Source organism: Salinispora cortesiana, assembly GCF_000484695.1.
Lineage (GTDB): Bacteria > Actinomycetota > Actinomycetes > Mycobacteriales > Micromonosporaceae > Micromonospora > Micromonospora cortesiana.
In genome coordinates, this window is record NZ_AXVR01000008.1 from 56807 (window position 1) to 110602 (window position 53796).

General features: G+C 70.1%; 53 protein-coding genes, 3 pseudogenes and 1 riboswitch (1 of these 57 running past the window's edge). Of the genes and pseudogenes, 34 read left to right on the plus strand and 22 right to left on the minus strand.

The features are described from left to right. From dop to prcA, 4 genes are all read left to right on the plus strand, one after another. Positions 1 to 409, plus strand: the end of a protein-coding gene (dop, locus tag K228_RS0106155; protein ID WP_033776568.1) for a depupylase/deamidase Dop. The gene continues 1109 nt to the left of window position 1, outside the view; only the last 409 of its 1518 coding nucleotides appear in the window; its start codon lies off the left edge, out of view; the stop codon is at positions 407 to 409. 104 nt (positions 410 to 513) lie between these two features. Next, on the plus strand, positions 514 to 729 hold the full coding sequence (locus tag K228_RS0106160; protein ID WP_025617634.1) for a ubiquitin-like protein Pup: 216 nt from the start codon (positions 514 to 516) through the stop codon (positions 727 to 729). Positions 730 to 879: 150 nt separating this feature from the next. Then, positions 880 to 1719 carry a proteasome subunit beta gene (gene prcB / locus K228_RS0106165; protein WP_025617635.1) on the plus strand — a complete coding sequence of 280 codons (840 nt, stop codon included), beginning with the start codon at positions 880 to 882 and terminating at the stop codon, positions 1717 to 1719. Positions 1720 to 1772: 53 nt separating this feature from the next. Continuing rightward, the gene (gene prcA, locus K228_RS0106170; RefSeq protein ID WP_025617636.1) at positions 1773 to 2540 is read left to right on the plus strand and encodes a proteasome subunit alpha; all 768 of its coding nucleotides are present in this window, start codon (positions 1773 to 1775) and stop codon (positions 2538 to 2540) included. 29 nt (positions 2541 to 2569) lie between these two features. Here the strand turns inward: prcA and rfbB are convergent, their stop codons facing one another. Beyond that, the gene (gene rfbB / locus K228_RS0106175) at positions 2570 to 3544 is read right to left on the minus strand and encodes a dTDP-glucose 4,6-dehydratase (RefSeq protein WP_025617637.1); all 975 of its coding nucleotides are present in this window, start codon (positions 3542 to 3544) and stop codon (positions 2570 to 2572) included. A gap of 113 nt (positions 3545 to 3657) precedes the next feature. Between rfbB and pafA the strand changes: the two genes are divergently transcribed. Then, the gene (gene pafA / locus K228_RS0106180) at positions 3658 to 5016 is read left to right on the plus strand and encodes a Pup--protein ligase (RefSeq protein ID WP_025617638.1); all 1359 of its coding nucleotides are present in this window, start codon (positions 3658 to 3660) and stop codon (positions 5014 to 5016) included. Between the two features lie 55 nt (positions 5017 to 5071). Continuing rightward, positions 5072 to 5257 carry a hypothetical protein gene (locus tag K228_RS0106185; protein ID WP_025617639.1) on the plus strand — a complete coding sequence of 62 codons (186 nt, stop codon included), beginning with the start codon at positions 5072 to 5074 and terminating at the stop codon, positions 5255 to 5257. Positions 5258 to 5264: 7 nt separating this feature from the next. Here the strand turns inward: K228_RS0106185 and K228_RS0106190 are convergent, their stop codons facing one another. Further along, positions 5265 to 6350 (minus strand): DUF3866 family protein, encoded by a 1086-nt coding sequence (locus K228_RS0106190; RefSeq protein ID WP_025617640.1) that lies wholly within the window; start codon positions 6348 to 6350, stop codon positions 5265 to 5267. Positions 6351 to 6509: 159 nt separating this feature from the next. Between K228_RS0106190 and K228_RS0106195 the strand changes: the two genes are divergently transcribed. From K228_RS0106195 to K228_RS0106220, 6 genes are all read left to right on the plus strand, one after another. Then, positions 6510 to 7502 carry a helix-turn-helix transcriptional regulator gene (locus tag K228_RS0106195; protein ID WP_025617641.1) on the plus strand — a complete coding sequence of 331 codons (993 nt, stop codon included), beginning with the start codon at positions 6510 to 6512 and terminating at the stop codon, positions 7500 to 7502. After that, positions 7499 to 8518: a helix-turn-helix transcriptional regulator gene (locus K228_RS0106200; protein WP_025617642.1), complete on the plus strand. Its 1020-nt coding sequence runs from the start codon at positions 7499 to 7501 to the stop codon at positions 8516 to 8518. Before K228_RS0106195 ends, K228_RS0106200 begins: the two co-directional genes overlap by 4 nt. Before the next feature lie 5 nt (positions 8519 to 8523). Then, positions 8524 to 8772: a hypothetical protein gene (locus tag K228_RS0106205; protein WP_025617643.1), complete on the plus strand. Its 249-nt coding sequence runs from the start codon at positions 8524 to 8526 to the stop codon at positions 8770 to 8772. A 181-nt stretch (positions 8773 to 8953) separates the two neighbouring features. After that, entirely contained in the window at positions 8954 to 9259 is a 306-nt protein-coding gene (gene tatA, locus K228_RS0106210; protein ID WP_018818767.1) for a Sec-independent protein translocase subunit TatA, read from the plus strand. A gap of 18 nt (positions 9260 to 9277) precedes the next feature. Continuing rightward, positions 9278 to 10228, plus strand: coding sequence for a twin-arginine translocase subunit TatC (tatC, locus tag K228_RS0106215; RefSeq protein ID WP_025617644.1), 951 nt, complete (start codon positions 9278 to 9280; stop codon positions 10226 to 10228). A 73-nt stretch (positions 10229 to 10301) separates the two neighbouring features. Further along, positions 10302 to 11219: a diacylglycerol kinase family protein gene (locus tag K228_RS0106220; protein ID WP_025617645.1), complete on the plus strand. Its 918-nt coding sequence runs from the start codon at positions 10302 to 10304 to the stop codon at positions 11217 to 11219. A 40-nt stretch (positions 11220 to 11259) separates the two neighbouring features. On the opposite strand, the gene K228_RS0106225 is transcribed toward K228_RS0106220, so the two are convergent. Further along, positions 11260 to 12021 carry an HAD family hydrolase gene (locus K228_RS0106225; protein WP_025617646.1) on the minus strand — a complete coding sequence of 254 codons (762 nt, stop codon included), beginning with the start codon at positions 12019 to 12021 and terminating at the stop codon, positions 11260 to 11262. Between the two features lie 88 nt (positions 12022 to 12109). Here K228_RS0106225 and K228_RS0106230 point away from each other — a divergent pair, with 88 nt between their 5' ends. Then, positions 12110 to 14878, plus strand: coding sequence for a DEAD/DEAH box helicase (locus K228_RS0106230; protein WP_025617647.1), 2769 nt, complete (start codon positions 12110 to 12112; stop codon positions 14876 to 14878). Positions 14879 to 14938: 60 nt separating this feature from the next. On the opposite strand, the gene K228_RS0106235 is transcribed toward K228_RS0106230, so the two are convergent. Then, positions 14939 to 15856, minus strand: coding sequence for a 5'-3' exonuclease (locus K228_RS0106235; RefSeq protein ID WP_025617648.1), 918 nt, complete (start codon positions 15854 to 15856; stop codon positions 14939 to 14941). A gap of 206 nt (positions 15857 to 16062) precedes the next feature. Here K228_RS0106235 and K228_RS0106240 point away from each other — a divergent pair, with 206 nt between their 5' ends. Then, positions 16063 to 17205, plus strand: coding sequence for an acyl-CoA dehydrogenase family protein (locus K228_RS0106240; protein WP_025617649.1), 1143 nt, complete (start codon positions 16063 to 16065; stop codon positions 17203 to 17205). An 84-nt stretch (positions 17206 to 17289) separates the two neighbouring features. Next, the gene (locus K228_RS0106245; protein ID WP_025617650.1) at positions 17290 to 17796 is read left to right on the plus strand and encodes an Lrp/AsnC family transcriptional regulator; all 507 of its coding nucleotides are present in this window, start codon (positions 17290 to 17292) and stop codon (positions 17794 to 17796) included. On the opposite strand, the gene K228_RS0106250 is transcribed toward K228_RS0106245, so the two are convergent. Further along, positions 17726 to 18337 (minus strand): histidine phosphatase family protein, encoded by a 612-nt coding sequence (locus K228_RS0106250; protein WP_025617651.1) that lies wholly within the window; start codon positions 18335 to 18337, stop codon positions 17726 to 17728. The two genes, K228_RS0106245 and K228_RS0106250, sit on opposite strands and share 71 nt — an antisense overlap. A 155-nt stretch (positions 18338 to 18492) precedes the next feature. Between K228_RS0106250 and K228_RS0106255 the strand changes: the two genes are divergently transcribed. Then, complete coding sequence (locus K228_RS0106255; RefSeq protein ID WP_025617652.1) at positions 18493 to 18690, plus strand: CsbD family protein; 198 nt, start codon at positions 18493 to 18495, stop codon at positions 18688 to 18690. A gap of 138 nt (positions 18691 to 18828) precedes the next feature. Here K228_RS0106255 and K228_RS0106260 read toward each other — a convergent pair whose 3' ends face one another. Then, positions 18829 to 20232 (minus strand): KamA family radical SAM protein, encoded by a 1404-nt coding sequence (locus K228_RS0106260; RefSeq protein ID WP_025617653.1) that lies wholly within the window; start codon positions 20230 to 20232, stop codon positions 18829 to 18831. Positions 20233 to 20381: 149 nt separating this feature from the next. Between K228_RS0106260 and kdd the strand changes: the two genes are divergently transcribed. The 9 genes from kdd (at position 20382) to K228_RS0106305 (ending at position 30676) form a co-directional block, all read left to right on the plus strand. Continuing rightward, positions 20382 to 21440, plus strand: a complete 1059-nt coding sequence (gene kdd, locus K228_RS0106265; protein ID WP_025617654.1) for an L-erythro-3,5-diaminohexanoate dehydrogenase — start codon at positions 20382 to 20384, stop codon at positions 21438 to 21440. A gap of 5 nt (positions 21441 to 21445) precedes the next feature. Then, positions 21446 to 23011, plus strand: coding sequence for an amidohydrolase (locus K228_RS0106270; protein ID WP_025617655.1), 1566 nt, complete (start codon positions 21446 to 21448; stop codon positions 23009 to 23011). Continuing rightward, entirely contained in the window at positions 23008 to 24570 is a 1563-nt protein-coding gene (gene kamD / locus K228_RS0106275) for a lysine 5,6-aminomutase subunit alpha (protein ID WP_025617656.1), read from the plus strand. The genes K228_RS0106270 and kamD overlap by 4 nt, the downstream gene beginning before the upstream one ends. Then, positions 24567 to 25331, plus strand: coding sequence for a lysine 5,6-aminomutase subunit beta (gene kamE, locus K228_RS0106280; RefSeq protein ID WP_025617657.1), 765 nt, complete (start codon positions 24567 to 24569; stop codon positions 25329 to 25331). The genes kamD and kamE overlap by 4 nt, the downstream gene beginning before the upstream one ends. Then, a complete protein-coding gene (gene kal / locus K228_RS0106285) occupies positions 25328 to 25720 on the plus strand; it encodes a 3-aminobutyryl-CoA ammonia lyase (protein WP_025617658.1) in 393 nt (130 codons plus the stop codon). Before kamE ends, kal begins: the two co-directional genes overlap by 4 nt. Then, the gene (locus K228_RS0106290) at positions 25717 to 27054 is read left to right on the plus strand and encodes a glutamate mutase L (protein WP_025617659.1); all 1338 of its coding nucleotides are present in this window, start codon (positions 25717 to 25719) and stop codon (positions 27052 to 27054) included. Before kal ends, K228_RS0106290 begins: the two co-directional genes overlap by 4 nt. A 527-nt stretch (positions 27055 to 27581) precedes the next feature. Further along, entirely contained in the window at positions 27582 to 29216 is a 1635-nt protein-coding gene (gene lnt / locus K228_RS0106295) for an apolipoprotein N-acyltransferase (protein ID WP_425414499.1), read from the plus strand. Further along, positions 29209 to 29997, plus strand: coding sequence for a polyprenol monophosphomannose synthase (locus K228_RS0106300; protein WP_025617661.1), 789 nt, complete (start codon positions 29209 to 29211; stop codon positions 29995 to 29997). The genes lnt and K228_RS0106300 overlap by 8 nt, the downstream gene beginning before the upstream one ends. 160 nt (positions 29998 to 30157) lie before the next feature. Then, positions 30158 to 30676 carry an FxsA family protein gene (locus K228_RS0106305; protein WP_025617662.1) on the plus strand — a complete coding sequence of 173 codons (519 nt, stop codon included), beginning with the start codon at positions 30158 to 30160 and terminating at the stop codon, positions 30674 to 30676. Between the two features lie 146 nt (positions 30677 to 30822). Here K228_RS0106305 and K228_RS0106310 read toward each other — a convergent pair whose 3' ends face one another. From K228_RS0106310 to K228_RS0106325, 4 genes are all read right to left on the minus strand, one after another. Continuing rightward, positions 30823 to 31164, minus strand: a complete 342-nt coding sequence (locus K228_RS0106310) for an RNA polymerase-binding protein RbpA (protein ID WP_012013503.1) — start codon at positions 31162 to 31164, stop codon at positions 30823 to 30825. Between the two features lie 191 nt (positions 31165 to 31355). Beyond that, positions 31356 to 32462, minus strand: coding sequence for a coiled-coil domain-containing protein (locus K228_RS0106315; protein WP_025617663.1), 1107 nt, complete (start codon positions 32460 to 32462; stop codon positions 31356 to 31358). A gap of 47 nt (positions 32463 to 32509) precedes the next feature. Continuing rightward, a complete protein-coding gene (locus tag K228_RS0106320; RefSeq protein ID WP_025617664.1) occupies positions 32510 to 33346 on the minus strand; it encodes a class I SAM-dependent methyltransferase in 837 nt (278 codons plus the stop codon). Positions 33347 to 33570: 224 nt separating this feature from the next. Continuing rightward, on the minus strand, positions 33571 to 34485 hold the full coding sequence (locus K228_RS0106325) for an EamA family transporter (RefSeq protein ID WP_025617665.1): 915 nt from the start codon (positions 34483 to 34485) through the stop codon (positions 33571 to 33573). A gap of 65 nt (positions 34486 to 34550) precedes the next feature. On the opposite strand from K228_RS0106325, the gene K228_RS0106330 reads away from it, so the two are divergent. Next, complete coding sequence (locus K228_RS0106330; protein WP_025617666.1) at positions 34551 to 35039, plus strand: Lrp/AsnC family transcriptional regulator; 489 nt, start codon at positions 34551 to 34553, stop codon at positions 35037 to 35039. Here K228_RS0106330 and K228_RS0106335 read toward each other — a convergent pair. After that, positions 35036 to 35992 (minus strand): bifunctional 5,10-methylenetetrahydrofolate dehydrogenase/5,10-methenyltetrahydrofolate cyclohydrolase, encoded by a 957-nt coding sequence (locus K228_RS0106335; RefSeq protein ID WP_025617667.1) that lies wholly within the window; start codon positions 35990 to 35992, stop codon positions 35036 to 35038. The genes K228_RS0106330 and K228_RS0106335 overlap by 4 nt on opposite strands. Before the next feature lie 16 nt (positions 35993 to 36008). Further along, positions 36009 to 36091, minus strand: a riboswitch (ZMP/ZTP riboswitch). 134 nt (positions 36092 to 36225) lie between these two features. On the opposite strand from K228_RS0106335, the gene K228_RS0106340 reads away from it, so the two are divergent. Both K228_RS0106340 and K228_RS0106345 read left to right on the plus strand, forming a co-directional pair. After that, positions 36226 to 36864 (plus strand): class I SAM-dependent methyltransferase, encoded by a 639-nt coding sequence (locus K228_RS0106340; RefSeq protein WP_025617668.1) that lies wholly within the window; start codon positions 36226 to 36228, stop codon positions 36862 to 36864. A gap of 148 nt (positions 36865 to 37012) precedes the next feature. Continuing rightward, complete coding sequence (locus tag K228_RS0106345; protein WP_029723386.1) at positions 37013 to 37531, plus strand: GNAT family N-acetyltransferase; 519 nt, start codon at positions 37013 to 37015, stop codon at positions 37529 to 37531. A gap of 64 nt (positions 37532 to 37595) precedes the next feature. Here the strand turns inward: K228_RS0106345 and K228_RS0106350 are convergent, their stop codons facing one another. Continuing rightward, positions 37596 to 38855: a dihydrofolate reductase family protein gene (locus K228_RS0106350; RefSeq protein WP_050580951.1), complete on the minus strand. Its 1260-nt coding sequence runs from the start codon at positions 38853 to 38855 to the stop codon at positions 37596 to 37598. 73 nt (positions 38856 to 38928) lie between these two features. Then, complete coding sequence (locus K228_RS0106355) at positions 38929 to 39498, minus strand: hypothetical protein (RefSeq protein WP_025617671.1); 570 nt, start codon at positions 39496 to 39498, stop codon at positions 38929 to 38931. 69 nt (positions 39499 to 39567) lie between these two features. Here K228_RS0106355 and K228_RS0106360 point away from each other — a divergent pair, with 69 nt between their 5' ends. Continuing rightward, the gene (locus tag K228_RS0106360; RefSeq protein ID WP_025617672.1) at positions 39568 to 40182 is read left to right on the plus strand and encodes a TetR/AcrR family transcriptional regulator; all 615 of its coding nucleotides are present in this window, start codon (positions 39568 to 39570) and stop codon (positions 40180 to 40182) included. A gap of 11 nt (positions 40183 to 40193) precedes the next feature. Here the strand turns inward: K228_RS0106360 and K228_RS0106365 are convergent, their stop codons facing one another. Continuing rightward, on the minus strand, positions 40194 to 40670 hold the full coding sequence (locus tag K228_RS0106365) for a helix-turn-helix domain-containing protein (protein WP_025617673.1): 477 nt from the start codon (positions 40668 to 40670) through the stop codon (positions 40194 to 40196). A gap of 442 nt (positions 40671 to 41112) precedes the next feature. Here K228_RS0106365 and K228_RS25380 point away from each other — a divergent pair. The 3 genes and pseudogenes from K228_RS25380 to K228_RS0106380 all read left to right on the plus strand — a co-directional run bounded on the left by K228_RS25380 (position 41113) and on the right by K228_RS0106380 (position 44233). Further along, positions 41113 to 42190 (plus strand): annotated as a pseudogene (locus K228_RS25380) (DNA polymerase III subunit beta family protein). Positions 42191 to 42198: 8 nt separating this feature from the next. Beyond that, positions 42199 to 42705, plus strand: coding sequence for a hypothetical protein (locus K228_RS0106375; RefSeq protein WP_025617674.1), 507 nt, complete (start codon positions 42199 to 42201; stop codon positions 42703 to 42705). A 136-nt stretch (positions 42706 to 42841) separates the two neighbouring features. Beyond that, complete coding sequence (locus K228_RS0106380) at positions 42842 to 44233, plus strand: cellulase family glycosylhydrolase (protein WP_025617675.1); 1392 nt, start codon at positions 42842 to 42844, stop codon at positions 44231 to 44233. Positions 44234 to 44576: 343 nt separating this feature from the next. Here the strand turns inward: K228_RS0106380 and K228_RS0106385 are convergent, their stop codons facing one another. Continuing rightward, positions 44577 to 45557, minus strand: coding sequence for an aldo/keto reductase (locus tag K228_RS0106385; RefSeq protein WP_033776573.1), 981 nt, complete (start codon positions 45555 to 45557; stop codon positions 44577 to 44579). 362 nt (positions 45558 to 45919) lie between these two features. Between K228_RS0106385 and K228_RS0106395 the strand changes: the two genes are divergently transcribed. Continuing rightward, positions 45920 to 46288 (plus strand): VOC family protein, encoded by a 369-nt coding sequence (locus tag K228_RS0106395; protein WP_018219758.1) that lies wholly within the window; start codon positions 45920 to 45922, stop codon positions 46286 to 46288. Between the two features lie 381 nt (positions 46289 to 46669). Here K228_RS0106395 and K228_RS0106400 read toward each other — a convergent pair whose 3' ends face one another. From K228_RS0106400 to K228_RS0106420, 5 genes and pseudogenes are all read right to left on the minus strand, one after another. Next, on the minus strand, positions 46670 to 47095 hold the full coding sequence (locus K228_RS0106400; protein ID WP_025617678.1) for a cupin domain-containing protein: 426 nt from the start codon (positions 47093 to 47095) through the stop codon (positions 46670 to 46672). Between the two features lie 43 nt (positions 47096 to 47138). Next, positions 47139 to 48050 (minus strand): SDR family oxidoreductase, encoded by a 912-nt coding sequence (locus K228_RS0106405; protein WP_025617679.1) that lies wholly within the window; start codon positions 48048 to 48050, stop codon positions 47139 to 47141. Then, a complete protein-coding gene (locus K228_RS0106410) occupies positions 48047 to 48670 on the minus strand; it encodes a TetR/AcrR family transcriptional regulator (protein WP_025617680.1) in 624 nt (207 codons plus the stop codon). The genes K228_RS0106405 and K228_RS0106410 overlap by 4 nt, the downstream gene beginning before the upstream one ends. A gap of 106 nt (positions 48671 to 48776) precedes the next feature. Further along, positions 48777 to 50078, minus strand: coding sequence for an MFS transporter (locus K228_RS0106415; RefSeq protein ID WP_025617681.1), 1302 nt, complete (start codon positions 50076 to 50078; stop codon positions 48777 to 48779). After that, a pseudogene (locus K228_RS0106420) lies at positions 50071 to 50535 on the minus strand (cytochrome P450); the annotation flags it as partial. The gene K228_RS0106415 and the pseudogene K228_RS0106420, both read right to left, overlap by 8 nt. On the opposite strand from K228_RS0106420, the pseudogene murJ reads away from it, so the two are divergent. Continuing rightward, positions 50535 to 51504: pseudogene (murJ, locus tag K228_RS25385) on the plus strand (murein biosynthesis integral membrane protein MurJ); the annotation flags it as partial. The pseudogenes K228_RS0106420 and murJ overlap by 1 nt on opposite strands. A gap of 70 nt (positions 51505 to 51574) precedes the next feature. Here murJ and K228_RS0106430 read toward each other — a convergent pair. Both K228_RS0106430 and K228_RS0106435 read right to left on the minus strand, forming a co-directional pair. Further along, a complete protein-coding gene (locus K228_RS0106430; protein ID WP_025617371.1) occupies positions 51575 to 52936 on the minus strand; it encodes an alpha/beta hydrolase in 1362 nt (453 codons plus the stop codon). Beyond that, positions 52936 to 53631, minus strand: coding sequence for a TetR/AcrR family transcriptional regulator (locus K228_RS0106435; RefSeq protein WP_029723363.1), 696 nt, complete (start codon positions 53629 to 53631; stop codon positions 52936 to 52938). The genes K228_RS0106430 and K228_RS0106435 overlap by 1 nt, the downstream gene beginning before the upstream one ends. Between the last annotated feature and the right edge of the window lie 165 nt (positions 53632 to 53796).

Sequence of the window (53796 nt, forward strand, 5' to 3'; positions counted from 1 at the left end):
GCTGCGGTTGCTGGAGGGCTACCGGGAGCGGGAGAAGCTCGGCTGGGGGTCACCCAAGCTGCACCTGGTTGACCTGCAGTACTCCGATGTTCGCCCGGAGAAGGGGCTCTACCACCGGTTGGTGTCGCGGCGCGCGATGAGGACACTGCTGCCGGCGGAGGCGGCCCAGGTCGCGATGACCGAGCCCCCGGAGGACACCCGGGCCTACTTCCGGGGTCGCTGTCTCGCCCAGTTCGCCTCCGAGGTGGTTGCGGCGAGCTGGGATTCGGTCATCTTCGACGTGGGCCGGGAGTCGCTGGTGCGGGTGCCGATGATGGAGCCGGAGCGCGGCACCCGCGCCCACGTCGGGGCGCTCTTCGACCGCTGCGAGAGCGCCAAGGATCTGCTGGAGACGCTTACCGGTGGTTGAGCTGTCCGACGCGGTGGCCCAGTATCACGTGACTCGCGCGCGACGGGCCACTTCGTCGTCCGCGCGAGGTAAGTTCGTCGCAGACGATCGTGGAGGAGGCAGCCATGGCGACCCGTGACAGCGGTGGGCAGTCGCAGACCGGCCGGTCCCAGCAGAACGAGGAGATCGAGGACGTCACGACGGAGGCGAGCGCGGAAGCCGCCGAGCGACACGCCGAGATCACCGAGGACGTGGACGACCTACTCGACGAGATCGACTCAGTCCTTGAGGAGAACGCCGAGGAATTTGTCCGGGGCTACGTGCAGAAGGGTGGTGAATAGGAGTCGGGGCGGATTCGCCGTCACCTGGACACGATCACCGCGCCGGCAGGGGTGCGGGATACCCTGCTTTAACCGCAACGGTGGTCCTGGCTGGTTCCGGAGAGGTCCGGGCAGACCGACCAGGACGATCACGTACCTGAGAGGAACCACGTGGCAGCGGCTTTCGACCCATCCGGGCGTCTTCCGGATCTGTTCACCAACGCCGGGACGTCCTCCTTCTCCGCGTTCCTGAGCAAGGCGGCGCCGGAGCTGCTGCCCGGACGACGGCCACTGCCGCCCGGGGTGGCCACCGACCTGACGCCGCACGCCACCACTATCGTCGCCATCGCCGCCGCCGGTGGGGTCGTGCTGGCGGGCGATCGCCGCGCCACCATGGGTAATCTGATCGCCCAGCGGGACATCGAGAAGGTGTATCCGGCGGATGCGTACTCCCTGGTGGGCATGGCGGGTGCGGCCGGAATCGGGATTGAGCTGATCCGACTCTTCCGGGTCGAGCTGGAGCACTACGAGAAGATCGAGGGCGCGATGCTCTCGCTCGACGGTAAGGCCAACCGGTTGGCCGCAATGGTTCGGGGCAATCTCGGTGCGGCGATGCAGGGGCTCGCTGTGGTCCCGCTCTTCGCCGGGTTTGACCTGGCCGCAACGGATCCGGCGAAGGCCGGTCGGATTTTCAGCTTCGACGTGACCGGCGGTCCCTACGAGGAGACCGGTTACGACGCGGTCGGCTCCGGCTCCTTGTTCGCGAAGTCGGCGCTGAAGAAGCGGTTCCGGGCCGGGCTCTCCGTTGATGACGCGGTACGTCTGGCCGTGGAAGCCCTGTACGACGCGGCGGACGATGACACCGCGACCGGCGGGCCGGACCTGACCCGGCGGATCTATCCGGTGGTGATGTCCGCTACGGCCGAGGGCACGCACCGATTCACCGAGGCGGAGACGGCGGCGATCGCCGAAAGCGTGGTCGCCGGCCGGATGGAGAACCCGGGCGGCTGAGCCCCCTACCCGATCCCAGCGACCAGCACAGCGCCGTAAGGAGAACTTCTGTCGTGGCCATGCAGTTCTACGCCTCGCCCGAGCAGATCATGCGCGACCGCTCCGAGCTGGCCCGCAAGGGCATCGCCCGCGGGCGCAGCGCGGTGGTCCTGAGTTACGCCGGCGGGGTGCTCTTCGTCGCGGAGAATCTCTCCAGCGCCCTGCACAAGGTTGGTGAGATCTACGACCGGATCGGCTTCGCCGCCGTGGGCCGATACAACGAGTTCGAGAACCTGCGACGTGCGGGCGTGCGGATGGCTGACCTGAACGGTCTGAGCTACGACCGGCGGGACGTGACCGGGCGGGCGCTCGCCAACGCGTTCGCGCAGACGCTCGGCGCGATCTTCACCGAGCAGTCCAAGCCGTTCGAGGTGGAGATCTGCGTCGCCCAGGTCGGCGTAACAGCGGAGGACGACGAGCTGTACCGGTTGACCTACGACGGCTCGGTCAACGATGAGCCGGGCCGAATGGCGATGGGCGGTCAGGCCGAGGCGATCGCTGGAGTGCTGAAGTCGAACCACCGTCCGGACATGTCGCTGGGCGACGCGGTCAAGGTGGCGGTGCAGGCCCTGGGTAGCGTCGGCGGCGAGGGCGGGGCTGCTCGCACGATCGCGGCAGACCAGCTGGAGGTCGCCATCCTGGACCGGGGCCGGGCCGGCCGGACCTTCCGGCGGGTTACCGGCGCGGTGTTGACCGCCCTACTCGACGACGGCGAGACCACGGCAGCAACGGCGGACACTCCGGCTGACTCGGCCGATGTGGCGGAACGCCCCGACTCCTAAGCTCGGCGGGGGCCGCTGAATTCGGCTGCTCACGCTTTGATCAGCGGCTCCCACCAGGCCCGGTTCTCCCGGTACCAGTCGATGGTGGCGGCCAGACCCTGATCGAAGTCGACGGCGGGCTCCCAGCCGAGATCGCGCTGGGTCGCGGTGCTGTCGAGGGCGTACCGGCGGTCGTGGCCCTTTCGGTCCGCCACCGGCGTTACCCGGTCCCAACCGGCGTCGAACGCGGCGAGGAGAGAGCCGGTCAGGTCCCGGTTGGTCCGGGCGGTACCGCTGCCGAGGTGGTAGATCGCCCCAGCACGGCCGTTCCGTTGCGCGAGTGTTATCCCGTGACAGTGGTCGTCCACATGCAGCCAGTTCCGGATGTCGCCGCCGTCGCCGTACAGCGGCAGGGTGTGTCCGTCGATCAGGTTGGTGACGAACCGGGGGATCAGCTTCTCGGGGTGCTGGTAGGGGCCGTAGGTGTTGGCGCCGCGGGTGATGACCACGTCGAGTCCGTGGGTGCGATGGTAGGAGAGGGTGAGCAGGTCGGCGCCGGCCTTGCTGGCCGAGTACGGCGAGCTGGGATTCATCGGCGCGGAGGGGGCCCACGAGCCCTGGTCGATGGAGCCGTACACCTCGTCGGTGGAGACGTGGAGGAACCGCCCGATGCGGTGCCGCAGCGCGGCGTCGAGCAGGACGCCGGTGCCGCCCACGTTGGTGCTGACGAACGGGGCGGCGGTGGCGATGGAGCGGTCCACGTGGGATTCGGCGGCGAGGTGGACGATGACATCGTGTCCGGCGACGGTGGCGTCCACGAGTTCCACGTCGCACACGTCGCCATGGACGATGCGGAGGCGGGGGTCGTCGCGGACCGGGTCGAGACTGCCTTCGGTGCCGGCGTATGTGAATTTGTCCAGCACGGTTACCCGGTCTGGCCGTAGGACGGACTCGGTGCCCTGGAGCAGCCGGCGCACGTACGCCGAGCCGATGAAGCCGGCCCCGCCGGTGACGAGGATTTTCACGGCTTGCACCGTACCGTGGTGAGGGGCAGCGCGGGCCGCCGCCGGGCCGGACGGTCGGGGACGGGTGTGGTGAGCACTGCCCAGATGTCGCCTTGTGCGGCTAGTGTCGCATCATGGAGCGGCGAATCTTCGGCCTCGAGACCGAGTACGGCGTCACCTGCACCTACCGTGGGCAGCGTCGGCTGTCCCCGGACGAGGTCGCGCGGTACCTGTTCCGGCGGGTGGTGTCGTGGGGCCGGTCGAGCAATGTCTTCCTGCGCAACGGTGCCCGGCTGTATCTGGACGTCGGCTCGCACCCCGAGTATGCGACGCCGGAGTGCGACTCGGTGGCGGACCTGGTGGCCCACGACCGTGCTGGCGAGCGGATCCTGGAGGGCCTGCTCGTCGATGCGGAGAAGCGGCTGCACGACGAGGGAATCGCCGGCGAGATCTACCTGTTCAAGAACAACACCGACTCGGCGGGAAACTCGTACGGGTGCCACGAGAACTTCCTCGTCTCCCGGCACGGCGAGTTCGGCCGGTTGGCGGATGTGTTGATCCCGTTCCTGGTCACCCGACAGTTGATCTGTGGTGCGGGGAAGGTCCTTCAGACGCCACGGGGGGCCGTCTACTGCCTGTCGCAGCGGGCCGAGCACATCTGGGAGGGGGTCTCGTCGGCGACCACCCGGAGCCGGCCGATCATCAACACCCGGGACGAGCCGCACGCGGACGCTGAACGGTACCGTCGGCTGCACGTGATCGTCGGCGACTCGAACATGAACGAGGTCACCACCCTGCTGAAGGTGGGCGCCGCGGACATCGTGCTCCGGATGATCGAGTCCGGGGTGGTGATGCGGGACCTGACGCTGGAGAATCCGATCCGCGCGATCCGCGAGGTGTCGCACGACATCACCGGACGGCGGAAGGTGCGGCTGGCCTCTGGAAAGGAGATCAGCGCGCTGGAGATCCAGCAGGAGTATCTGGCGAAGGCCACAGAGTTCGTCGAGCGGCGTGGCGGCGATCAGACGGCGAAGCGGGTGGTGGAGCTCTGGGGCCGGGTGCTGCGGGCGGTGGAGACCGGTGATCTGGAGCCGGTGGCCCGGGAGATCGACTGGGTGACCAAGCTACGATTGATTGAGCGTTACCAACGTAAGCATGAGCTGCCGTTGTCGCATCCGCGGGTGGCGCAGATGGATCTCGCCTATCACGACCTCCGTCGTGGCCGGGGCCTGTATGGCTTGCTGGAGCGGCGGGGCCAGGTGGACCGGGCGGCGACCGATCCGGAGATCTTCGAGGCGAAGGAGACGCCGCCGCAGACCACTCGGGCGCGGCTGCGGGGCGAGTTCATCCGGCATGCCCAGGAGAAGCGGCGGGACTTCACCGTCGACTGGGTGCACCTGAAGCTCAACGACCAGGCGCAGCGCACGGTGTTGTGCAAGGACCCCTTCCGGGCGTACGACGAGCGGGTGGAGCGGCTGATCGCCAGCATGTGAGCGCGCCCGGGCGCGGTGGGCCTACTCGGCGGCCGCCGGGTAGGCTGGCCACGCCATGATGTCAAGCCAACCGGGCGGTCCCGGCTCCCAGAAGCAGGGCTGGGCCGAGCGCCGCCGCCAGAAGATTCGTGCCGAGATCGAGCGAAACCGCCGCGGCGAGTACACGGTGCCCACCTGGGTGCTGGCGCTCGCCCTGGCCGCGATGGTGGGGGCCTGGGCCACCCTGGTGATCTTGGCCTGAGCGGCGGTCAGCCGGCGAGCCGCGCGGCGTGCCGTCCGGCCGCCGCGGCGGCGAGGAAGTAGGCGTGGTCGGCATCCAGGCCGCGACCCATCGTCGACAGCGCTACCGGGCTGGCCCGCAGCGCGGCGTCGAGGCCGGCTACCGACACCCGGCGCACCTGGTGCCGGGCGGTGAGCGGGGCCAGGGCGGTCTCGACCGCGGTGGCCAGCGCCGGGTCGAGTTGGTCGGGCACGACCAACTCCGCGGGGGCCAGGGCGACCCGGCCGTACGCGGTCAGGCTGTGGTGGGAGACGCCGTGGTGTCGGGGGCGGGGATCCGCGGCGGAGATGCGCAGGGAACCGACCGGCCGTCCACCCAGCGCGGCGATCGCGTTGACCGCCTCGCCGACCGCCACCCCGGAGAAGCCCCAGCGGGTGCCGGTGCCGAGGTTGCCGGGTCCCTGGGCGACGACGGCCAGGTCGGCGTGGAGCACATGCCGTGCGGCGAGCAGGCCGGAGTGCAGGGTGCTCGCCTCCAGGTCGCCGCCGAAGGCCTGCCCCACGCTGATCGTGCCGGCGAGGTGTCCGTGGAGCCCGGCGAGGGTGCGGGAGAACCAGGCCGGCAGTGCGCCCCCATCGGTGAGCAGGTACGCCACCCGTGCGTCGGGTGCGTCGGCGCGGATCCCGGCGAGTACGGCCGGGAGGGCGGAGTGCAGGTCGGCGGTGACCACGGGCAGGCCGTCCAGGTCGTCGGCGTCGGCCAGGGCCGCTCGGTGCGGGGACGCCTCCTCGTCGACGCCGAGCAGGATCGGCTGCAACGGGGTGTAGCGGGCTTTGACCAGGTGACCCCCGGCGCGACTGTCCGCCGGTGCGGGCGGATCCGGTGGCAGCCGGTCCGGCAGGGCCACGACCAGGGCGTAGCCGCCGGTGCCGAGGCCCATCAGCAGGGCGCCGACGTTGAGCAGCACCCGATCGCCGACGCGTGGTTGACCAACCAACTCGGGGTAGGCGAGTGCGCGAATTGTCGAGTCGTCGGCGAGCGTGACGGCCAACTCGACCGCGCCGCTCCACTCCCGCCGCACCGCCGTTACCGTTCCCGACCGCCATCGCACCATGCGCGCGACGCTAGCGGTCGGGTTGGGCGGGTCCGGCATCCGGGGGTGTCACGGGTCGGCGCGACGGTCCGGCCAGACCGGCCCTGGTGACCAACCAGGGCGAGACGCGCGGCGTGATAGGTACATTTGTTCGCTGGCGTTGGCTGCTAGCGTCGTACCGTGTCGCGGACCCGTACCGAACGCCTGGTCAACCTGGTGATCTGTCTCCTGTCCACGCGACGGTTTCTGACCGCCGTGCAGATCGCCGCGACCGTGCCCGGCTACGAGCATGATCCGCACGACGTGCGGGACCACGAGGCGTTCCAACGCAAGTTTGAGCGGGACAAGGCCGAACTGCGCGAGCTCGGCGTCCCGCTGGAGACCGGGACGGCCAGCGCCTTCGACATCGAGCCGGGCTATCGGATCGCCCGCCGGCAGTATGCGCTGCCCGAGATTCCGCTTGAGCCGGACGAGGCCGCGGCGGTCGGCATCGCCGCCCGGCTGTGGCAGCACGCTGGTCTGGCCGCTGCCGCTTCCTCCGGGTTGGCGAAGCTGCGTGCGGCCGGCGTTGACGTGGACCCACAGGCCACGCTCGGGCTGGAGCCGATGGTGACCGTGGACCCGGCCTTCGCGCCGCTGACCGCCGCGGCCCGGGACCGTCGCGAGGTGGCGTTCGACTACCGGGTCCCGGACCGGGACGAGCCGTCCGCCCGCCGACTGCAGCCGTGGGGGGTGGTCTGCTGGCGGGGCCGGTGGTATGTGGTGGGGCACGACCTGGATCGGGCCGCGGCCCGCTGCTTTCGTCTCTCCCGGGTGGTGGGGGCGGTTCGGACGGTGGGCTCGCCGGGGGCGTACGAGCCGCCGGCCGAGGTGGACCTGATCAGCTACGTCGCTCGCTCGTCGGGTCCGGTGGAGCGTACCGGCCGCGCCCGGGTACTCGTCGCGCCCGACCGGGCGGCCGGGTTGCGCCGGTGGGCGGTGGAGACGACCTCGGGTGCCACCGGTGACCAACTCGTCTTGCCGTACGCGGATCCGGAGGCGCTCGCCGGTCAGCTCGTCGGATACGGCCCGGACGTGCGGGTGCTCGACCCACCGGAGGTACGGGAGGCGGTCATCCAGCGACTCAAGGAGACCGTTGCGCGGCATGACCTCGGTGTCGGGGGTGCCCGGTGACCCGGTCTGCGCGGCCCGGATCCCGTACCTCCGCGGACCGGTTGGCCCGGCTGCTTAACCTGGTGCCCTTCCTGTTGGCCCGGCCTGGTATCGAGATCGCCGAGGCGGCGGGTGACCTGGGGGTGACCGAGCGGCAGCTGCGGGAGGATCTGGAGCTGCTCTGGGTGTGCGGGCTGCCGGGCTACGGCCCGGGGGATCTGATCGACATGGCCTTCGACGGCGATCGGGTGACGATCACCTACGACGCCGGCATTGATCGGCCGTTGCGACTGACTCCCGACGAGGCCCTCGCGCTGGTTGTGGCGCTGCGAATGCTGGCGGAGACACCGGGGGTGGCCAACCGGGAAGCGGTGGAACGGGCTCTGGTCAAGATCGAAAATGCCGCGGGTGACCGGTTGGGCGCCCCGGTCGCGGTACGGCTGCCGGCGGACAACCATCGGGTGGCGGAGCTGCGGGCGGCGGTGGAGAGTGGCCGGGCGTTGCGGATCACCTACTACTCCGTGGCCCGGGACGAGACGATCGAGCGGACCGTCGACCCCCTGCGAATGCTCGTCATCGGCGGCCGGGCGTACGTGGAGGCCTGGTGCCGCCGGGCGGAGGGGATGCGGATGTTCCGGGTCGACCGGATCGACGCGGTGACCCGGTTGGACGAGCCGGCGCGGGTGCCGGCGCAGGCGGTGCCGCACGACGTCACCGGCGGTGCGTTCCGGCCCACGACAGATCTGCCGCTGGTCACCCTCCGAATCGGTCGGAGCGAGCGGTGGATCACCGAGTACTACCCGTGTGAGCGGGTCGAACCAGGTGAGGGCGAGTGGTTGGTCTCGCTCCGGGTCACCGATCTGGGCTGGGCCCGCCGCTTCGTGTTGGGCCTGGGCCCGGAGGTCACCGTGGTGGCGCCGGCGGAGCTTGCCGCGCAGGTGCATGCCGCGGCGACCGCTGCCCTTGAGGCGTACGCCACGCCGTCGCCGGGCGCGGCGGGCGCCCCCGGCGACGGCGACGCGGGGCCAGTAGGCTGAGCGCCGTGGTGGTGTGGATTGTGGTCGCGCTGGTGGTGCTCCCGTTCGTGCTACTCGGGCTGGCCGTGCGGCCGGTGTTGACCCGGCTGCGTCGGCTGCGGCGGGCGGCGGTGGCGTTGCAACGGCACGCTGGTGAGGCCGCGGCGCTCCAGGCGACCGCGGTGGCGCTGCAGGCTCGGGCGGAAGGGTTGCAGGAACAGCTGGCGACCACCCAGCGGCGGGCCGCCGCGGTCCGGTCCCGCCGCGGCGGATAGCAGTCGCCACCGACCACGCGGCCCGGGCTGGGGCGAAGCGGCCTGCCGAGGACATCCACGGTTGGCCTAGACTTCACCCAGTCGGAACGGTCCCGTGGCGCCCAGCGGGTGGCAATGCCGCCGGACGCACGTACGATGGCTGCGACACCACCTGCCCGACACTGAGAGACCGGAGCTTCCCATGGGTGCCCTAAGGCCGTGGCACATCGCCGTACTCGTGGTCGTGCTGATCCTGCTCTTTGGCGCGAAGCGGCTCCCCGACGCGGCTCGTTCGCTGGGCCGCTCGTTGCGGATCATCAAGGCCGAGACGAAGAGCCTGCACGACGACGACCGTGACCTGGCCGAGAAGGCCGATGCCCAGGCTGGCTACCAGCCGATGCCGCCGCAGGTGCAGCAGGGGCAGCCGTACCCCCAGCAGTCGCCCTACCCGGCCCCGCCGCAGCAGCAGCCGGTCGTTGACCCGGTGCAGCGCACCCGCGACAACTGATCGAGGGGCCCGACCACCGTGGCCTTCGCCCTGCGTAAACGCGGCCCGAGTAGTTTCCAACGGGCCTCGGAAGGCTCGATGACGCTGGTCGAGCACGTCCGCGAGCTGCGTAACCGGCTGTTCAAAGCGTCGCTGGCGATCCTGATCGGCTTCGGCGTCGGCCTCTGGCTCGCCGGGCCGGTGCGCGGCATCCTACAGCGGCCCTACTGCGAGCTTCCCCAGGCGCAGACCACCGACGGCGCCTGCGACTTCGTGCAGCTCGGTCCCGCTGACCTGTTCCTGCTCAACCTCAAGATCGGTTTATGGGTGGGGCTGATCCTCGCCGCGCCGGTCTGGCTGTACCAGCTGTGGGCCTTCATCGCCCCCGGCCTGCACAAGCACGAGCGGCGCTACGCGTACGCCTTTACCGCGCTCGCGGCTCCGCTGTTCGCCGCCGGCACGGTGCTGGCGTACTTCGTGACCTCCAAGGGCCTGGAGTTCCTGCTGCAGGTCTCCGGCCCCGAGATCAATACCACCCTCGACATCACCCGGTACATCTCGTTCGTCACCAACCTGATCCTGCTGTTCGGGGTGGCGTTCGAGTTCCCGCTGATCGTGTTGATGCTCAACTTCGTCGGCGTTGCCAGCGCGAAGCGGTTGCTGGGCTGGTGGCGGGTGGCGGTGTTCGTGTTCTTCGCCTTCGCGGCGGTGGTCACCCCCACGCCCGATCCGTTCGGCATGACCGCGTTGGCGCTGTGCCTGTGTGCCCTCTACTTCGCGGCTGTCGGTGTCGCGTTCCTCAACGACAAGCGTCGGGGCCGCGGTAAGGAGATCTACGCCGGCCTCAGCGACGACGAGACGTCGCCGCTGACGGAGGGGAGTGACCCGGTCGAGGCGAGTGCCCCGGTCGGGGCGCCGGAGTCGATCGCGGAGCCGGAGCCGGTCGCTAAGCCCGCGCCGGTCGAGCGCCGCTACGACGACATGACCTGACGCCGGTGCCCCTGCCCGCAGGCCATGTCGGGTGGGGATGCGGGCCCGGTCCCGTCCCGGTACGGTGCACGCCGTGACCGCAGTCGATTTTACCGGTGCCGGTCCGGTCGCCGTCCTGGCCAACCCGAGCGCCGGCCGGGGGCGTCACCGCGGGCTGCTGCCCACGGTGGTGCACCGGCTGGCGGCCGGCGGCCATCCGGTGCGGGTGCTTTCGGCGCAGACCCCGGCGCAGGCCCAGGCGGCCTGTCGCGCGGCGGTGGCCGACGGCGCGGCGGCGTTGGTCGCGGTCGGCGGTGACGGCACCGCGCACCTGGCGCTACAGGCGGTGGCGGGCACTTGCGTGCCGTTCGCGGTGGTGCCGGCGGGGACCGGGAATGACTTCGCCGGTGACACCGGCTTCCCGGCCGACCCCCTCGTCGCGGCCGACACGATCGCCGCCGCGCTGCGGCACGGCCGCTCCCATCCGATCGACCTGGCCCGTACCACCGCGGCCGACGGCACGCAGCGGTGGTACGGAGCGGTGCTCGCCGCCGGCATCGACGCGATCATCAACGAGCGGGCCAACCGGATGCGGTGGCCCCGTGGCCCACGCCGCTACGACCTGGCGATCCTGGTGGAGCTGGCCCGGCTGCGGCCCCGCCGTTACACGTTGCGCCTGGATGGGGTGACCCACGAGCTGGACGCCGTGCTGGTGGCGGTCGGCAACTGCGCCCGCTACGGCGGTGGGATGCGGATCTGCCCCGCCGCCGACCCGACCGATGGGCTGCTCGACGTCGTGGTCGGTGGGCGGTTCAACCGGCGTACGCTGCTGCGGATCAAACGCCGCATCTATCCGGGGACGCACGTTGACCACCCGCTGGTGCGCAGCTTCCGGGCGCGGACGGTGGAGGTGGCCGCCGCCGGTATCACCGGTTACGCCGACGGGGAGCCGGTGGCCGAACTGCCGGTGACGATCACCGCGGCGCCGGCGGCGGTGCGGCTGCTGCGCTGATCGCCGGTCAGCCCGGCACAAGTCTGGCGCCGCGCCGAGGTCAGCCCGGCACAGCCAGGTCCAGCACCGCGCCGAGCCCGTTCGGCCGGCCCGCCTCGCCGGGCGGGAGCACCAGCACCGCGCAGCCGGCCGCCACCGCGCCCGCGTCGGCGGGGGTGTCCCCGACCATGAGCACCCGTTCCGGGTCAACGGCCAGCGTCCCGCAGGCGTGCAGGAAGATGCCCGGGTCGGGTTTGCAGCGCCCCACCTCGTACGACAGCACGTACCCGTCCACCAGGTCGGCGAGCCCCCAGGCGGCAAAGAGCGGCCGGATGTCGAAGCCGATGTTGCTGACCACACCCACCCGTACCCCGGCGGCACGCAGGGCGGCCAGGGTGGGAGCGGTATCCGGGTACGGGACCCAACCCTCCGGCACCAGCAACCGCTCGTAGAGCGCGTCGGCGAGCCCCTCGATCCCGGCGTCGATCGTCGCCGCGAGTCCGGTGTACGCGCCGCGATGCGCATGCGGGTACAGGTCCCGGTCGGCCCAGAGTTCGGCCAGCGCGGGCGGGACCCGTCGGGGCAGTGGCCCCCCGGCCCTCCCGGCGGTGAGTAGCCGGTCGGCGAGGGCGGTGGCGCGGATGCGGTCCAGCGTGGTCCCACAGGCGGCAGCCGCCGCGGTGACCCAGGCGGTGGCCTCCTCCACCTGCGCCAGCGTGCCGTGGAAGTCGAAGAGTACCGCTTCCACGGGCCGGCGGGATGCCGTCGGGGTAACGGCACGACCCGGGGCGGTTGTCTGGGCGGGTTCGGTACGGTCCGGCACGCCGTGCACCCTACCGACCGCCCCGGACGGCTCCGGACGGGACGGCCTCGTGGGGCGTACCGGCGCGGCACGCACTAATCTTGGTCCCATGTCGAGCCCCGCCGAGCGGTACGCCGCGGCCCGCCGCCGGGCCGCACAGGCCCCCCTGTCCCCGGCGTTGGACGAGTTCGCCCTCGACCTCGGTGTCGACCTCGACGACTTCCAGCGGGAGGCGTGCCAGGCGCTGGAGCGCGGCAGCGGTGTCCTGGTCTGCGCCCCCACCGGCGCCGGCAAGACGGTCGTCGGCGAGTTCGCCGTCCACCTGGCGCTGCAGGGTGGGACCTCGGCCGACGCGGGGCGCCGCAAGTGCTTCTACACCACCCCGATCAAGGCGTTGTCGAATCAGAAGTACCACGATCTCGTTGACCGCCACGGCGCCGACCAGGTCGGGCTGCTCACCGGTGACAATGCGATCAACGGTGATGCGCCGGTGGTGGTGATGACCACCGAGGTACTGCGCAACATGCTCTACGCCGGCTCGGCGACACTGCAGGGGCTGGCGTACGTGGTGATGGACGAGGTGCACTACCTCGCCGACCGGTTCCGTGGTGGCGTGTGGGAGGAGGTGATCATCCACCTGCCCGCCTCGGTCACGCTGGTGTCGCTGTCGGCGACGGTTTCCAACGCAGAGGAGTTCGCCGACTGGCTGGTCACTGTGCGCGGCGAGACCGAGGTCGTGGTCAGCGAGCACCGGCCGGTGCCGTTGTGGCAACACATGCTGGTTGGCCGGCGGATGTTCGACCTGTTCCACGACGCCGACGCCGCGCGTAAGCACGATGTGCATCCGGAGTTGCTCCGCTATACCCGGGACACGCTGCGTCGCCTCGAGTTGGGGGAGGGGCGCGGCGGCGGCCCGGGGGGTCGGCGTGGGCCGCGGTGGCGGGGGCCGATGCGCCCGGACATCGTTGATCGGCTTGACCGGGAGGGGTTGCTGCCGGCGATTCTGTTTATCTTCAGCCGTGCCGGCTGCGACGCGGCGGTGCAGCAGTGTCTCGCCGCCGGGCTGCGGCTTACCGGCCCAGAGGAGCGGGCCGAGATCCGTCGGGTGGTGGAGAGCCGGATCACCACGATCCCCGGCGAGGACCTGTCGGTGCTCGGCTACTGGGACTGGCTGGACGGGTTGGAGCGGGGCCTCGCCGCACACCACGCCGGCATGCTGCCGGCGTTCAAGGAGGTCGTCGAGGAGCTGTTCGTCCGCGGGCTGGTGAAGGCGGTGTTCGCCACCGAGACCCTCGCGCTGGGCATCAATATGCCGGCCCGCTGCGTGGTGTTGGAACGCTTGGTCAAGTACAACGGCGAGGCGCACGTGGACCTGACGCCCGGCGAGTACACGCAGCTCACCGGCCGAGCCGGTCGCCGCGGCATCGACGTGGAGGGGCACGCCGTGGTGGTGTGGTCCCCGGAGACCGATCCGCGGCATGTGGCCGGCCTGGCATCCACCCGTACGTACCCGCTGCGGTCGAGTTTCCGGCCGTCGTACAACATGGCCGTCAACCTGGTCGGCAGCGTGGGCGCGGAGCCGGCCCGGGCGTTGCTTGAATCCTCGTTCGCGCAGTTCCAGGCGGACCGGTCGGTGGTCGGGCTGGCCCGGCAGGTCCAGCGCAACACCGAGACGGTTCAGGCCTACGGCGCGGAGGCGGCCTGCCAGCACGGCGACTTCGACGCCTACTTCGCGATCCGGGTGGCGATCGCCGACCGGGAGCGGGAGCTGGCCCGGCAGGGGCAGAGCCAGCGAAAGGCGGCGGCGGTCGTCTCGCTGGAGCGGCTGCGGGTCGGCGACGTGATCCGGGTGCCGTCTGGCCGGCGAGCCGGCCTCGCGGTGGTGCTGGACCCGGCCGCCGCTGGCTTCGGGGAGCCCCGTCCGTTGGTGCTGACCCAGGACCGCTGGGCGGGCCGGGTGGGCCCGGGTGACTTCACCACCCCGGCGGAGGTGCTCACCCGGATTCGGGTGCCCAAACACTTCAACCACCGCTCCCCGGCCGCGCGACGGGACCTGGCCGCCGCGGTCAGCGGCACCGGGTTGAACCGGCACGGCAGCCGGCGGGGTGGCCGGTCGCGGCGCGGTGGTGGGGAGGACGACCGGCTCGTGCAGCTCCGCGCCGAGCTGCGCCGCCACCCGTGCCACGCCTGCCCGGAACGGGAGGAGCATGCCCGCTGGGCGGAGCGCCGCCGCCGGCTGGAGAAGGACACCGAGGAGCTGCGGCAGCGGGTGACCGGCCGGACCGGTTCCCTGGCCCGCACCTTCGACCGGATCGTGGCGCTGTTGACGGCCCGCGGCTACCTGGCCGCCGACGGGGGCGTCACCGACGCCGGCCGGATGTTGAGCCGGATCTGGACGGAGGCGGACCTGCTGGTCGCCGAGTGCCTGCGTCGTGGCGTGTGGAACGGGCTCAGTCCGGCCGAGTTGGCGGCGGCGGTGTCGGTGGTGGTCTTCGAGGCCCGTCGGGACGTTGACGAGCGCGCGTCGCTGCCGCGGGGCGCGGTGGCGACGGCGGTTGACGAGACGCTGAAGCTGTGGGGGGAGATCGAGGCCGACGAGGCGGCACAGGGGCTGACCGTGACCCGGGAGCCGGATCTCGGCTTTGCCTGGCCGGTCTACCGCTGGGCCCGTGGGGAGCCACTGGCGAAGGTTCTCGTCAGCGGCCATATCGACGGCGAGATGCCGGCCGGCGACTTCGTCCGCTGGGCCCGGCAGGTGGTGGACCTGCTCGGCCAGCTGGCCGATTCCGGCGGTGCCCCGGCCGAGCTGCGCAGCACCGCGCGGCAGGCCATCGTCGCGGTGAACCGCGGGGTGCTCTCCTATCAGGCCACCGCCTGACGAACCGCGTCTCCTTCGGCAACGCAGCGTCCCCAGCACTGTGCCGCTGGGCGGCGGCGGTCAGTCCGCGCGGTTGGCCAGGGCGTCGACCAGGCGCCGGACGGCGCCGGCGAGGTTCCACCGCTCGGCGAGGTCGAGCAGCCGATCGGGGTCAGCCGGTGCGGCCGGCAGGTCGGTGGGCAGGGCGGGTAGTGGCACATCGAGGGCGACCCGGACCACCGCCGGGGCGACGGCCAGGTAGTCCCGTGCGGCGGTGAGCTTCGCCCGTAACCCCGGCGCGAAACCCGCGCCCGGATCGTCCAGGGCGGCGAGCACACCGGCGATGTCGCCGTGTCGGTCAACGAGCCGGGCTGCGGTCTTCTCGCCGACGCCGGGCACCCCCGGCAGGCCGTCGCTGGGGTCACCGCGCAGAGCAGCGAAGTCGGCGTAGCGGGCGGCGGGCACCCCGTATCGGGCCTGGACCGCAGCGTCGTCGCAGTCTGCCAGCTTCGCCACCCCCCGCCCGATATAGAGCAGCCGCACCCGGCGGGCGTCATCGACCAGCTGGAACAGGTCGCGGTCACCGGAGACCACCTCAACCGGGCCCGGCTGGGTGACCGAAAGGGTGCCGAGCACGTCGTCGGCCTCGTAGCCGGTGGCGCCGACGGTGGTGATGCCGAGTGCGTCGAGTACGTCGAGGATCACCGGGACCTGCGGACTCAGTGTGTCGGGGACCACCTCACCCCCTTCCGGGGCCACCCGGTGCGCCTTGTATGAGGGCAGGAGGGACACCCGCCACTGGGGTCGCCAGTCGTGGTCCATCGCGCACACCATCCGGCCCGGCCGGCGGGTGCGGACCAGGCTCGCCAGCATGTCGAGGAAGCCACGGACGGCGTTGACCGGTTGGCCCTCGGGCCCGACGGCGGCGGACTCCGGAATGCCGAAGTATGCCCGGAAGTAGAGGCTGGGGGCGTCCACGAGCATGAGCGGGGCTGGCATGCTCGACAGCCTGGCACACTGCACCGACATCGGCGTGGATGCCGGCGGCGGCGGAGGGGTCGTTGTCGCAGCTGCTGGCGGAGTCGGTGCGGCCGGCTGCTGGTGCCAGCGGCGCACTTCGGTGCCGCGGCGGTGGGGCGAGCCGAACGACCGTTAAGCTGGTGGGTGCGACGGCTCAACCCCACCCCCACGGAGCTCATCAACCCATGACTGTCGACCGGATTCTCCCCACCGACGAGGCCCACGACCTGCTGGACCTGGCAACCGAACTCGCCGACCGGGAACTCGCGCCGAAGGCCGCCGACCACGAGGAGCGCGCTGAGTTCCCCCGGGAGGTGCTGCGTACCCTGGGCCGGTCGGGCCTGCTCGGCTTGCCGTACGCGGAGGAGTACGGCGGCGCCGCCCAGCCGTACGAGGTGTACCTGCAGGTGTTGGAGATCCTGGCCAGCCGCTGGCTCGCGGTCGCCGAGGCGGTCAGCGTCCACACCCTGTCCTGCTTCCCGCTCGCCGAGTACGGCACGGCGCAGCAGCGGAAGCTGCTACCCGAGCTGATCGGTGGGGAACTGCTGGGCGCGTACTGCCTCTCCGAGCCGCAGGGCGGGTCGGACGCCGCCAGTCTGACCACCCGGGCCGTCCTTGAGGACGAGGAGTACGTCGTCTCTGGCACGAAGGCGTGGATCACGCACGCCCAGGTGGCGGACTTCTACAACATCTTCTGCCGTACCGGCGGTGCCGGCGCGTCGGGCATCTCCTGCCTGCTCGCCGACCGGAACCTGCCCGGGATCGAGCCGCAGCTGCCGGAGCGCACGATGGGGCTGCATGCCTCCCCGGTGGCGCAGGTCGTCTTCGACGGGACGCGGGTGCCGGCGGAGCGGCTGATCGGTGCGGAGGGCGAGGGCTTCGGCATCGCGATGTCCGCGCTGGACTCGGGCCGGCTGGGGATCGCGGCCTGCGCGGTTGGCCTGGCGCAGGCGGCGCTGGACTATGCGGTCGGTTATGCCCGGGAGCGGCGGCAGTTCGGCCGGGCGATCGTCGACTTCCAGGGGCTGGGATTCCTGCTCGCCGATGCCGCCACCCAGATCTCGGCGGCCCGGGCGCTGATGCTGGCGGCGGCGCGGCTGCGCGACGCCGGCCGGCCGTACTCGATCGAGGCGGCGAAGGCGAAGCTGTTCGCCACCGATGTGGCGATGCGGGTGACCACCGACGCGGTGCAGGTGCTGGGCGGCGCGGGCTACGTCGCTGATCACCCGGTGGAGCGGTACATGCGCGAAGCGAAGGTGCTCCAGATCGTTGAGGGGACCAACCAGATCCAGCGGCTGGTGATCTCCCGCGCGTTGGCGAAGGGCTGACGAGGGGGTCCGGGCCCGGGGCTGCGGCGCTGTTCTGGCGACCCAGCGTCGCGTGACGGGCCTTTTCCCGGTAGGTTGCTCGCCGTGGAGGAGATCGACCGGGCCATCGTCGCGGAGCTGGCCGTGGACGGCCGGCTGTCATACACCGACCTCGCGGAGCGGGTGGGGTTGTCGGTCTCCGCAGTGCATCAGCGGGTCCGCCGGCTGGAGCAGCGCGGGGTCATCGGCGGGTACGCGGCACGGGTGTCCTTCGAGGCGCTGGATCTGCCGCTGACGGCGTTTGTGGCGATTCGGCCGTTTGATCCCTCGCAGCCGGATGATGCGCCGGAGCGGCTGGCCCACCTACCGGAGATCGACTCGTGTTACTCGGTCGCGGGGGAGGACTTCTACCTGCTGTTGCTGCGGGTGGCCGGGCCGACCGACCTGGAGCGGGTGCTCCAGGAGATCCGAATGGCGGCGAGTGTGACCACGCGGACCACGGTGGTGTTGTCAACGCCGTACGAGAGTCGACCGCCGAAGATCAGTGCCGGGGTGTCTGGGCGGTTGCGGCCGCGGGGGCCGGGGGAGCCGGCTGGTTCCAGCGAAGGATGACCTGCCGGCCGTGTTCGTGACCGAGCACGCTGACGGTCGCGGTTTCCAGCCGGAATAGCGCCCCGGCGGAGGGCGGTAGGCCGAGCCACCGGGCGGTGAGCACCCGGAGGCTGTGCGCGTGTCCGACCACGGCGACGGTTCCGTGGTCGAGGACGGGGCCCAGTCGGGTGAGCAGCCGGTCGAGCCGCGCACCGACCTGGCTGGGAGACTCGCCGCCGGGGCAGCCGTCAGTCCAGAGGTTCCAGTCGGGGTCCTCCTCGTGGATCTCGGCGGTGGTGCGGCCCTCGATCTCGCCGTAGTTCCATTCGGCAAGGTCGTTGTCCGTCCCGGTTGGGGTGAGGCCGGCGAGCCGTGCGGTGTGCACCGCACGGGCGCAGGGGCTGGTCCAGACGGTGGCGAAGCGCCGGCCGGTGAGCATCGGGCCGAGCGCGCGGGCTTGCCGCTCGCCGTCGGGGGTCAGGGCGAGGTCGGTGTACGAGGTGTGCCGCCGTCGGGCGCTCCACGTGGTCTCACCGTGCCTGATCAGGAGGAGCTCACCCATGCCTTCAGTCAACCACTGGTGCCGCTCTTCTTCCTGACTAGCATCCTAGGATGCACTACGCGATATGCCCGCACGCACCGACGCAGACGAATAGATACCAGCAGTACGGGAAAACCCAGTGTCGATGGCCGAAACGCCACGAGGGGAGAGCGGAGATGGGCTTCGCCACCAAAACGAAGAACCTGGTGGAAGAGCTGACTGGCGCCGCCAAGGAGCGGGTGGGCGATGTCTGCGGCGACGAGCGGCTGCGGGTCGAAGGGCTCCGGCAGCGGGACGACGCCCGTGCTCGCCAGGCCAGGGAGGAGCGCGCTCGGCAGTCGGATCGGGAGTGGGATCGGACTGGGGCGCGGTGACGTGACCGCTTGACCCGACGGGCCCGGAAGCACCTTCCTTCCGGGCCCGTCGTCGTTCCGACTGGTGCTGGCTACGGCCGGATTGCCGTACCGCGGTGCCGCCCACGAGTTGTGGTCACGGGCGACGGGTGAGGTGGGTCAGTCGGCGCGGTGGGTCGCCCACCAGGCCTGCCCGGTCTCGGGCAGGGTGTCAATCGGGTCGTAGTACGCGTACCGCTTGTTGAGCGCCTCCAGGTCGGCGGACTCGATGGAGGTGCGGTAGTTCTTGGTCCAGTACGAGATGCCCCGCTCCCGGTCGTATTCGGTGAGCATGTGCACCCAGCGCTTGCCGACGAAGGGAACGTCGCAGACGATTCGCGGGGTGGCGTAGCCGGGCAGGTAGCCCATGATGTCGTGTTGGAGCTGCTGGGCGTGCCCGACCGGGACCCGCCAGTGCTCGGCGTTGGGGATCATGTCGCACAGGTAGAAGTAGTAGGGCAGGATGCCGGCCTCGCCCTGCAACGCGAAACAGAGATCGAGTAGGTCGGGGGTGGTGGCGTTGACGCCGCGCATGAGGACGCCCTGGTTGCGGACGTCTCGGACCCCGACGTTCAGGGCGGTCTGGGCGGCTTTGGCGACCAGCGGGGTGAGGGACTGGGCGTGGTTGACATGGGTGTGGATCGCGAGGTTGACGCCCCGGCGGGCGGCGGTGCGGGCGACCCGCTCGAGGCCTTCGACGACATCGGCTCGGAGCCAGTGCTGGGGCAGGCCCATCAGGGCCTTGGTGGCGAGCCGGATGTCGCGCACGGTCTCGATGTCGAGCAGGCGCATCAGGTACGACTCAAGGTTCTTCCACGGCACGTTGGCCACGTCACCGCCGGAGACGACGACGTCGCGGACGCCCGGGTGCGCCCGGAGGTAGGTGATGTGGGCGTCGTAGCGGTCGACGGGTTTGAGGGTGAGTTTGAGTTTGTCGATGGCGGGGGTGGAGTTGCCGACCAGGTCCATCCGGGTGCAGTGCCCGCAGTATTGCGGGCAGGTGGAGAGTAGTTCGGCGAGGACCTTTGTGGGGTAGCGGTGGGTGAGGCCTTCGGCGACCCACATGTCGTGTTCGTGCAGAGAGTCACGGCTGGCGTACGGGTGTGAGGGCCAGTCGGTGCGTCGGTCGGAGGCGACGGGGATCATGTAGCGCCGGATCGGGTCGGCGTAGAGGGCCTCGGTGGTCATCGCCTCGAAGGGCACCATGGTGTTGAGCATCTGGGGCGGCACCAGCATGGACATGGTGGCCAGGGCCTTCTGGTCGGCTTCCAGGTCGGCGTAGAAGGTCTCACTGACGAGGTCGCCGAGAACAGCGCGGAGTTGCTTGATGTTCTTGACGCAGTTGGTGCGTTGCCACTGGGCGGACTCCCACTGGTCGCGGCTGATGTGGCGCCAGCCGGGGAAGCGGGTCCAGTCGGGTTCGACGAGGGGGGCTCGTCGGTATTCGTAGGGTTGGCCCGTGGTGGGGGCGGCGGGTGCAGGCTGTGCTGCGGAGATGGTTTCCGCGGGGTGGGTCTGGGTCACGGCCCCCTCCTTGTGGGTGGTGGTGTGATGATCATTCGGCCCCGTAGGGTACTGGAAATTATCCGGTGAAGTAATTATTCTGCCGGAAGTTTTCCCGCCTTGCGAGTCGTGGTCCGGGCTTCGGGCGGCTGGACAGGGAGGTCGTCGTGATTTCACCGGTGGGTTTGCACCGCGTTCTGGAGCCTGCGGGGTTGCTGCCGCAGGCGGCCTGGCGACTGGACGCGAGTCCGGCGATCGCACCGAATGAGGTACGGATCCGGGTGGAGCGGTTGAACCTGGATGCGGCGAGTTTTCGACAGCTGCGGGAGAAGCACGGCGGGTACGGCGCGCGGATCCGCGCCGAGGTGCTGGAGATCATCGCTGCGCGGGGCAAGATGCAGAACCCGGTGACCGGCTCCGGCGGCATGTTGATCGGCACCGTGGAGGAGGCCGGGCGGAGATCGCCGCTGGGGCTGCGGGTGGGTGACCGGGTGGCGACTCTGGTGTCGCTCACGCTGACGCCGTTGGCCGTCGCGGATGGGCTGGCCCGGTGGGATGGGCGCAGTGAGCAGGTCCCATGTGATGGTCATGCCATTCTGTTTGCCCGCTCTATCGCGGCGGTGCTGCCGGCGGATCTGCATCCGGAGTTGTCGCTCGCCGCGCTGGACGTGTGTGGGGCTCCGGCGCTGACCGCGCGGGTGGTGGAGCGGTATGTGGCCGACCGGGCGCGGGAGGGGGACGCCAGGCCGGTTAGCGTCGCGGTGATCGGCGGTGCGGGCAAGAGTGGGTCGCTGTCGTTGGCTGCGGCGCGACGGGCGGGGGCGGCGCGGACCGTCGGGGTGGTGCCGGTGGCGGGGGAGCGGGAAGTGCTGGCGGCGGCCCGGTTGGCGGATGCGGTGGTGCTGGCAGATGCGCGGGATCCGGTTGCGCTGTCGACGGCGGTGACGTCGGCGTTGGGGGTGCCGGCGGACGTGACGGTGGTGTGCGTGGATGTTCCGGGCTGTGAGCATGGGGCGGTGTTGGCCACGGCTGACGGTGGCACGGTGGTGTTCTTCTCGATGGCGACGAGTTTCGCGGCGGCGGCGTTGGGTGCGGAGGGTCTGGCGGCGGATGTGACGATGCTGGTGGGTAACGGGTATGCGCCGGGGCACGCGGAGTTTGCGTTGGATCTATTGCGGTCCGAACCGGGGGTGCGTCCTCTCTTCGAGGCGCGGCTGGCGGCAGACTGAGTGCTATGACGAACCCCTCGACGCTGTACCGCGGCGGTGTGCTGCATTGTCCTGCTGACCCGGGTGCGACTGCCTTGTTGGTCTCTGACGGCCGGATTGCCTGGTTGGGGTCGGATGGTGATGCGCCGGGTGCCGATCAGGTGGTGGATTTGGATGGGGCGCTGGTGACGCCGGCGTTCGTTGACGCGCATGTGCACACGACCGACACCGGGTTGGGGTTGTCGGGGCTGGACGTGTCGGGTGTGCGGTCGGGGCGCGAGTTGTTGGCGGCGGTGGCGGCGTTTGCCGAGGGGTTGCCGCCTGATGGTGTGGTGTTGGGGCACGGCTGGGACGAGTCGACCTGGCCGGTGCCGGTGCCTCCGGAGGCGGGGGAGTTGGGTCGGGCGGCGGCGGGGCGGCGGGTGTATCTGTCGCAGGCGTCGATGCATTCGGCGTTGGTGTCGTCGGCGTTGCTGGCTGCCTGTCCGGGGGTGGTTGCCGCGGCTGGTTTTGCCGAGTCGGGGTGGTTGCGGCGGGATGCACATCATGTGGTGCGGGCGGCAGCTTTTGGTGCGGTTGGTCGGGTGCAGCGGGTGGCGGCGCAGCGGGCGGCGTTGGCGCATGCGGCGTCGTTGGGGGTCGCGGCGGTGCATGAGTGTGGTGGTCCGGAGATTTCCGGCGAGGAGGATTTCACGGGGTTGTTGGGGATCTCCGGGGTGGGGGTGCCGGAGGTGTATGGGTACTGGGGTGAGTTGGGTGGGGCGCAGCGGGCTCGGGAGATGGGTGCGGTGGGTGCGGGTGGGGATGTCTTCGCTGATGGGGCGTTGGGGGCGCAGACGGCTCAGCTGACGGTGCCGTATGCGGATGCGGGTGGGTGTGGGCATGGGTACTTGTCGCTGGAGCAGGTGCGGGATCACTTGTTGGGGTGCGCGACGTACGGGGTGCAGGGCGGTTTTCACGCGATTGGGGATGCGGCGATCGCGACCGTGTTGGCGGGGTTCGCGGCGGTGGCGGAGCGGTTGGGTACGGATCGGGTGCGGGCGGCTCGGCACCGGGTGGAGCATGCGGAGCTCGTGGACAAGCAGATGATTGCCGGGTTTGTGGAGTATGGCGTGGTGGCGTCGGTGCAGCCGGCGTTTGACCGGTTGTGGGGTGGTGTGGGTCGGATGTATGAGTCACGGTTGGGGTCGGATCGGTCGTTGGCCGCTAATCCGTTGGGGTCGATGCATTCGGTGGGGGTGTCGTTGGCGTTCGGGTCGGATTCGCCGGTTACTCCGGTGGATCCGTGGGGGTCGGTGCGGGCGGCGGTGGCGCATCACAATCCGGCGCAGCGGATGAGTGTGCGGGCGGCTTTCGCGGCGCATTCGCGGGGTGGCTGGCGTGCGGTGCGGCTGGATGGTGACGGGGTGTTGGCGTTGGGGGCGCCGGCGACGTTCGCGGTGTGGGATACCCCGGCTGGGGTGGAGCGGGGGTTGCCGGTGTTGCAGGCGGAGGATCCGGAGGCGCGGGGTGCTTCGGACCCGACGCCGTTGCCGGTGTGTCGACGTACGGTGCTGCGTGGTTCGGTGATCTATGGGGAGGGCGGCTTGTGACTGGGAAGCTCGATCTGGATCCGGTGTTGGTGGCGCGGGCGCGGGAGTTAGCTGCTCGTGCTGGGGCATCGGTGGTGGAGTTGGCGCGCGGCCACACGACGGTGTCGGTGGAGCGGGCGGTGCTGCGGCTAGCCGGGGTGCAGGGGGCGGATCCGGATGGGATTCCGTGGGTGAACCGGTTGGTGGATGCGGTGGTCGCGGAGGTGGGCTTGGGGCATGGGGTGGCTGCTCCGGTCTTTGATGCCTTGGCGCGGGAGCAGTTGGCGGATGTGACGCTGTTGGCGCAGAAGGCGGCAGCCGGGTCGGTGCGGTTTGAGGCTCCGGCGGGGCGGGCGGCGACTGCGGCGCGGCGGGCGGCGCGGCGGGCGGTCGCGGCGGGGGTGCGGCGTATTGATCGGCGGCGGGCCGAGCGGGAGCGGTTGGTGCGGCGGTTCGGGGATCCGCCGCAGCGGCCGTGGATCTATCTGATCGTGGCGACGGGGGATATTCACGAGGATATTCCGCAGGCGCAGGCGGCGGCTCGGGCGGGGGCGGATGCGATCGCGGTGATTCGGTCGACGGGGCAGTCGTTGTTGGACTATGTGCCGGAGGGGGCGACTCGGGAGGGCTTTGCTGGTACGTATGCGACGCAGGAGAATTTCCGGCTGATGCGGGCGGCGTTGGATGAGTCGTCGCGGGAGTTGGGTCGGTATGTTCGGTTGACGAATTATGCGTCGGGGCTGTGTATGCCGGAGATGGCGGCGTTGGCGGGCCTTGAGCGGCTGGACATGATGTTGAACGATTCGATGTACGGCATCTTGTTCCGGGATATCAATCCGATTCGTACCTTCGTCGATCAGCGCTTCTCCCGGCAGGTGCACGCCCGGGCGGGGATCATCATCAACACTGGTGAGGACAATTACCTGACGACTGCCGATGCGGTGGACGAGGCGCACACGGTGACGGTGTCGCAGCTGCTCAACGAGTACTTCGCGCATGAGGCGGGGTTGGCGGACTGGCAGTTGGGGTTGGGGCACGCGTTTGAGGTCAACCCGGATGTGCCGGAGTCGTTGCGGTTGGAGTTGGCGCACGCGCTATTGGCGCGGGAGTTGTTCCCGGATGCGCCGTTGAAGTGGATGCCGCCGACGAAGCACATGACCGGGGATGTGTTTCGGGGCAACCTGCTTGATGGTTTCTTCAACCTGGTCGGGGCGCTGACCGGGCAGGGGATTCTGTTGGTGGGGATGATGACCGAGGCGGTGGTGACGCCGTGGCTGTCGGATCGGGACATCGCCTTGCAGAACGTCCGGTATGTGTTGGGTGCCGCGGGTGGGCTGCACGAGGACTTCGTGCCGGCGCCGGGCGGGTTCATTCAGCAGCGGGCGCACCTGGTGTTGCGTTCGGCGGTGGAGTTGTTGGAGCGGATCGGGGAGCAATCGTTGCTGACGGCGATCGGCGAGGGCACGTTCGGGATCATGAAGCGGCCGGCGGACCGGGGCAGGGGGTTGGACGGGGTGGCGCGGCACGAGGGCGACTACTACAACCCGGCGGTGGAGATCCTGGAAGGGGCGGGGTCGTGACGGTCGTGCCGGAGAAGCAGGTCGTGCGGCCGTATGGGGACACTACTGGTGACGGCATGGTGCAGGTGTCGTTCACATTGCCGTTGCCGCACGACAAGCGGGCTGAGGGTGCGGCGATCCAGCTGGCGGGGAAGATGGGCATCGACCCGGCGATGCTGGTGCATGCTCGGCCGATGGGGGACGGGTTCACCTTCTTCGTGGTGTACGGGCGGGTGAACCACCTGGTGGACACCGCAGCGGTGCGGGTGGTGGAGCGGGACTTTCCGTTGCTGTCGGCGAAGGAGGTCAACGCAGTGGTCAAGCGGCAGCTGCGGCGCAAGCTGTCGGTGGTGGGGGCGTGTATCGGCACTGACGCGCACACCGTGGGGATCGACGCGATTCTCAACGTCAAGGGCATCGCCGGGGAGAAGGGGCTGGAGTACTACCGGGAGTTGCGGGTCAGCAATCTGGGCGCGCAGGTGAGTGTGCCGGATTTGGTGGCGGCGGCTCGGGCGGAGCGGGCGGATGCGGTGTTGGTGTCGCAGGTGGTCACGCAGCGGGATGCGCATCTGCACAACACGCGGGAGATGTCGGCGGCGTTTCGGGAGGCGTGGCCGGCGGGGAAGCGGCCGTTGTTGATTGTCGGTGGGCCGCGTTTCGATGAGGCGATGACCGCCGAGTTGGGGGTGGACCGGATCTTCGGCCGTGGCACCACTCCGGCTGAGGTGGCTTCCTACCTGGTCCATGCGTTGATCACGAGCCGGAAGGCGGCGACGGTATGAGTGACCCGAGGGTCGGGGTGACGGTGGCGCACCGGCGGTATGTGCCGTACTCGCATGCGCACTATGCGGGCAGTCTGGTCGATGGGGCGTACGCGTTGGGTTTGTTCGGGGATGTCGCCACGGAGGTCTGTATCCGTACCGACGGGGACGAGGGGTTGTTCGCCGGCTACGCGGACGTGCGGTTCGTGGCGCCGGTGCGCGCCGGTGACGTGGTGGAGGTGACTGGTCGGGTCACCCGGGTGGGTACGCGTAGCCGCACGTTGGAGTTGAGCTGCGTGGTGGTGTGTCGGGGCCGTCCGGATCGGGGGGAGTCCGCGGCGCAGGTGTGTGATCCGCCGATCGTGGCGGTCACCGCGACGGGCACGGTGGTCGTGCCGCCGGCGGCGTGAACGTCGCGATCTGCGCGGATGTCGGCTCCACGTTCACGAAGGTGGCGGTGGTCGATCTCGACGGCGCGGGTCTGGTCGCTACGACGTCACTGCCCACCACGGTGGGCAGTGACGTGTTGCGGGGGCTGGACGCGGCGGTGGCGGCGGCGACCGACGGCCTGCCGGTGGGGGACGCGCCGTGGTACGTGTGTTCGTCTGCTGGGGGCGGGCTGCGGTTGGCGGTGGTCGGCTATGAACAGTTGGTGACCGCGCAGGCGGGCCGTCGGGTGGGTCTGTCGGCGGGGGCGAACGTGGTGCATGTGGCCGCGGGTCGGCTTGGCGCGGCGGATCTGGCGGCGGTGCGGGCGGCCCGCCCGGATGTGCTGCTGCTGGTCGGCGGCACCGACGGCGGCGACGCGGAGACGTTGACGCACAACGCGACCCGGTTGGCGCGGGCCCGCTGGCGGGTTCCGGTGGTCCTCGCCGGTAACGCGCAGGTCCGCGACGACCTGTCGTCGATGCTGGTGTCGGCGCGGGTGCCGGTGACCGTGGCGGAGAATGTGCTGCCCCGGATCGGGGTGTTGGCGCCGGCTGGGGCGCGGGCGGCGATCCGCGAGGTGTTCCTGCGGCATGTGATCGGCGGCAAGCGGCTGTCGCGGGGGCCGCGGTTCCCGCGGCTGGTGCGGGCGGCCACCCCGGATGCGGTGCTGACCGGCGTGGAGTTGCTCGCCGACATGCTCGGCGGTGACTTGGCGGTGGTGGATGTCGGTGGGGCGACCACCGACGTGTACTCGGTGCTGACGCCGGATGAGCGGGAGAGCGGGCCGGGCCGGGAGGTGGCGGGCAACCTGTGGCGGGCCCGCACCGTCGAGGGGGATCTGGGGGTGCGGTGGAGCGCCCCGGGTGTGGTGCGGGCAGCGGTGGAGGAGCGGCTGCTCGACGGGGCCGACGCCGAGGTGTTGGCGGCGGCGGCGCAGCGGCGTGCCGACGACCCGGCGTACCTTCCGGTCGGTGGGGCGCAGCGGTCGACGGACGCGCGGTTGGCTGCCTTGGCGGCCACGGTGGCGTTGCGGCGGCACGCCCGCGGGGCGACCACCGGTGAACGGGCGGGTCGGGATCTGCGGGATGTTCGGCTGCTGGTGGGTTCGGGTGGGGTGCTGCGGCACGCCGTGCCCGCGGATGCCGCGGGGGTGCTCGCGGGGGTGCTCGCCGACCATGCCGGTGGGTGGCCGTTGCCGCGTGCCGCCCGGCCGGTCGTTGACGTGGACTATGTGCTGGCCGCCGCGGGGTTGCTCGGCGCCGAGCACCCGGTCGCGGCGCGTGCTCTTACTGACCGGCTCCGCGCGGGCGGCTAGGCCGTCCTGGTTGCCCGATCTGCGGGTGGCGCGGTGCGGCTGGCCGGCGCGGATGGTGCGACACGCCGGGTGGCGGCGACGACTCGTCGGCCCCGGGTTGACAGCGCCCCGGGGGGAGCACGTACCGTCTTTGAGTCCTACTACGGGAAGCGGCTGTTGTTCGCTTCGTCCCTTCGTCCGCTGGCCGAGCGACACGAGTGTGTGGTCGCGGCGGCCAGGTCCAGCGGGCGGGGGTCGGCGGGGCGGCGCGGACCGGCCGCGGTTACCGGTGTACGGGCAGGGTGAGAGGCACGGCCAGTAGACAACGGCCAGGCGGGGGCAGCCAGTCTTCCGTCCGGTCGGTCCGAAGGTCGGCGCGTCGCATTCTCGCCCCACCGGCCGGGAAGGGCCTGGGAGCATCGGGGTGCGGCGGTTGCCGCGCCCCGATTTCCGTTTTCCCGGGGTACCGGTCGAGGTGGGGGCCGCTGTGGTGTGCTGGCGGGGCGGCTCGGATCGGGCCGAGTACCCTTCGGCAGGTGATCGTGGACATGCCGGCGACGGCGGACATGCCGGCAACGGCTGTGGGAATGAAGCGGGAACGTCGGTTGCCGTTGCCGGTTGCGATGGTGGCGGCGGTCGGCGGGGGCGTGGCGATGCTGCTGGCGTTCCCGCCGTACGGGGTGTGGCCGCTGGCGGCGGTCGGGGTGGCCCTGTTGGCCGGTGCAACCCACCGCCGGCGTCCACGCGCTGGTGCTGGCCTCGGGTTCCTGACCGGGGTGGCGTTCTTCGCCCCGCTGCTGGGCTGGACCAACCTGCACACCGGCTATTTGCCGTGGGTGCTGCTGTCGCTGTTGCAGGCCGGCTACCTGGCGCTGCTCGGTGCGGCCACCGCGTGGGTTTCTCCGCTGGTTGACCGGTTCCGGTGGGGGTGGCCGGTGTTGACCGGGGTGCTGTGGGTGGCGCAGGAGGCGCTGCGGGATCGCACTCCGTTCGGTGGTTTCCCGTGGGGTCGGTTGGCGTTCAGCCAGGACGGGTCGCCGCTGCTGCGGTTGGCCGCCCTGGGTGGGGCGCCGCTGGTCACCTTCGCGGTCGCGGTGATCGGTGGGCTGCTGGTGGCTGCGGCCTGGTCGGCCTGGTCGGCGGGGCGCCACCCGGGCCGGCGGTGGACGCCGGTGGCGGGGGCGTTGGTGGCGGCGGCGGCGGTGCCGGCTGTCGGGCTGCTCGTGCCGATCCGCGCCGACGGCGGTGGGGAGACGGTGACGGTGGCGATCGTGCAGGGCAACGTGCCGCGGCTGGGACTGGACTTCAACGCCCAACGGCAGGCGGTGCTGAACAACCACGTCGAGGCCACCATCGAGCTCGCCGACCAGGTGGCCTCCGGGGCCCGACCCCGCCCCGACCTGGTGGTGTGGCCGGAGAACTCCAGCGACATCGACCCGCTGCAAGACGCTTCCGCCCGTGACCGGATCCAGTCCGCTGCCGACGCGGTGGGCGTGCCGATCCTGGTTGGGGCGGTGCTGCGCGGCCCGGGGGAGGGGCAGGTACGCAACGCGGGGCTGCTGTGGCGACCGGGGGTCGGCCCGGATCTCGACCAGTTGTACACGAAGCGGCACCCGGTGCCGTTCGCCGAGTATGTGCCGTTTCGTGACGTGGCGCGACTGGTCAGCAAGCAGGTTGACCGGGTGCGGTCTGATTTCGTGCCGGGTAGCACCCCGGGAGTGTTGGCTGCCGGTCCGGTGGTGCTTGGTGATGTGATCTGCTTCGAGGTCGCCTACGACGAGGTGGTCCGGGACACTGTTACCGGTGGGGCGCAGCTGCTGGTGGTACAGACCAACAACGCCACCTTCGATGTGGCTGAGGCCCGGCAGCAGCTGGCCATGGTGCGGCTGCGGGCGGTCGAGCATGGTCGTCCGGCGCTGATGGCCTCGACGGTGGGCGTTTCCGGGTTCGTTTCCCCGGACGGGCGGGTAAGTGATGCCACCGAGTTCAATACCCGCGCGATCGTGGTGCGGCAGCTGCACCTCGCCGACGGAGAGACCTTCGCGACCCGGGTCGGGTTGTGGCCGGAGGTGGCGCTGACGGTCCTGGCCGTGGCGGCCCTGGCCGCAGCCGGGGTGCGGCGACGCGCCCGCGGCGCGGCGACCGCCGGTACGCCGGTGAGAGGGAGGCAGGACGGTGCGTGACGAGACCGGTCATCCCGGGGTGGGACGGGTGCTCGTGGTCATCCCGACCTACAACGAGGCCGACAACCTGACCTGGATCGTGGAACGGGTGCGTCGGGCGGTGCCGTCGGTGGACGTTTTGGTTGCCGATGACAACAGCCCGGATGGCACCGGTGCGCTCGCTGATGCCCTCGCCGGGCAGGATCGGCGGGTGCATGTGCTGCACCGGGAGGGCAAGCAGGGGCTCGGCGCCGCCTATCTGGCCGGGTTCGGGTGGGCACGCCAGCGCGGCTACGACGCGGTGGTGGAGATGGACGCCGACGGCTCGCACGCCCCGGAGGATCTGCCGGCGATGCTGGCCGCGGCCCGCGACGCGGACGTGGTGATCGGATCCCGGTGGACCCGCGGGGCGCAGGTGCTCAACTGGCCGCTGCGGCGGCTGCTGTTGTCGCGTTGCGGCAACCTGTATGCGCGGCTGGCCCTGGGGATGCCGGTCTCCGACGCCACCGGCGGCTACCGGGTGTATCGACTCAGCGCCCTGGACGCGTTGGACCTGGCGTCGGTGTGCTCGCAGGGGTATTCGTTCCAGGTGGAGTTGTCCCGGCTGGCCCACCGGGCCGGGGTGCGGATCGTGGAGGTGCCGATCACGTTCGCCGAGCGCGAACGGGGCAGCAGCAAGATGAGCCCGCTCATCGTCGCCGAGGCGTTGTGGCGGATCACCGGGTGGGCGGTGGCGGACCGGCGGCTGGCCTTCCGCCGGGGGCTACACGGCACGCCCACGGGGCAGATCCGTTGGCCGTAGTGCTGCCCTGGTCCCCTTCGCTGCCCGGCGGCGGCGTCCCCGCCGCTGGTGGCGGGAGCCGGCGGCGGTGTGGCCGTGTCATGCTGGACGGGCGGGACGACGTAGGCCACCACCGGCGAACCGGGCGGTGGGGGCGTGGCGGTCGGGTGGTGAGGTGAGGATGCGCCGGGGACTGAGGTTCGTACCGTTGGCGTTGTTGCTGGCGGCGTTGGTGGAGCTGGCGGTGTTCGTGGCCGTGGGCCGGGCCGCCGGGTTCGGGATTGCGGTGCTGGCCGTGTTCGCAGCGTCGCTGCTGGGCATGGCGCTGCTGCGCCGGGAAGGGATGCGCGCGTGGCGGGGCTTCCAGACCGCGGCGCGGGCTGGTCAACCGCCGGGCTCGCAGGTCACCGATGGTCTGGTGGGGTTGCTCGGCGCGCTGTTGTTGGCCACTCCCGGTCTGCTCAGCGGGGCGCTGGGGGTGGTGCTGTTGGTGCCGCCGGTGCGCCGGCTGGCCCGCGCGGGGGTACGGCGCACGGCGGAGCGGCGAGTGTCGTCGATGGTCGCCGGTGATCTGTTTGGGCCGCGCCGGGTGCGGGTGCACCGGGGCGCCCCGCAGCAGCAGCCGCCGTCGGCGGAGCCGACCGTGGTCGACGGCGGCCAGCCCATCGAGGGGGAGATCGTCGAGCCACGGCAGGGCTGAGGTGGGCATCCGGCGCTGAGATGAGCGCGAGGTGGGCACTTGACACGCCCGCACCCGCCGACCTCGACCCGGCGCCCGAGCTGGCCCCGACACGACGGCGCCCGCCCCGGGTGGGAGACCCGGGGCGGGCGCCGTCGTCGGGTGGTTCAGGCGCGCCCGCGGCGGGTGCGGACCTCCTTGAGCCGTTCGGCGAGAATGTCTTCAAGTTCGGCGATCGATCGCCGCTCCAACAGCATGTCCCAGTGGGTACGCGGCGGCTTCGCCTTCTTCTGCTCCGGTTCGTTGCCGTCAACCAGCCGGGCGACGCTGCCGTCGAACTTACATTCCCAGGTCATCGGGACCTCGGCGTCAACGGCGAACGGCACCTCGAACTGGTGACCCTTGGCGCACAGGTACTCGCGGGTCTGACGCGGCGCGAGCTCGGTGTTACGGTCGGATTCGTAGCTGACCGCGCCCAGACGGCTTCCGCGCAGCATGCGCTCGCCCATGATCGTCTTCCCCTCGTTTGTGGTGCTGGTCTGTTTCGGTGTAACGGTCGGTGTCCGTCGGGCCATTCCCGCCTGGTGGCACGCGACGGCCGGCAACCAGGGTAGCCGGAGGCTGGCCCGGCCCGGCGGGGGTCGCCCCGACCTGGCCGAAAGTTCGCTCGGTGGCCGAGACGAGGTGGTGTCGCCCCGGGTCAGGGCACGGGTGTGGACGCCTCCCGGTGAGCCAGGGCAGCCGCCAGCTGGGCGACCTGGTCGGCGAGCTGGGCGACTCGCCGATGCGCCTCGTCCCGGTCACCCTCGGCGGCCCGCAGCCGCGCCGTCAGTTCCACCAGCTGGCCCTGCGCGGTGGCCACGTCCTGCTGGGCGGCGGTCACCTGCCCGCGTAGTGATTCGCGGTGCTCGGCGAGCGTCGTCGCGTCCGCGTGCGCCCGCTGCGCGTCCCCCACCGCCTGCTGACGTTGCGCTTCGGCCCGGTCCCGGTCGGCCACCGCCCGGTCCCGCTCCTGCGTCGCCGCTGCGGCCTGGGCCTGCGCCCGTTGTGCGTCCTGGCGGGCCCGTTGCGCTTCGGCGTGGTGTCCACGGGCCTGCTCGGTCGCCGTGGCCTGCGCCTGTGCGGCCTGGTAGGCGTCGGCGCGGGCAGCGTCGCGCTCCACGACCAGGTCCGCGGTGTGCTGCCGCTGGGCGGTGAGTTCGGCCTCGGTGCTGCGTAGCTGCGCACGGGCGGCGTCGCGATCCTGTTGGGCCTGACCCAGTAGCGCCTGTGCCGCGCTGGCCTCCTGGCGGGCCTGGTCTCGAGCCTTACGATCCTGGTCGGCGCGGTCCGCGGCGGCGGTGGCCTCCGCGACGGCGCGGGCCGCTTCGGCGCGGGCGCTCTCCTGCTCGGCGGTGGCGTTGCGGGCCTGCTCCCGGGCCTGGACGGTGGTGGCGGCGGCGTCCTCGGCGGCGCGGCGCGCCTCGTCCCGATCGGTCTGCGCCGCCGCCACCTGGTTGGCCGCGTCGGCGCGCGCCTGGGCCAGTTGCTGCTCCACCCCGACCGGGGACAGCTGCGCGTGCAGCGCCTCGGTGAGCGACGCCGCGATCTGGTCGAGCCGGTCCACGGCCTCCCACGTGCGGGCGACCTGTCCGGGTAGCCCGGGGGCGTTGCGGTGTCGCATCCGGCTGGTACGGGCGGCCTGTTGGCAGGCGCCGTCGTTGTCCCGGCAGTAGCGGAAGGGGCGACCCGCTCCGGCCCGCTGCGGCACCGGGCGGCCGCAGTGGGCACAGGGGCGGGGGTCGGCGGGTGCGGCCTGCTCGTCCATCGGACGCCGAGTCTAGATGCCGTCGCTGTGGCCGCTGGCGCGGCGGGCTATCCGTGGTCACCAACCGCCGGCTTACCGGCTCGAAGCGAGAAAAACAGCGGCAACTCGCCCTGCGTGCCAGGGGGGAGGGTCCACCCCAGCCCCTCCTGCTTGTGCAGGAACGGCCACGGCCGATCCAGCCACGGGAACTCGTGGAAGAACTCGATCACGAGCCCTGCCTGCGCGACAGCGGTGATCAGTTCCGCGACGCTGTGGGGCCACAGGTATTCCATCTCGGTGGCGACCTGGGCGTCCCGGTCGACGTAGCTGCCCTGCACCGGGTAACCAACCGGTTCGGTTCTGGGAAAGTAGGGTCGGTTGACTCGAAGCTCGGAGGCCGAAGAGTCCAGGACCTCGGCTATCGGGTGGATGTCGGTGACGTAGAAGACGCCACCGGGTGCCAGGAAGTGCGCCACCACCTGCGCCCACCGGGTCAGGTCCGGCAGCCAACCCAGCACCCCACGCGAGGTGTAGACGATGTCGAAGGTTCCGGTCAGGGCGGCGGGCAGGGTCAGGACGTCGCCGCAGACGAAGTGGGCGTCGATTGCGGTGTCGGCGGCGAGTTGGCGGGCGACCGCGACGGCGCGGGGCGAGAAGTCCACCCCCGTGACCGTCGCGCCCCGCCGCGCCCACGAGACCGTGTCGGTGCCGAGCTGGCACTGAAGGTGCAGCAGGCTTCGGCCCGCCACCTCGCCCACCTCGTCGATCTCGTACGGTCGCAGCTTGCAGGTGCCCCGGCGTACCGACTCCAGGTCGTACCACGCCGAGTGCGCGTGTACTTCCGCCCACTCGTCCCACAGCCCCCGATTCGACTCGAGGAATCGGTCTGCATGTGTGTTGCTCACCTGGCTTCACGCCTCTCACCTGGCCGCATACCCTCGCTGGGACGATGCGTGAGCAAAGCCCTCCTGCGGTTCGGCTGCGGATCGCTTCAGGCCGTGACTTTCAGCGTGTCACAGGCGAGCCGACCACGTCTTCGGAAACGCGGTGGTCGGGATGAACCGGCGGTGGGCGTCAACCGGTGACGCCCTGCGTTCGTAGCACCGCTCTCCCCGCGCGGGCTTCGGCGTCACCCGCGGAGCCGCTGTCGTCGTGGCGGCTCGCCGTCCTGGTGGACGGCGACACCGGCGACCACGAGACCGACCCCGACGATCTCCGGTGCGGTGGGGACCTGGGCCAGCACGATGACCCCGATCGCGGTCGCGGTCGCCGGGAGCAGGCAGACCAGGAGGGCGTAGGTGGCCCGGGGTAGCCGGGCCATGGCGAGCTGGTCGGTGACGTACGGGATGACCGACGAGGTGACGCCGACGCCGACCCCGGCCGCCAGGGCGACCACGTCAACGGCAGCGGGTGCGGCGTCAACGATGCCGACCGGTAGCGCGAGGACGGCGGCGATCAGCATGGACAGCGCGAGGCCGTCGATGCCGGACAGCTGCTGACCGCGGGCGACGCGGTGCCCGAGCACAATGTAGGCGGCGAACAGCACGGCGTTGGCCGCGGCGAAGCCGAATCCGAGCGGTTCGGCGACCAGGCGGACGTCGGTGAGCAGATACACCCCGGCAACCGCGCAGGCCAACGCGAGCAGGTTCCGGCGGGTTCTGGCGGCGTAGGCCGCCAACACGATGACCGGCAGGAACTCGACCGCGGCGACCGTGCCCAACGGCAGCCGCTCCAGCGCCAGGTAGAAGACGCTGTTCATGGCCGCCAGGACGGCGGCCCACCCGATCAGCAGCCGGCGGGTGGGCCGGTCCAGGCGCCGCCATCGCCGCCACGGCCGCCGCCACAACGCGAACACCGCAGCGGCGGCGGCGATGCGCAGCCACGCCACACCCAGGGCGTCCACTCGGACGAAGAGCAGCACCGCGAACGCCGGACCGAGGTAGTGGAACACCGCACTGACGACAAAGTAGGCGTGGGGCGGTATCCGCGGTGCGGCCACCGCCAGCGGCGACGGGGCGCCCGAGCGGGAGACTGATCGTGGCATTCCCCTATCGTCGAAGGTAAAAGCGCCTAGCACCATGCAAGATCGAAGGTAAAAGGAGTCTGACGATGACGCATCGTGAGCCAAGACCCCCGGTTGGCCTTCCAGATGGCAATTCGTTGCTCGACGACACCAATCGCCGTCTGCTCCGCGTACTGCGCGACGACCCACGCGCCAGCGCCGCCGAGTTGGCACGCCAGGTCGGCATGTCCGCGCCGGCGGTGCGAGAGCGGCTGCACCGACTCGAACACGCCGGCGTCATCCGCGGCTACCGCGTCGACATCGACCCCGCAGCGCTGGGCCTGCCGGTCGCCGCCTGGGTGCGGATCCAACCCGGTCCAGGCCAGCTGTCGAAGATCGCAGACCTGGCCGACCGCCTTCCCGAGGTCAGTGAGTGCCACCGGATCTCCGGCGAAGACTGCTTCCTGCTCAAGGTGCACGTCGCCGCCGTCGACGCCCTGGCCGCGGTCCTCGACCAGTTCCTGCTCCAGGGCCACACCACCAGCTCCTTCATCGTCTCCACACCGGTGGCACCCCGCACCCCCGGACGAAGCTAGCTGTCACTGGATGCGCCCGCACCCGGGGGCCGCACCGGCATCTGCGCCGAATGCCCGTCGTTTCCGGGGTGCGGTGCAGTCAGCGCCTGCCGTGCCGCCCGCACCGCGTTGCGGAACACCATCGCCACCGTCGTCGGGCCGACCCCACCGACGCGGGGAGTCATCGCCCCCGCCACACTCGCGCATGACTCGTCCACGTCCGGCAGCAGCCGCCGCCCCGCGTACCGCACCCCACCACCGACGACGACCACTCCCGGTCGTAGGTGCTCCGGGCGTACGAGACCCGGCACCCCCGCCGCCGCCACCAGGATCTCCGCCCGCCGGGTGTACCGCGGCCAGTCCGTCACCCCGGTGTGCACCACCGTCACCGCGGCGTTCGCCGTCGGCCGCTTCTGCGCCAGCAACATCGCCAGCGGACGTCCCAACGTGGCACCGCGGCCCAGCACCACCACCTCCCGGCCGGCCACCGGCACCCCGTGGTACGCCAGCAACGCCTCGATTCCCGCCGGCGTACATGGAACCGGTCCCGGCAGCCCCAACGCCAACCGGCCCAGGTTCACCGGGTGCATCCCGTCGACGTCCTTCTCCGGATCCAGTGCCTGCATCGCCCGGTCGAAGTCCAGGTGCCGGGGAACCGGGTGCTGCACCAACACCCCGTGCACCGACGCATCCGCACTCAACCGCGTCACCACCGCCTGCAGGTCCGCCTGCGACGCCGACTCCGGCAGCTGCACGTGTGGGGAGGCGAACCCCAACTGCATGGCCTGCCGCTGCTTGATCCGGATGTATCCGACGCTCGCGTCGTCGTCGCCCACCAGCACCGTCGCCAGAGCCGGGGTCACCCCGGCGGCCCGCAGCTGGGAGACCTCCTGCGTCACCTCGGCCAGGATCTGCTCGGCCACCGGCGCACCCGGCAGGGACCGCGCGAGCGACTTCGACATGGACTTGGACATGGCTCACCTCGCCCCCACGGAAGGCCCAGGCGGTCGACCCTCCGCGGCGAGCTCCCTGATGGTCGTCCATCCTCGGTGCCGCCAGTCGCGTCGACCCCAGCCTGCCACAGCCCGTCCACGGTAGGAATACCCTCGCCAGCGCAGTTGCCACCGCCGATTCGGGTCGGGTTGTCGCCGGAGCGCGGCAGGGGCGTGGCAGGCGGTGCGTGGGCCGCCGGACCGTACCCGAGACAATGACCGACATGGACGTTCGATATGACGAGGTTCTCGACCCGCTGCGGCAGGCGTATGACACTCGCGCAGCCTGGCGCGACGGGCTGACCAAGCAACCGTGGAAGTTGGCGGAGCGTCAGGTGTTTCGGGACCGTCTGGCATCGGGTGCGCGGCTGCTGGAGGTTGGCGCGGGCACCGGGCAGGACAGCGTGTTCTTCCAGCAGGAGGGGCTTGTCGTCGTTGCGGCCGACCTGTCGCCGGTGATGGTCGAGCACTGCCGGGCCAAGGGCATCGATGCCCACGTGATGGACTTTCTGCACCTGGACTTTCCGGCCGGTTCTTTTGATGCGGTATTCGCGATGAACTGCCTGCTGCACGTGCCCAACCATGATCTGCCTGCGGTTCTGGCAGCAATCCGGGCCGTCCTGCGTCCCGGTGGCCTCTACTTCGTCGGGGTGTACGGCGGCGACGAGAGCACCGAGGGTCCCAGCGAGAATGACCTGCACGTGCCGCCGCGCTTCTTCTCGTGGCGCACCGACGAACAGCTGCTCGGCTTTGCCGCCGCCGCGCAGTTCGACGTGGTGGACTTCCACCTGGTCGATACCGGTCATGGCTACTGCTTCCAATCGTTGACCCTGCGACGTCCGGACCGCGGCTGAGGATCCGGCAGCAGCGGACCCGTGGTCACGGTGCGTTGCGGGTTGGCTGTGGCGGGTTCCGCCGCCGCCAGTCCTGGCGCGTTGCCGCCAGGGCACTACGCTCACGAGGGTGAACATCGGTCCCGTTCCCTTAGCTGATTCGATTGTGATGCGTTTGCTGGAGAAGTCCGACGCGGGGCCGTTGCGCGAGGCATACCTTCTCAACCGGGCGTACCTTCAGCCGTGGGAGCCACGGCGGGCGGATGCCTTCTTCACGTTGGAGGCGCAGCGGAGTCGGGTCCAGGATCAGCTCCGGCTCCTGGACTCGGGCCAGGCATTGCCCTGGGTGTTGGACGAGGGGGGTCGGGTTGTTGGGACGCTGACTCTGTCCAACATCACACTCGGACCCTTCCGCAGTGCCAACCTCGGCTACTGGGTCGACCACCGGCGTGCCGGGCGGGGGCTTGCTACTCAGGCTGTTCAGCATGCCTGCCGGCTCGCCGACGACGTGGCCGACCTGCACCGGCTTGAGGCCGGCACCCTCGTGCGCAACATCGGAAGTCAACGCGTTCTCACCAAAGCCGGGTTCACGCTGATCGGCACCGCCGCCAACTACCTACATATCGACGGTGCCTGGCAGGACCATCTGATCTTCCAGCGAACCCTGAACGAACGTCCCCCAGCGTGAGGTCGCGTCCAGGAGGAATCAGACCGCCGGAGGCCGTCGGCGGCCATGATGCCTGGAGTTGTCGCTACCCGACCTGTCGGTCCGACGGGCCGGGGCGGGTGTAGCGGAGGAACAGGTTGCCCTGCTCGTCGAGGAGGGAGCGGTGGAGCTGCCACTGCCCGCCCGCGGGTAGTCCGGCCGGGCCGGCGGTGATCCGTGGGCCCGCCACCGCCAGCAGCTGCGGGGTGATCGTCACGCAGACCTCGTCGAGCAGGTCCGCCCGGGCCAGCTGGCCGGCCAGTGAGGGGCCGCCTTCGCAGACGATGCGTCGGTGCCCCCGCTGTCGCAGCATCTGGACCGCCTGGTTGAGGTCGACGTCCTGGTCGCCGGCGACCAGCAGCTCGGCGGCTTCGGCCACCGCCGCCCTGCTCTTGGCCGCCGCAGCGGCGGGGACGATCAGGATCGGCCGGGACTGGCGGTGACCTCCGATGCTGCGCTGGAACAACGGGCCACTCAGGTCGAGATCGAGACTGCGGGTAACAACCGCGACGGCCGGATAGGGCGGTAGGCCGTTGGCCCGTCGACGGGCGATCTCGGGAGCCGACAGGGCGGTCTGCCCGTACTGCTCGGCGCGGATCGTGCCCGCGCCCAGCAGCAGCAGGTCGGCGTCTCGTTTGACCAGGCGATAGACCCGCTGGTCACCGCTGCTGGTCAACGCGGTGCTGGCGCCGTTCACCGCGGCGAGACCGTCGATACTCGACACCGTGACCAGGCGTACGTGATCTCCGGTGGGGGAGGGCAGTGCGTAGCGTTCGTGAAGTTCGTCTTCGTCCAGGTCGATCAGTCCGGCGGTGGGCCACATGTCGCGGATCCGAGAACCGGCGGCGGGCGGCGGCGGGCCCGCCAGCCGCCAGACCAACTCGGCGAGCCGTTCGGTGAGAAGACCAGGAAGGCGGGTGCGCGCCGCGGCATCCGTGCCGCTGGTGCAACGCCGTTCGGCACCGTGTCGTTGGCCCCGCACCAGGTACTCCCGGCCGTTGCGGTCCATGGCGTAGCCAATGTGCTGGCCGTCGATCTCACCCGAGACGGCGACCGCGTCCACACCGAGGTCCCGCTGCGTGTTGGCGATGCCGCGATGGCGGCGACACTGGTCGATCCAGTGTGCCAGGAGGTCGAGCGGGGTGTGCCCATCGACGCCGCTGGCGAGGATGGCGGGCACGGCCGGCTTCGGTGGCCGATGGCTGATCGTGAGCAGCGTCGGTGGGCCACCCCAGCGCCAGGTGACGCTGAGTTCTTCCAGCACAGACAAGATCGAACTGCTCGTATTCGGGGGAGCTGATGTCATACCTGACCGTTTCGCGCTGATGGTGGCGTGCTGGTCTGGCCTGACCAACACCGGAGCTGCCCCGGCTGAGGACTCACCCGGTTGGGCCCGCAGCGCTGGCGGGGCGCCGTGGTTCCCGTTTGGGAAACACGGTATACGCGAGCGGCCAGAAGACGAGCCAGATCGCCATCGCCAGGCTGAGCCGCCCGATCCACCCCCAGAGCTCCTGGGTCCGATCGGCGTCACCGACGAAGGCGATACCAGCAAGCAGGAGAGCGCAGGCAACGGCCCAGCCGATCAGGCCCCGGCCCCACTCGCGCCACTCGTGTCGGGTGCGCTCCAGTCCGTACCGTGGTGCCCGCGGCGGCGGCGGCCCGCCCGCGAAACGGTGCGCGAAGCGCACGTCGGCCCAGCGGACCATGCGGTGACCGAACGCCACCGAGAAGCCGAGGTACGCCGCGGCGAGGCCGTGCGCGGCGGTGGCGGTCCCGCCGCGGCGTAGGTCGATCGTCGTGGCGGCGAGCAGGACGAGGTCGACTGTCGGGACCGCCAGGAGTAGGACGGCGCCGACGCGGGGAAGGCGCAGCGGGTATCGGGCCAGTAGTCCGGCCATGAGTAGCAGCCAGAAGGCCACCTCGCAGGCGACGATTACCGCGACAAGCACCCCGGACCCCCTTTTTAGTACGCTGTACCATCACAGTAGCAGGGGATGTCATCGACCACCGGAGGAGCCGTGCCGAAGATCGTCGACCACGACGCGCGCCGCGCCGAGTTGGCCGAGGCGATGTGGCGCGTCGTCTATCGCGATGGCGTCGCCGCGGCCACGGTGCGAAGCATCGCTGCCGAGGCCGGCTGGTCACCCAGCGCGCTACGACACTACTTCGCCACCCAGGCCGAATTGTTGATCTTCGCCATGGAGTATGTGCTGGCGAAGGCCACCGAACGCTTCGCTACGGAAAGCTGGGACGGCCCGCCCCGCGAGACCACTCAGCGGGTGCTGGAGGAGTTCCTGCCGCTGGATCGGCAGCGCCGCAGAGCGGCTGAGGTGTGGCTGTGGCTGACCTTGCACGCCCAGGTTGATCCGGCCGCCCAGGCGCGCCTCAGCGAGGCCGACGACGGCGTCCGGCGGGTGGTCGACATCGCTGTCGACGCCCTCGCGGCGGCCGGGCTGGTGACTCGGGGTGCTGACCTCGGCGCGGAGAAGGCCCGACTGCATGCCCTGCTCGACGGGCTCACCCTGCACGCGCTGGTACGTGCCGAGCTCATGCCGCCTGACCGCCTCCGCGTGTTGCTCGCCGAGCATCTCGACCGCCTGGCGGGCGCCCAGGACGAGGAGGCGACCCGGTAGCCGGGAGCCCGTCACGTTTCGGGGTGTGTCCGCCCGCGCCCGGCGCTTTGCTCCAGGGACAGGACATGATCCAGGATGGCGTCGAGGTTGGCCCGGTTGGCCTCGGACAGCCCCCGCGCCTTGAGCGCCACGGCGCGGACGCCGGGGGTCTGCAGCGCCTCGTTGAGGTCACGTAACTCCTGGAGTTGCCGGAGCTCGGCGTCGATGTGGCCGGTGTCGCCGTCGAGAAAGTACGCGGCGGGAACACCGAAGAACGCTGCCAACGCCTCCATGTGCTGCTTAGTCGGGTTTGTTCGCTTCCCGGTACGCAGCGCGTGTAGGTAGCTGGCCGAGACGTCCCCGCCCGTGCGTCGTACGGCCTCGGCCACCTCCCGGTCGGTGTAGGGCTTCTTGCGGCCGGGCGGCAGCCGGTGCTGGTACAGGTGGTTGAGTTTGTCGGCTAGGGACCGCTCGGTGCTGCCCAGCCTCCGAGGGGTGTCGTCGGTCATGGGGCACCTCCAGCTCCGTCTCCTGAGGCGAGTAACGCAGAGTTCACCGTCGTCACCAGTTGACAACACTCCGTGCGTGATGGCTATCCTCATGCCGGTCCACTCATGTGGACAGGCACATAGTAGGTGACAACTGATGTAGATTGTCAGCTGTCCGTCCGGTGGCGGTCCGCGCCAAGCATTGCCGGCCCTTCGGCCGGCAACCGATTGACCGGCCCACCGGCAACTGGTCCCCACCCCTGGTCAGCGATGGGATCGTGACGGTAACGGGGGACTGGCCCGCGTCTGCTCCGGCGCGGGTCGTGCCGCATCGGCTCACGTTGTCCGGGGTGGGTGTCCGTGGTCTGGCCCCGCAGCGCCACCCTCGCCTGGTTTGCCGGCACTAGCCCGCCTTGGCCGTCCCCTGCTGGCTGTTGACCTTCAAGTTGGTTGAAGGCTCAGGATGGTCGGCGTGGCAGAACATGACGATCGGATGACGATCGGAGTCTTCGCGCGGACTGCGAAGGTCAGCACCAGCGCCCTGCGCTTCTACGACGACTGCGGGCTCGTGCGACCCCGTGCGGTCGAGCCGGTCACCAGATACCGGTACTACTCGCCGGATCAGCTCGACGAGGTCGCCCTGATCCGGCAACTACGGAAGGTGGGGCTGCCGCTGGGTGAGGTGCGGCGGGTGCTCGCAGGCCCCGCCGGGGTGGCCGAGCAGCTATTGGCGGCTCATCTGAGCTCGATGGAACGCGCCGTCGAGGACGCCCGGGTCACCCTCACCGCCGCGCTGACGCTGATCCGAGACCGAGAAGACGCCGTGCTGGCCTGGTCCGGGCAGCTACTTGCCGAGGCGATCGGGCAGGTGGCGTCGGCCGCGGACCCCAGCGCCGGCATCCCCGCGCTCGGCGGGATCCTGATCGAGGCGGCCCCAGATGAGCTGCGGTTGGTGGCGACCGACCGGTATCGGCTCACGGTCCGGTCGCTGCCGGCCGACCGGCGGCAGGTGCCGGGGGGCGGCCGTTGTTGACGCAGTCCAGCTGGACGGGGCGCGACCGTGGATCGGCAACCAGGAGCACCTGCAGATCGGGTACGCAGATTCGTGCGTCCATCTCACCGGGCCCGGTGGTCACCGACGGCTACCGACAGTCGCGAAAGCCTTCCCCGCGTACCGGATTGTCCTCGACGGACTGCCCGAGGTGCGGACCCAGGTGGTCGCGCCGAGGGATCTGCTGCTGGCGGCCATCGCAGACGATCCCTCGGCGCGCCTCGACTGTGTGGTGAACGGCGATCTGACCGTGACGTCGTCGTGTCAGGCGACGCCGAGAGCGGTTCCCGCCGACGTCACCGGTGCGCCGGTGACGATCAGCTTCCGCTCCGCCACGCTGTACCCGGCGCTGGCAGCAGCCAGCATCGGGCCGGACGTGATGCTGCAGATCAGCCAATCCCACTTACCCGTTTTTGTTCGCTGCGCCGATGACGGCGATATCACCACCGTGGTGATGCCGGTGAAGGCCAGCCCACAATCCGAAACCTGAGGAGAACCGTGGAACAGACGCGAACCACGCCCGACGAGACGATGGCGAGCATCGTTACCGCGGTGGAACTCGGCCGCTCCGGGCAGCGGGTTCAGGCCCGCGAGGCTCTCACCGCGCTCTGGGAGCAGATCAGCGCCACCGGCGATGCGCTGCACCGGTGCACCCTCGCCCACCACCTGGCCGATCTGCAGGACACCACCCAGGCTGAACTCGAATGGGACGAGCGCGCCCTGGTCGCCGCCGACGACCTCACCGACGAACGTGCCCAGCGGTACGAAAGCGCGTGGCAGGTGCGGCTTCTCCTGCCCTCACTGCACCTCAACCTCGCTGATGATCATCGGCGTCTGGGTGACCCCGCTCGAGCGCGCGAACATCTGGCTCAGGCCCGGAGTCTGGTTCCGCACCTCCCCGACGACCAGTACGGCGGCATGATCCGCAGCAGTTTCCAGCACGTTTCGGAAGCTTTGGCGACGGGTTCGACCCAGCGCCTCGACTCCCCTCCGTCAGGAGGATAGCCAGGCAGATCCAGGTCAATATTGTTATAGACAGGTCACGATACAGTTAAGTACATTAACAAAGCGTGCCACGTGGAGTCCCTGTTCCGACACCAGCCACGGCCGAGCTGATCGGGCGATGTCTCTAGGAGGACCGATGAAGCTGGGCATGAGGACTGTGGCCCTGGCCGGCGTCTTCGCGGTCGTGGCCGCGGCGGCCATGGTGGCCACCACCGCCACCGCCACCGCGGCGGCCGCGCCGACCGCGACGTTCGTCAAGGTTTCCGACTGGGGTAGTGGCTGGGAAGGCCGATACACCATCACCAACGGGGGAAGCAGCACGCTGACCTCCTGGCAGGTCGACTTCGACCTGCCGGCGGGCACCAGCATCGGCACGTACTGGAACGCGCTGATGGACCGCGACGGGCAGCGCTACCGTTTCACCAACCAGCACTGGAACGGCACGGTCGCACCGGGCGCCTCGGTGACGTTCGGCTTCCTCGGCTCCGGCTCCGGCCATCCGAGCGGCTGTCGACTCAACGGCCAGCCGTGCCAGCCGACAGCTCCTCCGACGACCAGTCCACCCTCACCGTCACCGACCACCGCACCTCCTGGTAGCACGCCGGTCGCGGCGAACGGACAGCTGCGGGTCTGTGGTGAACAGCTCTGTAACGACAACGGCAAGGCGATCCAACTGCGGGGCATGAGCACGCACGGTCTGCAGTGGTACGCCAACTGCGCGACCAACGCCTCCCTTGACGTCCTCGCCCACCAGTGGGGCGCCGACGTCCTGCGGATCTCGATGTACATCCAGGAAGGTGGCTACGAGACCGACCCGCGTGGCTTCACCGACCTGGTCCATGAGTACATCGAGATGGCTACCGCTCGCGGCCTCTACGCGATCGTCGACTGGCACATGCTCACGCCGGGCGACCCCAACTACAACCTGTCGCGCGCGCAGACCTTCTTCGCCGAGATCGCCGACCGGCACCGGGACAAGGTGAACGTCCTCTACGAGATCGCGAACGAGCCGAACGGGGTCAACTGGGGCGCGGTCAAGAGCTACGCCGACCAGGTCATCCCGGTGATCCGAGAGCGGGACCCGGAGGCTGTGGTGCTGGTCGGCACTCCCGACTGGTCGTCGCTCGGGGTCTCCGGAAGCGGCGGCGGCGTGGACGCCATCACCGCCAACCCGGTGGCGGCCAGCAACCTGATGTACGTCTTCCACTTCTACGCGGCATCGCACCGCGACCTGTACTACAACACCCTGGCGGCGGCGGCCGACCAGATTCCGATCTTCGTGACCGAGTTCGGCACCCAGCAGTACACCGGCGACGGTCCGAACGACTTCACCATGTCCCAACGCTACCTCGACCTGATGGCGAGCAAGAAGATCAGTTGGGTCAACTGGAACTACTCCGACGACTTCCGCTCCGGCGCGGTCTTCACCACGGGAACGTGTGCCAGTGGCGACTTCGGCGGCACCGGCCCGCTCAAGCCGGCCGGCGGTTGGATCCGTGACCGCATGCGTACCGCTGACGACTTCTGACCGCCCCTCCACCCGGATCACAAACCGCCGCCCCGGTCGATCAGCCGCCGGGTGGCGGTTTCCGTACCGGCGCGCGCCGCAGGAATGCCCACCACGTACGGGACAGTCACCTCCGGGGCTCTCGGTTCACCTGCTCCAGGCCCCGTGCTGTCGTCAGCGCGTGCCGTAGCCGCTGGCGTAGCGGGCAACAGCGGGCGGGCACCGACGAGCGATCTCGCCGCGGACCACCGCGAGTTCCTGCCCAACCCGGTCCGACCAAGTAGCCGTCCCGCTACAACGAATCGGTGACTCTGCCAGCCGCCTGGGCCGACCTGGCCGAACTGCAGGACTCGCCACGGCACGTTCACATGCGGATGGCCTGCGACTGGTAGGGCTCTTCGAGGTATTGCATCTGCTTCTCGGTCAGCGAAACGTCCACCGCCGCAACCGCATCATCAATGTGCCGTTCCTTGGTGGCCCCGACGATGGGGGCGGTCACCCCAGACTTACCCAGCAGCCAGGCGAGACCGACCTGCGCTGGTGGGAGAGCGCACTCGTTGGCGACTTGGGCCACCCGGTGCAGGATCCGCTCATCGCCGCGCCCGTACAGCGCCTCCCGGCGGTCGGCGTCGCCGCCGGACGCACGAGCGGTGGTTGTTGCCTCGGTCGTTCCGGCGCGGGCGACCAGTCCACGGGCCAGCGGGCTCCACGGGATGACGCCGACTCCCTGGTCGCGGCAGAGCGGGATCATCTCCCGTTCTTCTTCTCGGTAGAGCAGGTTGTAGTGATTCTGCATGGAAACAAACCGAGTCCACCCGGACATGTCGGCAGCGTGTTGCGCCTTGGCGAACTGCCAGGCGGCCATGCTGGAGGCACCGAGGTACCGGGCCTTTCCGGCGCGCACCACCTCGTGCAGGGCCTCCATCGTTTCCTCGATCGGTGTCTGGTCGTCCCAGCGGTGGATCTGGTAGAGGTCCACATGATCGGTGCCGAGCCGGCGCAGCGACTCGTCAATGGCAGTGTGAATGCGCTTGCGGGACAGCCCACCGTCGTTGGGCCCACTGCCCATCGGGAAGAAGACCTTGGTGGCAAGGACGTAGTCGTCCCGCCGCGAGAAGATCTTGCCCAGCAGACGGCCGGTGACCTCCTCACTCGTCCCTGACGAGTACATGTCGGCGGTGTCGAAGAAGGTGACTCCGGCATCCACCGCCCGCCGGACGAGAGGTTCGGCGGTGTTCTCGCTGAGCACCCACCCATCGCTCTTGCCGCGATCGCCGTAGCTCATCATTCCCAGACAGATCCGCGAGACCTTCAGCCCTGTCCTGCCCAAACGTACGTACTGCACTCGGTTTGCCCCCCATGCGACAACGAGATCACCGTGACCCTACGGGCAGGTGTGTGGTAGCACGCAATGCCTGGGACCTCCGTCACCTGAAGCTCTCTCGGTCTGGTGTCTCCGAGGTGCCCCCGCTCGACGGGCCGGGCGCCGCGCCTGCTCTGGTACGGCCAACCGGCTGACCTCGTCTCGCGCCACCGCTGGCAGATTCCGGTACCTGGTTCGCAACGTGTCCGGATCACACCGTGCGCGGGGTGGCTGTCACTGTCGCGCGGCGGTGGGAGCGTCGTACCCCCTTCCTAGCCTGGGATTCGTCAAACCCGGTGACCCGGCCCGGTTTCCCGATGGCCGGTTTCCCTCGAGGAGTTACGGTGCTCAACCACATTGCCGTCCACGTGCGTGACTTCGACGCCAGCCGTGTCTTCTACGATGCCGTCCTGACCACCCTTGGGGGGCGTCGCCTGTTGGAGTCCCCGACCCAGGTCGGCTATGGCACCGACACTCCTGACTTCTGGCTCTATCCGCTGCGTGGCGCGGACGAGGGAGCCGAGGTGCACATCGCCTTCACCGCGGCTGACCGGGCTACCGTGCGGGCGTTCCACGACGCCGCGGTGGCGGCCGGGGCGGAGGTGCTGCATGCCCCCAGAATCTGGCCGGAATACCACCCGAACTACTTCGGTGCTTTCGTCCGCGACCCGGATGGCAACAACGTCGAGGCGGTCTGCCATGAGCCGGAATGATCGCCGCCCCGGCTACGCCTGGCACACGCTCGGCGGGCACCTCGACACCTCGGCGTCTTCCGGGGTTGTGGGGAGACACCGGTGCCGGAGGCTTCGAACAACGATGCGGACGATGTACGCGAACTGCTTTCTGAACGCGTCCTGCTGACCCGCCGCCGCACCCCATGGCGACATCGGGGGTGGCCCCTCAGCTGACAGTCCTGATGCCACGGACCAAGATCGGGGCAGTGCTGTGCTGGCGAGGAACGTGGGCTGGCAGGCAGAAGTCGTCTCGGCGCGGGACGCCCGGGTGGCGTATGCGGGCACGCGAGTAGCGGTGGCGTCCCCTGGGCCCGTCCGGCTGGCGGATCGTCGTCGTTGGGGCCGCGAACCCGCCGGAGCTCAGCCGGTCGGCGGCTCGGCCGCGCCCGCGGTCTCGGCCGCGTCGGCCTCCTCCTTGGTGCGGTGCACCGCCTGGTCGGCGTGCTGCGGTGGGCTGTAGATCGTGTAGAGCACCAACGGGTTCGGCCCGGTATTAACAAAGTTGTGCCTGGTGCCGGCCGGCACCACGATCTGACTGCTCCGCTGGATTTCGCGCCTTTCGCCGGCAACCCGAGCTTCGCCGGCGCCGCTGACGAAGGTCAGAATCTGGTCCGCATGCTCGTGCACCTCGTCGCCGATCTCACCCCCGGGTGGGATCGTCATGACCACCAGTTGGAGGTGCTTACCGGTCCACAGCACCCTTCGGAAGTCCGAATTCGTCTCAGCCACCGTCACGATCGTGTTATCAATCATGCCCTGCCCATACCCGCTACGGCCGAACACCATGCCGCTGCCGCCAAGGCGCGCCTGCGGCGGCAGCGGCCTCGGGTCAGAGTGGCTCCCCGAGGGGCCCGTACTCTTCGGCCAGGTTTTCGGCCCAGTGGGCGGCGAAGTCCGGTTGGCTGCCGTCAACGTCGGTGAAGCCGTACTCCTGGTAGAGGCCCCAGGTGGCCAGGGCGCGTCCGGTCTTGGCCAGGACGTTGGGGTCCGCGGCCAGCGCGGCGACAGCCCGACCGAGGTAGGCCGGGGTTTCGGAGTGGGCGAAGTTGGGGTCCTGGGCCACCCCGTCGCGCCAGTTGGCCTCGGTGACACCGAAGTGTTCCAGCACGGCCTCCGAACGGAGAAAGCCCGGCGTGATGGCTACGGCCGCCACGCCGTGGGGCTTGAGCTCGGCCGCCTGGGCGACGGCGAGGCGGATGACCGCGGATTTCGCCAGATCGTAGAAGAGGCTGCCGCGGTAGCGGGCGGTGTTGCCGTCGGTCACCTCCACCACCAGGCCGCTGCGGCGGGTGACCAGGAGGGGGAGCGCGTACCGGCTGGTGATGATGTGGGTCTCCACCGCCTGCCGCAGCAACCGCAGACCGGTATCGAGCTCCTGTTCCCACAGTGGATGCTCCCAGTCGGTGAGCGGATCGCCGCCCCACACCGAGTTGACCAGGATGTCGAGTTGGCCGTCCTGCTCGGCGGTGACCTGGTGGATGAGCGCCTGGACCTCGCCGGGACGGCTGTGGTCGGTGCGAACGGCGATACCCAGTCCGCCGGCGGCGGTGACGCGCCCGGCGGTCTGTTCGATGGTCTCCGGCCGGGCGAGGTCGGAGCGTTCGCCGGCGCTGCTTCGTCCGGTGACGTACACCGTCGCACCGGCGGCGCCGAGTTCGACGGCGATGCCCCGTCCGCCACCGCGGGTGCCGCCGGCGACCAGGGCGACCTTTCCGGCCAGCGGGCGTGCGTCAATGGTCATGACTCCTCCAGATCAGGGTTGACGTGCGGCGGCAGGTGGGGCGCCAGCACGGCGTCGAGCTCCTGCCGAAGCCGCTGTTCGAGGCGGCCTTCGCGCTCCAGCGCCCAGTTCAGGCCGGCGCCGGCGGTGACCGCCTGCACCGTGCGGGCCAGCGCCGCGGGGCTACTGTCGGTGCGGAGTTCGCCGGTGTCCGCTGCCTCGGTGAGTAGCTGCTCGATCATTCGCTGCTGGGTGTGGTGAATGGTCAGGGCGCGTTCGTAGAGCTGCGGATCACCGAGGTCCATACACAGGAACGCCAGGTGATTGGCGTAGCTCTCCGGGGTGCTCAGCGCCGCCACGGACCGCACCATCAGCGTCGTCAGGGCCCCGAGCGCCGAGTCGTGCGTGCGACGCACTCGCCCAACCAGCTCGCTGATGTCCTTCTCCGTCTGGTTGGCGAGGGCGAGGAGTAGGCCATGTTTGGAGCCGAAGCGTTGCGTCAGGGTTGCCGGTGCCAGCCCGACCGCGCGTGCCACGGCGGCCAACGTGAGACCCGCCGGGCCCACCTGACCCATGACGTGCGTCGTCGCACGCAGGATCACCACGTCGTCAACTCCGCGCGGACGTCCCACCGGCATCACCTCACATTAATAAATGGCCGTTCATTTATTAAATCAGGTGGGGGTCGCCCCGGGCAAATCCCGCCGCTACCCGTGCCCACGTCCGCTGGTCAGGGCCGATCCACCGTTACCGTTGCCGTAGTTCGCGGCGGGCGCAGCCGTAGCCGAACGCGGCCAACAGCGCTGCCGCGGTGGCGAGGAAGATCGCCGTGCTGCCGTAGGCTTCGGCCACCAGACCGGCGGCGATCGTGGAGAGCGGAAACAGACTCAACGCGGCGAAGACGATCGCGCTCATCACCCGGCCAAGTAGGTGCGGCGCGGTGCTCTGCTGCACGATCGTGATCACCAGTACATTCGTGACGGTGCTGGCGAGGCCGGCCACCGACAGCGCGACCACGGCGCCGAGATAGCCGGCGAAGGGCACCAACGCGACAGCGACACCCAACACCAGGCCCGAGATCATCGCCGTCGATCCGCGTCGGGGCAGCCCCGCCACACCGGCGGAGCAGAGCCCACCCACCAGCGAGCCGGCCGTGAAGGCGGCGAGCAGACCGCCCAGCCCACCGGCACCAGCGGCGAAATCGTCGTTGTTCAGCGACGGTAGACCGACCCGGACCATTCCGCCGACGGTGAGGTTGGCGGTCGCGGTGACCAGCAGCACGGTACGCAACAGCGCTGACTCACGAAGCAGCTGCCAGAACCCGATCTCTGGACCGGCCGGCGGCGTCCCGTCGGCCGGCTCCGGCGTCGGTGCCGCGCCGCCACCAGTGGCGGCCGCCACCGGCATCGCCGCAGCGCGCCCCACACCGCCGATCATCGCCAGGCAGGCCGCCGAAACGGCGAAGGTCACGGCGTCCACACCGAACGCCACCGCTGGCGAGAGGGCGATCACCACGAGCCCGGCCGCACCCGGACCGATCATTCCGGCCGCGAACGTGGCGGTGCTGTGCAATCCGTTGCCAGCCTGCAACTGCTCGGCGGGCAGCAGCCGCGGGGTGATCGCGTAGGCAGCGGGCTGGAACAGCCCGGCGCCGAGTCCGGTGCCGGCCACCAACACCGCTACGGCGACCATGCCGCCAGCTCCGGTCACGGCGACCACGACGATGCCGGCGGTGAACAGCACCCGAATCAGGTCAGAGATCAGCATCACCGGCCACGGGCCGATCCGGTCGGAGAAGACCCCGCCCAGCGGTGTCGTCACCAGCCGGCACAGCCCGTAGCCGGCCACCAGTAGGCCGAGATCGCGCGCGCCGCCGCCGAACTGGTAGACCAGAAACGGAAGCGCCACCGTGTGAAAGGCATCACCAAAGACAGAGATCAATTCGGCCGCGAACAGCAGCCGGTAGCCGCGGGTGCGCAGGGGAGCGAAGCTGAGCTGCGGCCGGAACCGGCGAGTGATGGAGGTGGCCGCCGTCGTAGCCTCAGCCATGGAGGGATACCGGAAGTGACTCCAGTCCACGCAACATGATCGTGTCTCGCCACCGGAGCTGACGCACCTCCGCGGCGAGCGCCAGCCTCGGGTGCTGCCTCAGTAGGGCACCGAGAGCCACCTCACCTTCGAGTTTTCCGAGAAACGCGCCGAGGCAGCGGTGCAGGCCGTGGCCGAAGGCGAGATGTCCGGTGTCGCGCCGGTCGAGGATCAAACGGTCGGCGTCCGGGAACCGGTCGGGGTCCCGATTGGCGCCGCCGAGCGACACCAGCACCAGCTCACCGGCGGGAATCACGACATCGTCAACAGCGACGGGCGTGGTGGTGAACCGTAGCGTTGCCATGGCGACCGGGGACTCGTAGCGGAGGAACTCATCTATCGCCTCCGGCAGCGCGTGCTGGTTTGCCAGCAGCCACCGGTGCTGGTCGGGGTTGCGCATCAGGGCGAGGGTGGCGGTGGGCGCTGGCACGCAGCGGCTTCACCCTTCGCCCCCCGGCTCAACCCACGGGGTATCGGGATCCGACGAATCGGCCGGCTCGGCGGCTGGGTCCTCGTGTCGGTCGTCGCCGCGCAGATCCTGCTCGCGGTGGCCACCCGGGTCGCCTCGATCAGCGAACCGGGCGGGGTCAGCGTCTTCCAGACCGCGCTCGCGGTGTTCCAGATGCCGTTCGGGGTCATCGTCATGTCGGTGATGACCGCCATGTTGCCCCGGCTCAGTCGCCACGCGGCCGGCCGCCAGCACGCCCACATCGTCGAGGACCTGTCCCAGGCGGTACGGCTGGCCGTCGTCGCCGTCGCCCCGATCGCGGTCGCCCTGACGGTCCTCGGCCCGCAGATCGCCACGCTGTTGTTCGCCCACGGCCGCAGTTCACCGTCGGCGATCGCCCTGCTGGGGACAGTGGTGGCAGCCTTCGGGGTGGCCCTGGTGCCGTTCACCGGCTTCATGATTCTGCAACGCGGGTTCTACGCCCTGCAGGACACCAAGACACCCGCGGTCATCACCGTCGGAGTCACCGCCGTCGGCGTGGCCGGATGCTTCGCCGCGTCGCGGCTACTACCCCGCGCCAGCGCCGTGGTCGGGGTTCCCCTCGCGTACGCGGTCGCCTACACGGCGGGCCTCACCGCTGCCGCCCTACTCCTGCGCCGCCGACTGGGCCGGATCGACGGGCACCGGCTACTTCGTACGCATGCCCGGGTAGCGGTCGCCGGCGGCCTCTCCGGTGGCTGTGGTGGCCTCACGGTCTATGCCCTCGCCCCACTGTTCGACTCCCCGAACAGCGGGGCGCTGATCACCGTGACCACGGCGGGCATCATCGGCTGCGCCGTCTACGTTGTGGTGGCCCGCCTGGTGCACCTCACCGAACTGCGGCAACTCGTGACAACCGCTCTGGGGCCTGTGTCTGAGTCGGTGAAGGCCACTCGTTGATCGCGATGAACTGGGGCTGTCCCGCGCACCCACCCGGGTCCGCCACCACAGGAGCCTTCCCGGGCTGGAGTCACCTGGCAGATGTGTCTGGCGTCGTGCACCGAACCGTCCGGTCCAGGAACTGCCGGATCTGACTATTCTTCCAGCGGACGATCCCGATACCGGATGCGTCGCCGAGGTGTCCCAGCCATCGCAGAATTGGTAGTACGACGGTAGCGTCATGGAAGTCCAGGTGCTTTGTCCCGGGTGCTGTCATCTCGTGGAACTCGGCCTGTGCGGTGTCCCGTGCGAAATCGTTGCTACCCGAGTTCAACTCACTGTAGATCATCAGGTATGGAATGCTGAGTGGGTCGTGGGGGCGTTCACTGTAGAGCCCGCCATCGATGTTGATGGCTGCGGCGCACCGGTTGTCGATCTTGCTGAGCTCGCTGGCGACCGCCCCACCCAGAGATAGCCCCATTGTGGCGATCGGCCGCCCTGACCCCAGTTCGTCGGTGGGATACCCGGGAATAGTGGCCAGGATGGTGGGAAGTCGATCAAGCACATGCTGTGAGTCTTCGGTACGTCGGGCAACGACGGTAGCTGTGCTGGTGCTCAACCGGTAGAGCTCCGCAGAGATTCGGGCGCGCTCGGATCGGGTGAGCCTACCCCGCAGCTCGCGGTTGATCTCCTGGATCCGGCTGGCTGTGGCCGGGGCGACGGCTGCGTCCGTTTCCTCCAACTCGGCACGCTGATCGATGTGCCTGACACTCACCACGACATAGCCGTGGCTTGCCAACGATTCCATCAGGAGCGAGTTCTCCGCGGTGATGGACACGAGCCCGGGCTGGTAGAGAACCACCGGCGCGGTAGTAGCGTGTCGGCTGGCGTGGGCGCCACGAATCGCATGCGTCCGTACCTGCTTCAGGTAGCCGGCGAGCCGCCGTAGCCCGGAGGGGATCCCGGGAGCTTCGTGGAATTCGGACCACAGGGCTTCGCCTTCCGAATGTCGTTGAGCCAGGTTTGCTTCCGCCGGGTACCACGTGGTGACGAAGAGTCGCCTGCGTCCCATGCGTGGTGCCGTCCTGACGTCACGCTCCTCCGTTGTCGTGATCACGCCGACCCCGAACGGGCCGTCGGGCTGCGGGAGGCTTGGAATGGGAAAGCCGACTACCAACGCGGCAGACACTGTCGACAACGCCAGAGCGACCAGCCCGCCGACGATGCGTACGCCAACGGGCAGTTCTGTGACGACAGCGACGCAGAGCCAGGCGACGGCGAGGTAGGCCGGTGCCATCTGCCACCGGGCGCTGTTGTTGACCAGGCGGAGGATGCTGAGTGCGGTCACCGCGACGATCGCCGGCAGCGTCACGCTCGTCGGAGCGGCAAAGAGGATCAGCGTCGTGGTGAGGGCGGTAGCAGTTAGAGTGGCGCGTTCGACAAAGGTCCACATCATCGATTCCGCCGGTCCGACGCGCCCGGGACGCGGGCGACACCGAGGTAGCCACATACGAAGTCGGCGAGTTCCTCGGCGAACTCGTCGGCATCGGTGGGAAGGTTCCAGCCGGACATCCCCTCTGGGTGAAGCAGGCGTCCCAGGAACATCAGGTTGAAGAAGTACGCAGTCATGCTGGCCGCTCGGGCCAGGTCCGAATGGCGTATCTCGTCGGCGTGACCCTGTAGCAGTGAGCGAAAGCCGGACACGGCAACCTCCTCCCGGTGCCGCCAGTGCTCGTCGAGCAGGTCCGGGTGCAACCGAGACTGGAGGTAGGCCGGCTGCATGACATAGCGCAGGTCCTCGGATTGACGCCATGCCGCACGGCCGACATGGACGAGTGCCTCACGCAGCGAGGTGTGGCTGCTCGGCACGGGGTTGTCCCGGGAGAAGTCGTCCCACCAATGCGTAACCCGGCGCAGGTACAGGGCGACGAGGATGGCGACCGAGGCGTTCTGATTGTCGAACCGCTGGTAGACCGACGCCACGGACACACCGGCCCGGTTGGCGATCTGCGCGACGCTGATCTCGTCGAAGTTCTCTTCATGCAGCAGTTCGTCCAGTGCGGTGATGAGCTTGTCCCGGGTCTCGCGGGAGCGCCGCTGCGTGGCGGGTTTGGTGCCGGGCGACGCACCGTCCACAGAACTAAACATGACTCAGGTTTACCTTATCCCTGGAGGAATCTCAACCGACTCGCCTGGCTGGTAGTTCGAGGTTGCGGTGGAAAGCCGGATGCGCGGCGAGCGCTGCCTCGACGTATGGCGAGACGAGTTGCAAGTAGATCCGGACGCCTTCGCCCGCGCCCTGCACGACGCGTT

What these genes read in the sequence shown, in the direction of transcription:
- K228_RS0106160 (WP_025617634.1), top strand. Translation starts at nt 514, where the DNA reads ATGGCGACCCGTGACAGCGGTGGGCAGTCGCAGACCGGCCGGTCCCAG.
- pafA (WP_025617638.1), top strand. Translation starts at nt 3,658, where the DNA reads ATGGAGCGGCGAATCTTCGGCCTCGAGACCGAGTACGGCGTCACCTGC.
- K228_RS0106185 (WP_025617639.1), top strand. Translation starts at nt 5,072, where the DNA reads ATGATGTCAAGCCAACCGGGCGGTCCCGGCTCCCAGAAGCAGGGCTGG.
- K228_RS0106190 (WP_025617640.1), bottom strand. Translation starts at nt 6,350, where the DNA reads ATGGTGCGATGGCGGTCGGGAACGGTAACGGCGGTGCGGCGGGAGTGG.
- tatA (WP_018818767.1), top strand. Translation starts at nt 8,954, where the DNA reads ATGGGTGCCCTAAGGCCGTGGCACATCGCCGTACTCGTGGTCGTGCTG.
- K228_RS0106230 (WP_025617647.1), top strand. Translation starts at nt 12,110, where the DNA reads ATGTCGAGCCCCGCCGAGCGGTACGCCGCGGCCCGCCGCCGGGCCGCA.
- K228_RS0106235 (WP_025617648.1), bottom strand. Translation starts at nt 15,856, where the DNA reads ATGCCAGCCCCGCTCATGCTCGTGGACGCCCCCAGCCTCTACTTCCGG.
- K228_RS0106240 (WP_025617649.1), top strand. Translation starts at nt 16,063, where the DNA reads ATGACTGTCGACCGGATTCTCCCCACCGACGAGGCCCACGACCTGCTG.
- K228_RS0106250 (WP_025617651.1), bottom strand. Translation starts at nt 18,337, where the DNA reads ATGGGTGAGCTCCTCCTGATCAGGCACGGTGAGACCACGTGGAGCGCC.
- K228_RS0106255 (WP_025617652.1), top strand. Translation starts at nt 18,493, where the DNA reads ATGGGCTTCGCCACCAAAACGAAGAACCTGGTGGAAGAGCTGACTGGC.
- K228_RS0106270 (WP_025617655.1), top strand. Translation starts at nt 21,446, where the DNA reads ATGACGAACCCCTCGACGCTGTACCGCGGCGGTGTGCTGCATTGTCCT.
- kal (WP_025617658.1), top strand. Translation starts at nt 25,328, where the DNA reads ATGAGTGACCCGAGGGTCGGGGTGACGGTGGCGCACCGGCGGTATGTG.
- lnt (WP_425414499.1), top strand. Translation starts at nt 27,582, where the DNA reads ATGCCGGCGACGGCGGACATGCCGGCAACGGCTGTGGGAATGAAGCGG.
- K228_RS0106305 (WP_025617662.1), top strand. Translation starts at nt 30,158, where the DNA reads ATGCGCCGGGGACTGAGGTTCGTACCGTTGGCGTTGTTGCTGGCGGCG.
- K228_RS0106310 (WP_012013503.1), bottom strand. Translation starts at nt 31,164, where the DNA reads ATGGGCGAGCGCATGCTGCGCGGAAGCCGTCTGGGCGCGGTCAGCTAC.
- K228_RS0106315 (WP_025617663.1), bottom strand. Translation starts at nt 32,462, where the DNA reads ATGGACGAGCAGGCCGCACCCGCCGACCCCCGCCCCTGTGCCCACTGC.
- K228_RS0106325 (WP_025617665.1), bottom strand. Translation starts at nt 34,485, where the DNA reads ATGCCACGATCAGTCTCCCGCTCGGGCGCCCCGTCGCCGCTGGCGGTG.
- K228_RS0106330 (WP_025617666.1), top strand. Translation starts at nt 34,551, where the DNA reads ATGACGCATCGTGAGCCAAGACCCCCGGTTGGCCTTCCAGATGGCAAT.
- K228_RS0106335 (WP_025617667.1), bottom strand. Translation starts at nt 35,992, where the DNA reads ATGTCCAAGTCCATGTCGAAGTCGCTCGCGCGGTCCCTGCCGGGTGCG.
- K228_RS0106340 (WP_025617668.1), top strand. Translation starts at nt 36,226, where the DNA reads ATGACCGACATGGACGTTCGATATGACGAGGTTCTCGACCCGCTGCGG.
- K228_RS0106345 (WP_029723386.1), top strand. Translation starts at nt 37,013, where the DNA reads ATGCGTTTGCTGGAGAAGTCCGACGCGGGGCCGTTGCGCGAGGCATAC.
- K228_RS0106350 (WP_050580951.1), bottom strand. Translation starts at nt 38,855, where the DNA reads ATGACATCAGCTCCCCCGAATACGAGCAGTTCGATCTTGTCTGTGCTG.
- K228_RS0106365 (WP_025617673.1), bottom strand. Translation starts at nt 40,670, where the DNA reads ATGACCGACGACACCCCTCGGAGGCTGGGCAGCACCGAGCGGTCCCTA.
- K228_RS0106380 (WP_025617675.1), top strand. Translation starts at nt 42,842, where the DNA reads ATGAAGCTGGGCATGAGGACTGTGGCCCTGGCCGGCGTCTTCGCGGTC.
- K228_RS0106400 (WP_025617678.1), bottom strand. Translation starts at nt 47,095, where the DNA reads ATGGTGTTCGGCCGTAGCGGGTATGGGCAGGGCATGATTGATAACACG.
- K228_RS0106405 (WP_025617679.1), bottom strand. Translation starts at nt 48,050, where the DNA reads ATGACCATTGACGCACGCCCGCTGGCCGGAAAGGTCGCCCTGGTCGCC.
- K228_RS0106415 (WP_025617681.1), bottom strand. Translation starts at nt 50,078, where the DNA reads ATGGCTGAGGCTACGACGGCGGCCACCTCCATCACTCGCCGGTTCCGG.
- K228_RS0106430 (WP_025617371.1), bottom strand. Translation starts at nt 52,936, where the DNA reads ATGTGGACCTTTGTCGAACGCGCCACTCTAACTGCTACCGCCCTCACC.
- K228_RS0106435 (WP_029723363.1), bottom strand. Translation starts at nt 53,631, where the DNA reads ATGTTTAGTTCTGTGGACGGTGCGTCGCCCGGCACCAAACCCGCCACG.